This is a genomic window from Paraclostridium tenue, assembly GCF_039521565.1.
Taxonomy (GTDB): Bacteria; Bacillota; Clostridia; order Peptostreptococcales; family Peptostreptococcaceae; genus Paraclostridium; species Paraclostridium tenue.
Map to the genome: position 1 here is coordinate 57,672 of NZ_BAAACP010000011.1, position 57,671 is coordinate 115,342.

At 26.4% G+C, this 57,671-nt stretch carries 47 protein-coding genes and 1 riboswitch (2 of these 48 cut by a window edge); of the genes, 43 read left to right on the top strand and 4 right to left on the bottom strand.

What is annotated here, in order from left to right; translation table 11 throughout:
- Together ABFX13_RS09785 and ABFX13_RS09790 are read left to right on the top strand one after the other, a co-directional pair.
- A protein-coding gene (locus ABFX13_RS09785) for a DNA polymerase (protein ID WP_346045452.1) crosses the window boundary here: on the top strand, window positions 1-1,858 show its 3' portion. It extends 122 nt beyond the left edge of the window; only the last 1,858 of its 1,980 coding nucleotides appear in the window; the start codon falls outside the window, past its left edge; it ends in the stop codon at window positions 1,856-1,858.
- A gap of 21 nt (window positions 1,859-1,879) precedes the next feature.
- On the top strand, window positions 1,880-4,315 hold the full coding sequence (locus ABFX13_RS09790) for a virulence-associated E family protein (RefSeq protein WP_346045454.1): 2,436 nt from the start codon (window positions 1,880-1,882) through the stop codon (window positions 4,313-4,315).
- 292 nt (window positions 4,316-4,607) lie between these two features.
- Here the strand turns inward: ABFX13_RS09790 and ABFX13_RS09795 are convergent, their stop codons facing one another.
- Entirely contained in the window at window positions 4,608-4,838 is a 231-nt protein-coding gene (locus tag ABFX13_RS09795; RefSeq protein ID WP_195924188.1) for a DUF2922 family protein, read from the bottom strand.
- 35 nt (window positions 4,839-4,873) lie between these two features.
- The gene (locus ABFX13_RS09800) at window positions 4,874-5,092 is read right to left on the bottom strand and encodes a DUF1659 domain-containing protein (protein ID WP_346045456.1); all 219 of its coding nucleotides are present in this window, start codon (window positions 5,090-5,092) and stop codon (window positions 4,874-4,876) included.
- A gap of 139 nt (window positions 5,093-5,231) precedes the next feature.
- On the opposite strand from ABFX13_RS09800, the gene ABFX13_RS09805 reads away from it, so the two are divergent.
- From ABFX13_RS09805 to ABFX13_RS09820, 4 genes are all read left to right on the top strand, one after another.
- Window positions 5,232-5,495 carry a Mor transcription activator family protein gene (locus ABFX13_RS09805; protein WP_346045459.1) on the top strand — a complete coding sequence of 88 codons (264 nt, stop codon included), beginning with the start codon at window positions 5,232-5,234 and terminating at the stop codon, window positions 5,493-5,495.
- 252 nt (window positions 5,496-5,747) lie between these two features.
- Window positions 5,748-6,752: a 3'-5' exonuclease family protein gene (locus ABFX13_RS09810; protein WP_346045461.1), complete on the top strand. Its 1,005-nt coding sequence runs from the start codon at window positions 5,748-5,750 to the stop codon at window positions 6,750-6,752.
- A 597-nt stretch (window positions 6,753-7,349) separates the two neighbouring features.
- Window positions 7,350-10,259, top strand: coding sequence for a DEAD/DEAH box helicase family protein (locus ABFX13_RS09815; protein WP_346045464.1), 2,910 nt, complete (start codon window positions 7,350-7,352; stop codon window positions 10,257-10,259).
- A 121-nt stretch (window positions 10,260-10,380) separates the two neighbouring features.
- Complete coding sequence (locus tag ABFX13_RS09820; RefSeq protein ID WP_346045466.1) at window positions 10,381-12,126, top strand: DUF262 domain-containing protein; 1,746 nt, start codon at window positions 10,381-10,383, stop codon at window positions 12,124-12,126.
- Between the two features lie 190 nt (window positions 12,127-12,316).
- On the opposite strand, the gene ABFX13_RS09825 is transcribed toward ABFX13_RS09820, so the two are convergent.
- A complete protein-coding gene (locus tag ABFX13_RS09825; RefSeq protein WP_346045468.1) occupies window positions 12,317-13,915 on the bottom strand; it encodes a peptide chain release factor 3 in 1,599 nt (532 codons plus the stop codon).
- Window positions 13,916-14,163: 248 nt separating this feature from the next.
- Here ABFX13_RS09825 and ABFX13_RS09830 point away from each other — a divergent pair, with 248 nt between their 5' ends.
- From ABFX13_RS09830 to ABFX13_RS09845, 4 genes are all read left to right on the top strand, one after another.
- Entirely contained in the window at window positions 14,164-14,400 is a 237-nt protein-coding gene (locus ABFX13_RS09830) for a hypothetical protein (RefSeq protein WP_346045470.1), read from the top strand.
- 248 nt (window positions 14,401-14,648) lie between these two features.
- A complete protein-coding gene (locus ABFX13_RS09835) occupies window positions 14,649-15,290 on the top strand; it encodes a hypothetical protein (protein WP_346045472.1) in 642 nt (213 codons plus the stop codon).
- A gap of 99 nt (window positions 15,291-15,389) precedes the next feature.
- Window positions 15,390-16,175 carry a hypothetical protein gene (locus ABFX13_RS09840; protein ID WP_346045474.1) on the top strand — a complete coding sequence of 262 codons (786 nt, stop codon included), beginning with the start codon at window positions 15,390-15,392 and terminating at the stop codon, window positions 16,173-16,175.
- Between the two features lie 261 nt (window positions 16,176-16,436).
- On the top strand, window positions 16,437-17,258 hold the full coding sequence (locus ABFX13_RS09845) for an HNH endonuclease (protein ID WP_346045476.1): 822 nt from the start codon (window positions 16,437-16,439) through the stop codon (window positions 17,256-17,258).
- Window positions 17,259-17,293: 35 nt separating this feature from the next.
- On the opposite strand, the gene ABFX13_RS09850 is transcribed toward ABFX13_RS09845, so the two are convergent.
- Window positions 17,294-17,698, bottom strand: coding sequence for a (deoxy)nucleoside triphosphate pyrophosphohydrolase (locus tag ABFX13_RS09850; RefSeq protein WP_346045478.1), 405 nt, complete (start codon window positions 17,696-17,698; stop codon window positions 17,294-17,296).
- A gap of 108 nt (window positions 17,699-17,806) precedes the next feature.
- On the opposite strand from ABFX13_RS09850, the gene ABFX13_RS09855 reads away from it, so the two are divergent.
- The 33 genes from ABFX13_RS09855 to ABFX13_RS10015 form a co-directional block, all read left to right on the top strand.
- Window positions 17,807-19,669, top strand: coding sequence for a DNA/RNA helicase domain-containing protein (locus ABFX13_RS09855; protein WP_346045480.1), 1,863 nt, complete (start codon window positions 17,807-17,809; stop codon window positions 19,667-19,669).
- A gap of 250 nt (window positions 19,670-19,919) precedes the next feature.
- The gene (locus ABFX13_RS09860) at window positions 19,920-22,004 is read left to right on the top strand and encodes a hypothetical protein (RefSeq protein WP_346045482.1); all 2,085 of its coding nucleotides are present in this window, start codon (window positions 19,920-19,922) and stop codon (window positions 22,002-22,004) included.
- Complete coding sequence (locus ABFX13_RS09865) at window positions 22,005-23,297, top strand: hypothetical protein (protein ID WP_346045484.1); 1,293 nt, start codon at window positions 22,005-22,007, stop codon at window positions 23,295-23,297.
- A gap of 683 nt (window positions 23,298-23,980) precedes the next feature.
- On the top strand, window positions 23,981-24,667 hold the full coding sequence (locus tag ABFX13_RS09870; RefSeq protein WP_346045486.1) for a GntR family transcriptional regulator: 687 nt from the start codon (window positions 23,981-23,983) through the stop codon (window positions 24,665-24,667).
- 172 nt (window positions 24,668-24,839) lie between these two features.
- Complete coding sequence (locus ABFX13_RS09875) at window positions 24,840-25,691, top strand: SDR family oxidoreductase (RefSeq protein ID WP_346045488.1); 852 nt, start codon at window positions 24,840-24,842, stop codon at window positions 25,689-25,691.
- 10 nt (window positions 25,692-25,701) lie between these two features.
- A complete protein-coding gene (locus tag ABFX13_RS09880; RefSeq protein WP_346045490.1) occupies window positions 25,702-26,313 on the top strand; it encodes a bifunctional 4-hydroxy-2-oxoglutarate aldolase/2-dehydro-3-deoxy-phosphogluconate aldolase in 612 nt (203 codons plus the stop codon).
- A complete protein-coding gene (locus ABFX13_RS09885) occupies window positions 26,297-27,316 on the top strand; it encodes a PfkB family carbohydrate kinase (RefSeq protein WP_346045492.1) in 1,020 nt (339 codons plus the stop codon). The genes ABFX13_RS09880 and ABFX13_RS09885 overlap by 17 nt, the downstream gene beginning before the upstream one ends.
- A 17-nt stretch (window positions 27,317-27,333) precedes the next feature.
- Window positions 27,334-28,380: a mannonate dehydratase gene (gene uxuA / locus ABFX13_RS09890; protein ID WP_346045494.1), complete on the top strand. Its 1,047-nt coding sequence runs from the start codon at window positions 27,334-27,336 to the stop codon at window positions 28,378-28,380.
- Between the two features lie 111 nt (window positions 28,381-28,491).
- A complete protein-coding gene (gene uxaC / locus ABFX13_RS09895; protein ID WP_346045496.1) occupies window positions 28,492-29,892 on the top strand; it encodes a glucuronate isomerase in 1,401 nt (466 codons plus the stop codon).
- A 19-nt stretch (window positions 29,893-29,911) separates the two neighbouring features.
- Window positions 29,912-30,919 carry a TRAP transporter substrate-binding protein gene (locus ABFX13_RS09900; RefSeq protein ID WP_147544700.1) on the top strand — a complete coding sequence of 336 codons (1,008 nt, stop codon included), beginning with the start codon at window positions 29,912-29,914 and terminating at the stop codon, window positions 30,917-30,919.
- A 22-nt stretch (window positions 30,920-30,941) separates the two neighbouring features.
- Window positions 30,942-31,451, top strand: coding sequence for a TRAP transporter small permease subunit (locus ABFX13_RS09905; protein WP_195924206.1), 510 nt, complete (start codon window positions 30,942-30,944; stop codon window positions 31,449-31,451).
- 38 nt (window positions 31,452-31,489) lie between these two features.
- Window positions 31,490-32,797 (top strand): TRAP transporter large permease, encoded by a 1,308-nt coding sequence (locus ABFX13_RS09910; RefSeq protein WP_346045501.1) that lies wholly within the window; start codon window positions 31,490-31,492, stop codon window positions 32,795-32,797.
- Between the two features lie 650 nt (window positions 32,798-33,447).
- On the top strand, window positions 33,448-34,110 hold the full coding sequence (locus tag ABFX13_RS09915; protein WP_346045503.1) for a response regulator transcription factor: 663 nt from the start codon (window positions 33,448-33,450) through the stop codon (window positions 34,108-34,110).
- A 2-nt stretch (window positions 34,111-34,112) separates the two neighbouring features.
- Complete coding sequence (locus tag ABFX13_RS09920; protein WP_346045505.1) at window positions 34,113-35,594, top strand: sensor histidine kinase; 1,482 nt, start codon at window positions 34,113-34,115, stop codon at window positions 35,592-35,594.
- A 170-nt stretch (window positions 35,595-35,764) separates the two neighbouring features.
- Complete coding sequence (locus tag ABFX13_RS09925; RefSeq protein ID WP_346045507.1) at window positions 35,765-37,129, top strand: ABC transporter permease; 1,365 nt, start codon at window positions 35,765-35,767, stop codon at window positions 37,127-37,129.
- 11 nt (window positions 37,130-37,140) lie between these two features.
- Window positions 37,141-37,770 (top strand): ABC transporter ATP-binding protein, encoded by a 630-nt coding sequence (locus tag ABFX13_RS09930; protein ID WP_346045509.1) that lies wholly within the window; start codon window positions 37,141-37,143, stop codon window positions 37,768-37,770.
- Between the two features lie 25 nt (window positions 37,771-37,795).
- Window positions 37,796-38,167, top strand: a complete 372-nt coding sequence (locus tag ABFX13_RS09935; RefSeq protein WP_346045510.1) for a hypothetical protein — start codon at window positions 37,796-37,798, stop codon at window positions 38,165-38,167.
- A 255-nt stretch (window positions 38,168-38,422) separates the two neighbouring features.
- Window positions 38,423-38,803 (top strand): DUF1540 domain-containing protein, encoded by a 381-nt coding sequence (locus ABFX13_RS09940; RefSeq protein ID WP_346045512.1) that lies wholly within the window; start codon window positions 38,423-38,425, stop codon window positions 38,801-38,803.
- 317 nt (window positions 38,804-39,120) lie between these two features.
- Window positions 39,121-39,831 carry a LytR/AlgR family response regulator transcription factor gene (locus ABFX13_RS09945; protein WP_346045514.1) on the top strand — a complete coding sequence of 237 codons (711 nt, stop codon included), beginning with the start codon at window positions 39,121-39,123 and terminating at the stop codon, window positions 39,829-39,831.
- Window positions 39,825-41,162, top strand: a complete 1,338-nt coding sequence (locus ABFX13_RS09950; RefSeq protein WP_346045516.1) for a sensor histidine kinase — start codon at window positions 39,825-39,827, stop codon at window positions 41,160-41,162. The genes ABFX13_RS09945 and ABFX13_RS09950 overlap by 7 nt, the downstream gene beginning before the upstream one ends.
- Before the next feature lie 155 nt (window positions 41,163-41,317).
- Complete coding sequence (locus ABFX13_RS09955) at window positions 41,318-43,870, top strand: ABC transporter permease (protein ID WP_346045518.1); 2,553 nt, start codon at window positions 41,318-41,320, stop codon at window positions 43,868-43,870.
- Window positions 43,871-43,883: 13 nt separating this feature from the next.
- Window positions 43,884-44,549, top strand: coding sequence for an ABC transporter ATP-binding protein (locus ABFX13_RS09960; protein ID WP_346045520.1), 666 nt, complete (start codon window positions 43,884-43,886; stop codon window positions 44,547-44,549).
- A gap of 303 nt (window positions 44,550-44,852) precedes the next feature.
- A complete protein-coding gene (locus ABFX13_RS09965; protein ID WP_346045522.1) occupies window positions 44,853-45,590 on the top strand; it encodes a DUF975 family protein in 738 nt (245 codons plus the stop codon).
- A gap of 713 nt (window positions 45,591-46,303) precedes the next feature.
- Window positions 46,304-46,765 (top strand): radical SAM protein, encoded by a 462-nt coding sequence (locus tag ABFX13_RS09970; RefSeq protein WP_346045524.1) that lies wholly within the window; start codon window positions 46,304-46,306, stop codon window positions 46,763-46,765.
- 244 nt (window positions 46,766-47,009) lie between these two features.
- Window positions 47,010-47,459, top strand: coding sequence for a hypothetical protein (locus tag ABFX13_RS09975; RefSeq protein WP_346045526.1), 450 nt, complete (start codon window positions 47,010-47,012; stop codon window positions 47,457-47,459).
- A 97-nt stretch (window positions 47,460-47,556) separates the two neighbouring features.
- A riboswitch (Lysine riboswitch) is annotated at window positions 47,557-47,736 on the top strand.
- A gap of 176 nt (window positions 47,737-47,912) precedes the next feature.
- Complete coding sequence (locus tag ABFX13_RS09980; RefSeq protein ID WP_346045528.1) at window positions 47,913-49,304, top strand: YfcC family protein; 1,392 nt, start codon at window positions 47,913-47,915, stop codon at window positions 49,302-49,304.
- 379 nt (window positions 49,305-49,683) lie between these two features.
- Entirely contained in the window at window positions 49,684-50,373 is a 690-nt protein-coding gene (locus tag ABFX13_RS09985) for a polyphosphate polymerase domain-containing protein (protein ID WP_346045530.1), read from the top strand.
- A 17-nt stretch (window positions 50,374-50,390) separates the two neighbouring features.
- A complete protein-coding gene (locus ABFX13_RS09990) occupies window positions 50,391-51,068 on the top strand; it encodes a DUF4956 domain-containing protein (protein WP_187005343.1) in 678 nt (225 codons plus the stop codon).
- Window positions 51,065-52,651: a CotH kinase family protein gene (locus ABFX13_RS09995; protein ID WP_346045533.1), complete on the top strand. Its 1,587-nt coding sequence runs from the start codon at window positions 51,065-51,067 to the stop codon at window positions 52,649-52,651. The genes ABFX13_RS09990 and ABFX13_RS09995 overlap by 4 nt, the downstream gene beginning before the upstream one ends.
- A gap of 18 nt (window positions 52,652-52,669) precedes the next feature.
- The gene (locus ABFX13_RS10000) at window positions 52,670-54,925 is read left to right on the top strand and encodes a glycosyltransferase family 2 protein (protein WP_346045534.1); all 2,256 of its coding nucleotides are present in this window, start codon (window positions 52,670-52,672) and stop codon (window positions 54,923-54,925) included.
- Window positions 54,918-55,943 (top strand): glycoside hydrolase family 5 protein, encoded by a 1,026-nt coding sequence (locus ABFX13_RS10005; RefSeq protein ID WP_346045536.1) that lies wholly within the window; start codon window positions 54,918-54,920, stop codon window positions 55,941-55,943. The genes ABFX13_RS10000 and ABFX13_RS10005 overlap by 8 nt, the downstream gene beginning before the upstream one ends.
- A gap of 295 nt (window positions 55,944-56,238) precedes the next feature.
- Window positions 56,239-57,111 (top strand): DUF4300 family protein, encoded by an 873-nt coding sequence (locus ABFX13_RS10010; protein WP_346045538.1) that lies wholly within the window; start codon window positions 56,239-56,241, stop codon window positions 57,109-57,111.
- Between the two features lie 473 nt (window positions 57,112-57,584).
- Window positions 57,585-57,671, top strand: the start of a protein-coding gene (locus ABFX13_RS10015; protein ID WP_346045540.1) for a hypothetical protein. Its footprint extends 123 nt past the window's final position; the window shows 87 of its 210 coding nt (coding positions 1-87); it begins with the start codon at window positions 57,585-57,587; its stop codon lies beyond the right edge, outside the window.

Sequence of the window (57,671 nt, forward strand, 5' to 3'; positions counted from 1 at the left end):
AGAAGTTCAAATTATAGATTTAAAAAATGGAGAAAAAATACCACCACAATTTAAAAAAGATTTATTTGATGAAAATATAATAAAAACAGCTTTTAATGCTAACTTTGAAAGAGTATGTTTATCTAAGTATTTCAACAAAAATTTAAGCTCTAAAATGTTTAGATGCACACAAGTTCACGCTCTATATCTAGGACTACCACATGGACTTGATAATGTGGCCAAAACTTTAAGACTAAAAGAACAAAAACTAGAAGAAGGTAAAAACTTAATAAGATTTTTTATGAAAAAAGACAATCTAGATTTAATAAACTCAAAAGAAAACAGTAAAGAAAAGTTAGAAGTGCTTAAAAAATACGAAGAGTTTAAAAAGTACTGTATAAATGATGTAGTGGTTGAAAGAAGTATAAGAAAAGTTTTAGAAAAAATTAAAATTCCAGAAATAGAAAATAAGCTTTGGCAACTAGATCAAGAAATAAATAATAGAGGAGTATTAGTAGATAAAAACTTATTAGAAAATGCTTGTATATATGATAATGAGTTTAAAGAAGCTTTGATAAAAAAACTTAAAAACATAACCAAAGTAGAAAATCCAAATAGTAATAATCAAATAAAGTTATATCTTAAAAGTTTAGGACTAGAAGTTATTTCCCTTAATAAAGAAAGTGTAGAAAAACTATTAAAAAGTGAAGAAGTATTAAATAATCCTAAGTTTGAAGAAATAAAAGAAGTTTTAAACTTAAGAAGCAAACTAAATAAAACTTCTACTAAAAAATATGAAGCAATGAAAAGATGTGTTTGTAGTGATGGACGTATAAGAGGATTATTTCAATTTTATGGAGCAAACAGAACTGGACGATGGGCAGGAAGATTGGTACAAGTTCAAAATCTTCCGCAAAATAAGCTAAGTAATTTAGAAGAAGTAAGAAGTATTATAAGTAATAATTATAAAAGTGAATTGCCTAGTAGATATAAATATAATAAATATAATGAAGACATTTCAAATATACTATCTCAATTAATAAGAACAACTTTTATACCAAAGAAAAATCATAGATTTATAATAGCAGACTTTAGTGCAATAGAAGCAAGAATAATAGCTTATCTTTCAAATGAAAAATGGAGACTAGATGTATTTAACACTCATGGAAAGATTTATGAAGCTAGTGCATCTAAAATGTTTAATGTAGATATTAATAAAATAACCAAAGAAAGTGAACTAAGACAAAAAGGTAAAATTGCAGAATTAGCTTTGGGGTATCAAGGTGGAGTAGGAGCACTTGTTAGCATGGGTGCTTATAATATGAATTTGTGTGAAGAAGACCTGATAGAAATTGTAAAAGCTTTTAGAAATTCTAATATAAATATTGTTAAGTTATGGCAAAAAGTAGAAAGAGATTTTATAAAAGCTGTTAAAGATAAAACTGTTGTAAATATAGATAAAAATATAAGTTTTATATATGAGGGAAATATACTTTTTATAAAACTACCATCAGGAAGAAGACTTTCTTATATAAGACCAAGGGTAGACTTTAACAATTCTTTTAACAAATACGTTATAACTTACGAAGGATTAGATTCTGTAAGTAAAAAACAAAAAAGGTTAACTACCTATGGAGGAAAGTTGGTAGAAAATATTGTACAAGCAATAGCTAGGGATATTTTAGGATATGCAATGCTTAATATAAAATCTAGGGGCTTTGATATTGTAATGCATGTACATGATGAGATTGTAGTTGAAGTAGAAAATAAAGTTTCATGTGTAGAAGAAATTTGTGAAATAATGTGTGAAGAAAATCCATATTTAAAAGACTTAACTTTAAGGGCAGATGGATTTGAAAGTATGTATTATAAAAAGTAATTAAGTATGATGGGGGATAATATGAAGCATGACAAGATTATAAATATAGCTATAGGAAGAAGTAGAAAAGAAATTAATTATGTTAATAAAAGTGTTAGATATTCAGATTTTATAAATTATAATTTAAGAAATACTACATATACAAGTGAGACTTTTAAAGAGTATATGAACTTTTCAAAAGACATACAAGATAATATAAAAGATGTTGGTGGGTTTGTAGGTGGAGTTTTAAAAAACGGAAAAAGAAGAAAAGACACTGTTATAAGTAGAAGTCTTGTAACTTTGGATGCAGATTTTGCTTATGAAAATATGATAGAGGATATTGAAAAAAATTGTGACTTTGGGATGTGTATATATACAACTCATAAGCATAATAAAGAAAATCCAAGGTTTAGGATAGTTATTCCTTTAAGTAAAGAAGTAGATTCTATACAGTATGAAGCTATAGCTAGAAAGATAGCTTTTGATATAGGTATAGACTATTTTGATGATACTACCTATTCTCCTTCTAGACTTATGTATTTTCCATCTACCAGTAAAGATGGTGAATATATTTTTAAAATTATAGATAAAAAGTGGCTCAATCCAAAAGATATATTAAATACTTATGAAAATTATAAAGATGAAAGTTTGTGGCCTGTTTCTTCAAGAACAAAGCCAAAGATTATTAACTATAATTCTAACAAACCTAAGGAAAATCCTAGATTAAAAGAAGGCATTATAGGAGCTTTTTGCAGAGTTTATAATGTCTTTGATGTTATTGAAAAGTTTTTAAGTCATATTTATAAAAAAGGTGATAGTGAGTATAGATACACTTATATAAATGGAAGCAGTTCTAATGGTTTGATTATATATGAAAATGGGGATTTTGCATATTCTCATCATAGTACAGATGTATGCTTAGATAAACTTTGTAATTCATTTGATTTATTAAGATTACATAAGTTTTCAAGCTTAGATGAAAAAGTAAGTGCTGATACTCCTATTAACAAACTACCTTCTTATATAAAGATGATTGAGTTTATAAGTCAAGATGAAAAAGTTATGTTAGAACTTGGAAATAGTAAACTAAAAAAAGCTAAAGAGGATTTTAGTGAATTTTATAATATACAAGAAACTAATATAAATAAAAATTATGAAAACAATTGGGTTACAAAGCTTGAAGTAGATAAAAAAGGTATGTATAAAGCCAGTAATAAAAATATAGTTACTATATTAGAAAATGATGTTAATTTAAAAGGAAAGATTGCTTATAACTTATTCTCAAACAGAACTATGGTTAAAGGTGATTTGCCTTGGCGTGAAATTATTGATAAGGAAAATGGAGATGTTTGGCAAGATAGTGATGATGCAAATCTTAGAGTTTATATAGATATCGCTTATGGTATAGTTGCTCCATACAAGATTAATGATGGAGTAGCTATTATAGAAAAGAAAAATCAATATCACCCAATAAGGGATTATTTAAATTCTAATACATGGGATAAAGTTAGTAGAGTAGATAGTTTAATGATTGATTATTTAGGTGCAGATGATAGTAAATACACAAGAAATGTAACTAGAAAAATGCTTGTTGCAGCAGTTGCTCGTGTTTTTAATCCGGGTGTTAAGTTTGATTATATGTTGGTTTTGGTTGGAAAACAGGGTATAGGAAAAAGTCATATTATAAGCTTGTTAGGGAAAATGTGGTATTCAGATTCTTTAAATACTGTTTATGGAAAAGAGGCTTATGAACAGTTACAAAATGCGTGGATAGTGGAAATGGCAGAGCTTTCGGCTACTAAAAAAGCTGAGGCAGAAGCAGTTAAGCACTTTATATCAAAAACTGAAGATAGTTATAGGCAAGCTTATGGAAGAAGGGTTGAAACTTTTAAAAGACAGTGTGTGTTTTTTGGTACTACTAATGAAAGTGAGTTTTTAAAAGATAGAACTGGTAATAGAAGATATTGGCCTTTGGTGGTTGGAAGAAATAAAGTTGTAAAAAATTTGTTTAAAGATTTAACTAAATATGAACTAGACCAAATTTGGGCAGAGGCTTTGTATTTATATAGATGTGGTGAAAAGTTGATTTTGGATGTAGATGTTCAAAAAGAAGCTACTTTAAAACAAGAACAACATTTAGAAAGTAATAGCAAGGAAGGTATGATAAGAGAGTTTTTAGATATGAAGCTTCCTAAAAATTGGGACAAGATGGATATTTATGAAAGAAGGATATATATAGGTGAAAATGATACTTTGAGAAAAGAAGGATGTGTAGTTCGTGAGAAGGTTTGTAGTGCCGAGATTTGGGTTGAGTTGTTTGGTGGTGATATGAAGATGTTTTATGGAAGTAATGCTAGAGAGATTAATGATATTTTGAGAAAGATTGAAGGATGGAGTGCTTTGAGAAATGGAGAAGGAAAGCTTAGGTTTGGGAAAAATTATGGAGTTCAAAGGGCTTTTGTAAGAGATAAGTAGATGTTACCATAGTATTTTTTAGTGTTGACGAAAGCTATAATTTGACATCACAAAACTTAGATGTAGGCGTTAACGAATATTTAGGACAACACTTAAGGTAACACCTTTAGGGAACGGTTAAATATAGTTTTATCAATACTTATAATATGATGTAGTCTAATTATACAAATATTTATAAAGAGTAGTTGAGTAGGTAAAATAATTAAAAAAATTATCTAATACATAAATAAGTTATAGAAAAATTTATTTGACAACAATAAAAGGGCTATATCGAGATAGCCCTTGGATAAAACTATGCAGTTATTAAGTCGAATTCTTCTGTATCTGTCACTATTACTTTCGCATCTACAGTAGCAACTAATTCAGATCCATATGGAGCGAATATGTTTTTTTCAACTATTAAGTTCATAGCATCTACTATTTCTGCTTCAGTTATGTTTTCTTTTGGATCATCTATTGATATAGATATTTTTCTACCTACACCAGTTAAGAAGGTCATTACTAATCTTTTTTTAGTTTCCATTTATTTTCACCTACCTTTCAAAATTTTAGGATACGCTAGTTTAATATAGTGTTATCTACTTTTAAGATTTCAAGAACGTCGTGGTTTTGTAATCCTATTAATGCGTTTGCTACATCAAGTATGTCTTGAGAAGTAGCAGTATCTGCTACGTTTGAGAATGTACGAGATTTAACTATTGTTTTACCGTCGTCATTTAGTCCACAGTCAAATTTTATTTTTAAAACTGATGGATTTTTAGTTTCACTAACTGCCATTTTTGTTCTCCTTTCTTTAAAGATATGGGGGTATCTTTAAGTTTTATTTGAAGTGTTAGCTTCTAATTTAATTATAGGGGGAAGTTGTTTTTTTCTATATTAAAGAAGTTTAGAAAAAATTTTTTAGGAGGGTGAGTTTATGGAGGATAAGATTTTAGAGTTTGTTAAGGTTGATGATGTTCCAGAGGGGTGTAGAGATTTGGTTGAGGTTTTTGGGATGGAGGTTTTTATTAGTTTGATTGAGTTTTGTGGTGGGAGTACGGTTTATTTGCCTAGTAAGGGGTCTGTTGTGAAAAAGGCTAGAAATAGGATTATTAAGGAGGAGTTTGATGGGGGGAATTTTAGGGAACTTTCTAGTAAGTTTGGGATTAGTGATATGCAGGTTAGAAAGATTGTTAGGTAAGTTTTAGTTTGTTTCGTGGGGGTGTTTGAGGTTATATAGCATCTTCCTGCACTGTAAAGCCTAAAGAGCAGGCTTTAACGTTTCGTCAGATTGCTATATAACCTCAAGCTTTTTCTTCTAAAAAACATTATATTTGGAAAATTAGATTCACAGAATAAAAAATTTTTAGTAGAATTAAAGTTATAGGTGAGTAGCGAATATTAGGGAAATAAGTTGATAGAAAAAATAAATATATTATAATATAGAGGAGATATGGATAGTTTTATGAATAGTAATAATGAATTGTTTATAACAGACATATTACCATGTTGTAATGGAAATGAATATTATAAAGGTAGGTATAATATTTTTAATAATAAAGATAAAGGAAAGAAGTGTAGTGACTGTGAATATATACAAGCAATAGAATTTATAATGTCAGAATTAAATGATTATGAATTAAATAAATGTTGTGATTTAGAAGATAGTAGTAAGAAAAATCCTGATATGCTATTTACTAATAAGTTTGATGATAGAGATAATGTTGTTATGGAGTTAAAAAGAATAAAGAATATAAATAGTAATAATATTAATTACTCAGATATAATTACAGCTAGAAAGAAAAATATTGAGAAGTTTTCTACTGATATATATTCAATGATTGGATTAAAGTATAAAGAGCTAAACATAGATATAGATAAATTCTTTGATATAATTATTAATTCGATTACTGTTGGAATATATAATAGTGTAAGGGAGATTAGATATAACCCCATATATAATAAAATTGGATTGTATTACAAAGGTAGTAGAACAAAAAAAAGAGATGAGTTTATTAAAAGTATCTCAAAAGAGATTTTAGACTTTATATTATCAAATGCAAAAATTGTTTCAGATAATAAAAAGATATTGAAAGAGTATGAGTTCCAAGTTGAAGATATTGGATTTTTTATCTCACTAAATAATCAGGAAGGTTTTCAAGTAACATATACTTATAGAGATGAGATTTCTTCAGGAATGTATTTTCCGAGAGAACATATCAAGCTAAAAATAAATGAGTTTTACAATGAATGTAGAGAAAAATTTATTAATTATCATGACCATAAAAAAGTATTATTGATTAGAAATGAGACACATTTTGATAGAGATAATATAATAGATGCAATTAATAAAATTGATAGACCTGATATAATAGATGAAATATGGATAGAATTTATTGAGTATATAGATGATTTAGAAGAGGTAGCTATAGGAAAGAAATATATGAAGTTGAATTAACTAGAAAAACTTCACGTAGATTTGATAGGGAGAAGCATATCTGTGAATAAGTAAAATGAATAGAGAAAAATAGAAATATGATAATAAAGAAAGATAGTGAATTTTTAAATTAAGTTTTACTATCTTTTTTTATATATTTTCAATTAACGAATAAGTTTTTATATAACACAAATAAAATTAAATAAATTATTATGAGTAAGATAAGGATTAAATTACAAAATTTGTAGTATAATGAATGTGAAAATTTTAATTAATGAGGATAATTATTTTTTGATTTTAGCATGGAGATTATGGCTATAATTCGGTAAGTTATATCTAAAATAGAAGTTAAAAAATTAACACCTACTTTATGAGTTCCGAATAGATCATAGCTATACGACAAAATAAATTTAGATAGGGGGTGGAAAGATATCATTACAAGCAACAAATGCAAGAATTGACTACCAATGTAGAATTAGTGCTTTAAATATAAAATTATGGAGCGGCAATATCATTTAATTTTGATATTGCCCTTTTTTAATATATACATAAAAATATGGTATAATATGGAAATAAAGAGGATACAACACAAGAGATATAATAAAGGAGTATAAATTTATGAATCTAGAAAAAGAATTCTCAGGAATAATAAACATACAACCATCAAATAGTACAAGAAGCTTATATATACATCAAAAAGATGCAATAAAAGCACTTAATGAAGGTAGCAAAAAAGATATATATAAGTCATTACTAGTAATACCTACAGGTGGGGGGAAAACATTTACTAGCGTGTATTGGGTATTAAATCAAATTATAGATAAAAATAAAAAAGTATTATGGTTAGCTCATAGACACGAATTACTAAATCAAACAATTAAAACTGCTATGGACTCAGCACACAAAGACATACTCCCGAATAGAGATAATTTTAAATTTAGAATAATATCAGGTGTACATGACAGACCAGTAAATATAGATAAAAATGATGATTTTATAGTAGCTAGTAAAGATAGCTTAAACAATGGAAAAGAATATTTAAAAAAATGGGTAGAAGAAAATAGAGATAATATATGTTTAATAATAGATGAAGCACACCATGCAGTAGCTAAGTCATATAGAAACATAATAAACATATTAGAAAACACATGTAAAAAAGATTTAAAAATAATAGGTTTAACAGCAACACCTATGAGAACGGATGAAAAAGAAAAAGGGCTACTAGGGAAAATTTTCTCAGACAATATATGTTACAGTGTGGATTTAAACACTTTAATAAATAAAGGAATTTTATCACAACCTGTACTTAGATCATTTGATACAAAAGTAGAGTTAGAAAATGAATTGACTAAAGCTGATATAAGAGCTATAAAAATGTCTTCAAATTTACCAGAAAATATAGCTAAACAAATAGCTTTAAATAAAAAAAGAAATAATTTTATAGTTAATTCCTACATAGAACATAAAGATGAATTTGGAAAATGTTTAGTTTTTGCAGTTAATATAGATCATGCATTAGTATTAAATGCACTATTTAACGAAAACAACATAAAAAGTGATTATGTAGTATCTTCAGTAAGAGATATGTACTCAGGTGTAGCAATTAGCAATGAAGAAAATGCAAGAAAAATACAAGATTTTAAGACTGGGAAATTAGATGTACTTATAAATGTAAATATACTAACAGAAGGTACAGATATACCAAGTGTTCAAAGTGTATTTTTAACAAGACCTACAACATCAGCTATACTTATGAATCAAATGATAGGAAGAGGACTAAGAGGTGTAAGTGCTGGAGGAACAGAAAAAGCATATATAGTAAGTTTTATAGATGATTGGAAAGGGAAAATAAATTGGATAAGCCCGAATAATATAATTATAAGTGGTGGGTTCAAAGATCAACCAAGAAGAAAGACTGACAAACTAGAAAATACATTAATACCAATAAAATTAATAGAAGAATTTGCAAAATTTATGAATGGAGATGTTACAAGTGTATCATTAAATTATATGGATATTGTTCCTATAGGTTCATATAACTTTACATTATTTAATGAAGAAAATGAAACAGAAGAAATTTGCGAAGTGCTAGTTTTTGAACCTTTAAAAGAGCCTTTTGAACAATTGATGAATAATATGAACTCAATATTTAGGAAATATGATGTTGAAGTTAGAGGAGATGCTCCAACTGAAGAAGATTTAGAAAAAATGTATAACTATATTTTAAACAATGAGTTTGAAGGTTATGATTTAGACATAGGATTTAATGAAAGTGATATAAAAGATATATTTAGATATTACGATTTAACAGAAGAAACGCCTCTATTTATTCCTTTTGAAGGAAGGGAAAAATATGATGTATCAGTATTAGCAAAAGAAATAGTAGATAATGATTTTGGACCAAGAAAACAAAATGATTATCTAAAGGAAAAATGGGAAGATGAACAAGCTGGATGGAAGATTTATTTTAATAACAATAAACATATTTTTATAAATGAGGTTAGTAGAGCTGTATATAATGAATTAAATAAAGGTGAAATTAATTCTCCAAGCGTAGAGTATGAAAAAGTAGAGTATCAAAAATTATCTATGAGCCAAATATATAAAAAAGATATAGCTTATTGGAGAAAATTAAGTGATGCAGTTTATAAAAAGTATCAAGATGAAGAGGGATACTATAAAAGTGCAACTGGAAGTTATAAAAGTAAAAGTAAGAAGTATTTCCAAATAGATCATATAAAACCCATGTCTAAAGGAGGATTAACAGTATTAGAAAATCTTCAACTACTTACTAGATGGGAAAATTATAACAAAGGTGATAAGTTTGATGAAGATATAAAAACTTTAGATATAGATTACATAGAAGAAGCTATGATTGAAAGTTATGAGGATGGAAATATAGCAAAAGCAAAAGAACTTTCAGATATGGTATTAGAAAGGGATAGTAAAAGTGTAGCTGGATTAAATATAAAATCAGCTATGGAGTTTGATAGAGAAAATTATAATGGAGCAATATCTTATGCAAACAAAGTATTAGCAATGTATGATAGACATGAATATGCATTATCTATAAAGGCATTAGCTAGATTTAATAATGGAAAATATAAATTATGTTTAGAAACTTTAAATGAAATGATAGACATAGATGATAAAGATACATGGACTTTATTATTTATAGGTGATTGCTATAAAGAACTTAAAGAGTGGGATAATGCATTAGAAGCTTACAATAAAGTTATTGATATAGAAAATAATAATAGAGATGCTAATTTTAATATTGCTTATATATATGATAGAAGAAGAAAATATGATTTAGCTATAGAGTATTATAATAAAGTTTTAAACGAAAATGATAAAGATGATAAAGCTTTAAACAATAAAGGCTATATACTATATAAATCAAAAAAATATGATGAAGCTATAAAGTGTTATGATAAAGCAATTGAAATTAATGCAGATAAAAAATATATAAGAAATAAAAAAGAAGCAGTTAAAAAACTAGAAGAGTTAAAAGCATTTAATATATAAGAAGTAAAAAAATAAAATTAAAAAATAAATCAATTTTATAATATTGAAAAGTTTAATAAATTTATATATGCTTTTAGAGCTATATTTTATTAATTATAAATTAAATGGGAGAATTGTTAATATGAGCAGTAGTTTTAAAAAACCTATAACAATTAAAGAAGCTATAGATAATATTCATTCTCGTGAATATTTATTACCAGCTATTCAGAGAAAGTTTACATGGACAAGTACACAAATAGAAATGTTATTTGATAGTATATTGAGAGGATACCCAATAAATTCTTTTATGTTTTGGAGTGTAGAATCTGAAGAAATAAAATGTAATTATAAATTTTATGAATTTCTAAATAAGTATAGAGAATTTTTTCATGAAAATAATATTGATATAGATACAGCAGGAATAAATAATTTTAAAGCTGTAATTGATGGACAACAAAGATTAACTAGTTTATACATAGGACTACATGGCTCATATGCATATAAGATGCCACGAAAATGGTGGAAAGATGATGAAGATAGTTTACCAACAAGAAAATTATATTTGAATATAGGTAAGTTAGTTAATCAAGAATATGACACTCAAAAGTTGTATGATTTTAGATTTTTGTCAGAAAGAGATTTAGATAAATATTCAAATGATAAAAATTATATATGGTTTGAAGTAAGAACAATATTAAGGTTAAATAGTAAGGAAAAAGTAGAAGAATATATTAAAAATCAGAACTTACAAGAGAATGCTTATGCATATGATGTATTATTTAATTTGTTTAGAAAAATTCATGAAGATAAATTAATAAACTATTATTTAGAAGAAGAACAAGAACCAGATAAAGTACTTGAAATTTTTATAAGAACAAATAGCGGAGGAACCCCACTACATTTTTCTGATTTACTTATGTCTATTGCATCGGCAAATTGGAAGAAAATTGATGCAAGAAAAGAAATTGATGACTTGGTTACAAAGGTAAACTCAATAGGAAGACCTGGATTTATTATAAATAAAGATTTTATATTAAAAACATGTTTAGTTTTGTTTACAAAAGACATTAGATTTCAATTGAAAAATTTTGGACATGATAATGTTAAAATATTTGAAGATAATTGGTTTGAGATAAAAAATAGTATTATATCAGCTTTTGAACTTGTTGAGAGAATAGGTTTCAACGATAAAACATTTAGAGCTAAAAATGCGGCTATACCAATAATATATTATATTTATTATAATAATCTTTCATCAAAGATAACGAGTGCTACATATGATAAAGAAGATAAGAGTAATATAAGAAAATGGCTAAACCTTACTTTTATAAAATCTATATTTGGGGGTCAACCAGATAGAGTTTTAGTTACTATAAGAAGAATTTTAGAGAAAAATTTAGGAAACAAGTTTCCGCTAGAAGAAATTATAGATAAATTTAAAAATGATCCTTCAAAAAATTATTCTATGGAGGATGATTTGATAGAAGGATTATTAAATTCTCAATATGAAAGCAATGAGACTTTTTACATACTATCATTGCTATATCCTAATTTAGATTATTATAATCAAGATTTTCATAAGGATCATATGCATCCAGCATCTGTATTTAATAATGAAAATAAATTGAAAAAAATTATACCTAGTAATTCATTAGAATTTGCAAGAGATAAAAATAACTGGAATAGCATATTAAATTTACAACTTATCAATGGAAGATTAAATGAATCTAAGCAAGATAAAAGCTTAAAGCAGTGGGCATTAGAAAATAATATTTTAAATGAAGACTTATATGTAGACTCCGAAATTGAGCTTGATATAGAGTATTTTGAAAAATTTATTAGAAATAGAAAAGAAAAATTAAAAAATAAAATAAGGTCTTTAGTATAAATAAAATAGTATCTTATTTATACAATTAAGAGAATACATATTTAACTGCAGATATTATTTCCACAATTCATCTTAAACATTCAAACTCTCGAAAAGAGGATAAAAAAACTACTAAATTATAATTTAGTAGTTTTTTTGTGTTAATCTCCCTTACGTTTAAAATAGACGCAGGGGGATTAAAATTTATTTTTTATAAAGAAGTTTCTTTTAAAACTAAACCTTCATTTCTCTCAAGTAGATGTCTAATAGACCATTCGTTTTGTAATAACAATACTGGATTGCTATTTTTATCTTCAACTAGTAATGTATCCATTGTCATTGAAAGCTTACCAAATTTAGAAAGATCATTTTCAATCCAACGTACATAACGGTAAGGTAGTGGGTTCATTAGTATATCAACATTATATTCCTGTTTTAGACGATACTCTAAAACTTCGAACTGAAGAACTCCAACTACTCCTATAATAAGTTCTTCCATACCACCATTAGGTTGTCTATAAACCTGAATCGCACCTTCTTCTGATAATTGTGTAATACCCTTTACGAATTGTTTTCTTTTAAGGGCATTCTTTGTAGATACTCTCATAAAGTGTTCAGGAGCAAATTGTGGTATATTAGTGTATTGTAAATTTGATTGTTTTTCACTTAATGTATCACCAATATTAAATATTCCTGGGTCATGTATACCTATAATGTCCCCTGGGTAAGCTGAATCTATTATAACACGGTCTTGTGCCACAAACTGTTGAGGTTGTGAAAGTTTGACCTTTTTGTTTCTTTGTACATGAGTTACTGTCATACCTTTTTCAAATTTACCAGAGCAAATTCTAAGGAATGCAATTCTATCTCTATGATTTTTATCCATATTAGCTTGAATTTTAAATATAAATCCTGAGAAATTATTAGTGTTAGGATCAATATCGCCTAAATTACTGCTACGAGGACTTGGTGGTGATGTTATTTCTAGGAATGATTCTAAAAATGGCTCTACACCAAAGTTAGTAAGGGCACTTCCAAAGAATACAGGCGTCAATTCACCATTTAATATTGCATCTAAATCAAAATTATCTCCAGCAATATCTAAAAGTTCAATATCATTTAGTAGTTGTTCATGAAGAGCATCACCTAATAAAGTATTAAATTTTTCATCAGACACCTCTCCAGTTATAGACTTAGCAATATCTTGTCCATGGTTACCATCATCAAATACTTCAATTTGATTTTTATGACGGTTAAACACACCTTTGAACTCTTTACCAGAACCAATTGGCCAGTTTACTGGACAAGAGCGAATTCCTAGAACATTTTCAATATCCTCAAGTAGTTCAAAAGGATCCTTTCCTTTACGGTCCATTTTATTGATAAAAGTGAAAATTGGTATTCCTCTCATTTTACAAACTTGGAATAATTTCTTAGTTTGATCCTCAACACCTTTAGCAGAGTCAATAACCATTACTGCACTGTCTGCTGCCATAAGAGTTCTATAAGTGTCCTCACTGAAATCTTGATGCCCTGGAGTATCAAGAATATTTATACAAAAGTTATTATATTCAAATTGAAGAACACTTGAGGCAACAGATATACCTCTTTGCTTTTCAATTTCCATCCAGTCAGATACTGCATGTTTTTGAGATCTTCTTGATTTAACCGAACCTGCTTCACGAATGGCACCTCCATACAATAGAAACTTTTCAGTTAATGTAGTTTTTCCTGCATCGGGATGGGAAATGATTGCAAAGGTTCTTCTTCTTTTAATCTCATCAGTCAAGCTTAAATTTTGTTCTGTCATTTTTTATCATCCTTTATTTTAATTTTATTATTATATAAATTATATTGATTAATAGTTTTAAAATGAACTTAATTTTCTATGTACTATAAAAAAAACTACAATCCTATTGATATTATAACTTTATTGCAAGACTGTCAATATAGAAACAAGCAATAGATTTCTTAAGTGTCTTGGATTAGCACTTTAAACTTTAATTTATAGTTGTGTTTTGTTAATATAGATGTATACAAGATTAAAGGAGATAGATTATGGAGTATACTAAAGCGCAGTTAGATGAGATTAAGGTTAAGATAATAGAGATATTAGATGAAAATGGAGAAATGAGATTTGGAAAGTTAGCAAAAATTATTATACATTCAGGTATGGCTGAGTCTAGTTTTATAGTACAAAAGATTTTAAAAAGAGGTTGTGTTGAGTATAAGGAGTTTGACGGAACTGAGTTGTTTGTAAGTTCTAGGACTGGATATTGGAAGTTGGTAGATTAATTTTTAGGGCACTGATTTTAAAGCTTAGACTACCAAATAAGTTATTTTTTATTAGAATTAAAACTAGTAACTAGTAATTAATATCAGCAGAATAAGCTGATATAATAAAACAAAAATATGATAATATATATATGGATTTAAGTATTATTTAAACAATTATAAAAGTCCAATAAAATTAAAAATTAGGAAAATGAATTTATCCATAAATATATTTAAGAAAATATAAAACTTAAAAGGGGATGAATATTATGGCAAGCAATACGTCCATAGGTATAGGTAAAAAGGGAAGCAAGTTTTGGATGCAAACAGTAGTGAATTTATGTGATGGAATAGTTCTTACAAAAGCTATTCAAAGTAAAGATAGCAATATAGGGAATATTAAGTGGTTATCACCATTACTTAAGGATGATTACAGAGAATTAAAAACTTATGAAATTAAAGGGATTTCTAAAGATCAACTAGATTTTTGGCCAGATAAAGGACCATCATGGGATGGGGTAGGAATAGATGAAAATGGTACAATTATTTTAGTTGAAGCTAAGGCAAACATTAATGAAACTCGTACAAAATGCAGTGCAAGTAATTCAAAAAGTATTAATCAAATTAAATCTTCTATGAAATCAGTACATAATAAAATATCATCAACAGATTATGATGAAGATATTTGGTTCAATAAATATTATCAAATTGGTAATAGAATTACTTTTTTAGTTAAATTAAAGGAAAAGGGGTTTAATGTTAAATTAGTCCTTTTAAATATTGTAGATGACCCAACTTATATAGAGACTTCAGAAGAACAATGGAATAAACATTATGAGGATGTTTTTACAGAGATGTTAGGATGTAAAGATACTCCAAATGATATTATAATCGTTAATTTAAAAAGTTAATTATGATAAATAGCAATTTAAGATTAAAATAAGTAAAATAGAATTATAAATTATAAAGGTATGCAATTACTATAATACAAAATTTTAAGGAGAGACTACATGAAAGTATATGAGGGGTTAGGTTTGCAGGATGAGTATGATGTTATAAACTCATATTATGGAATAGAAGATATAGATTATAGTAATAGAGAAGAATATAAAAAGTTTTTATATAGAAAATGTGATGAATATTTATCTGAGGATTCGAATTTTTTAAGAAATATGTTCAGAGTAGCTCTAGAGTTATTTTTATTTTACTTGGATGTAATGGAGAAGAACCCTAATGAATTTGTTGAAGTATTTAATGAATATGAATATAGACTAATAAAAAGTAATCAAGAAATTGCATTTCAGAGTATATCACTAAATAAAAACTTAGATTCATATAGTGATATAGTAGATAAAAACAATATCATAAATATTTGTATGAAAAGATATCAAGATATGGTTGAGAATTCATCAAGACATTTGACTTTATTTATGAAAATGTTTAATATCAAATCACCAACGTTTACGAAAAAGGATATGAATAATACATTAAGTAAAAAAATGAAGCAGTTGCAAGAATACGAAGAATTCGAAGGGGTTTTGAGACTGATAAATAGAGGTTTAAGGAATAAAATAGGGCATTTTGACTTATTTTATGATTTTAAGGATAATGTGTTTAGAGATCATAAAAGAAATATTATATATACTTATAGTGAATTTAATGAGTATAATTTAAATGTTGCAGCATTTGAATTTGGTTTTCAAGCATCAATTCCTTTTATAGTGTTATTGAGTTGGAATGAAATTGAGTTTTTACAAGAGTACATAGATAAGATAAGAAAATATGTAGGAGTATAGGTTATTATTAGGAATGAGATTAAAATTTAATTAATATTATTAAAGCAATATTTGTAAATAGACAGTTTAATAAATATGCTGTATTAAATTCGTGGCATAAATTGAATATGTGATAGCTATAAAAGCGCTGAATTTAAAGTAGGAGTCTATAAAATTAGTGCTTTTTTATTTAAGCTTAAGAATAAATAAGATTTCTCATAATATAATTAATATGAATGGTTAAAAAATAAGTGGTTTAATGATATATAAAAGGAGATTGGCATGAGCAACAGATTTAATTTAAAACAAGGGGATATATTGATAAATGATGACCTAATGCAAGTGTTCAAGTGCAGTGGGCAAGGTGGTATGAGAAAGTCAAACAAAACAAATACACTTGTCCTTATATCTGATGAAACTAAAGGACTATATGAAGACAAATGGTATGGTGCTGAGTTTCACTACACAGGTATGGGGAAAAAAGGTGATCAAAGCTTAGACTTTATGCAAAACAAAACTTTAGCTCAAAGCAATATAAATGGAGTAGAAGTACACTTATTTGAAGTGTTTGAAAAAAAGAAATATACATATGTAGGTCAGGTGAAATTAAGTGGAGAACCATATCAAGCTATGCAAAAAGATGAAGATGGTCTAGATAGAAAAGTATGGATATTTAAATTAAAGTTAATTGATGAATACGAAACACCTAAAGTTAAACAAGAAATAATAAATCAAAATACAGAACAAAAAGAAAAGAAAGCAAAAAAACTTTCAAATGAAGAATTAAAAGAAAAAGCTAAAGAAGTTAAAGGGAAACCAGGAACTAGAAACGTAGTATCAGAAACTTATAATAGAAATATATATGTAGTTGAATATACAAGAAGAAGAGCTAATGGAATTTGTGAACTTTGTGGAAATGAAGCTCCTTTTAAAAACTCAAAAGGAGAACCTTATTTAGAGGTACACCATATAGTATGGTTATCAAAAGGAGGAGATGACACTATAGAAAACACAGCAGCTTTATGTCCAAATTGTCATAGAAAAATGCATATAATTAATTCAAAAGAAGATGTAGATTATCTAAAAAAGATGATTAATAAATAATACAAAAATAAGAAGATAAGCTTAAGCTTATCTTCTTATTTTTTATAACACTCTTTACTTAATTGACTTACAGCAGGTACATCAGCAGGGGCCCATTTTAAAGAATCTAAGTTCTCTCTTTTTAACCAAACAAGCTTAGAATGTTCACCAGCAACAGGAACACCACCTACTAAATTACACTTAATTGCTATAAGATTAACTATAAAATTGCCATAATCATGTGTATTATCATTAAAAACCTCTAAAGCTTTTATATCACAATCAAGTTCTTCCTTAATCTCTCTTTCAATAGCCTCAAATAAAGACTCATTTTCTTCAACCTTACCACCAGGAAACTCCCACATATTAGGCAAAGTCATTTCAGGAGATCTTAAAGCACATAATATCTCTTCATTTTCATTTGCTATAATAGCTGCAACTACTTTTATCGTTTTTTTCATTTAAATCACCTCTTTGTATACAATTAATTATACTAAAGGTTTATTACTTAATAAATATGGAATATAATGGTATTGATAAAAAGTTAAAGTATTTATAAGAGGAGAACTATGAACGGATTAATATATAAATTAAATGAGCTAAAAAAGTTAAATAAAAAAGATTTAATAGATGAACTAAAAGAATATACAGAAGCTAAAGGTTTTATAGTAGAAGAAGGTCAAATAGCAGCTTGGGATGCCTGTATAGATTTTCTTAATAACCAAAATGAATTATTAAACAATAAAACTTACGATATAACATGTATATTTGAATACTTTCTACCACTAGAGGGAGGAAGAAGACCGGATGTTATTATGTTATTTGATGAAAAAGTAATAATCTTAGAATTTAAAAATAAACAAACCTACACAGAAGATGATATATCTCAGGCTATAGGATATAGAGAAGATCTATATAACTATCACAATTTTACAAGAGAAAATAATCTACAAGTGGAAAGTTACTTAGTATTAACAAAAGGAAACCTAAGTGAAAACATAAATAATTTTCAAATCTTAAATAAAGAAAATTTCCTAGAAAAAATAGATTTTAAAAATCTAACACCTTCAAACAAATCAAAAGCACAGGAATTTATAAATTCTGAATATGAACCATTACCAGATATACTAAGTGCTACTTATGATTTATTTAAAAGTGGTAAGTTACCACATATACAAAGTATTTCAGATGGAGATATAGAAAAAGCCTATACACAACTTAAGAAAATAGTATTTAATAACATGACAAAAAATCGCGGTAAAAATGTAGTGTTTGTAAGTGGAGTTCCAGGTGCGGGAAAAACTCTTGTAGCTCTTAAGTTTTTATACAATTACAACAAGTATATACAAAGCAAGAATACTAATAAAGGTGGAGCTATATATTTATCAGGAAATGGACCTCTTGTAAATGTTATAGAAGCTCAAATTGATGAAGCACTTGGAAAAGAAGGTTTAGGTAAAGCTTATATAAAAGGAGCTATTAAGTTTAAAAGAGAGTTTATGAACAACAATAAAATTCCAAATTATAATGTTTTATTATTTGATGAAGCCCAAAGAGCTTGGGATGAGGAAAAGATGAACTCAGGTGGTATAAGTGAGCCGCAAGCTTTAATTGATATATGTGATAAAATCTACAAAGCTAAAGGGGATGTTACTTTAGTTTGTTTTGTGGGAAATGGACAATCTATCCATGAAGGAGAAGAAAAAGGAATTAAACTTTGGGTAGAGGCATTAAAAGATAGACTAGATTATGATATATATTTACCTGATAAGTTTAAAGAAGATTTTTCAGAGGTTAAAAATTTAAATATAGTAAATGAGTTGCACCTAGATGTGTCTATTAGAAATAATTTTATAGATATATCAAAATTTATTGAAGCAGTTTTAAGTTGTAATGTTCTTGAGGCAAGAAAAGAGTTAGATCATATAAAGTCTAAAGGTTTTGTTATTAAGGTAAGTCGTGATTTTAATAAGTGTAGAGAGTTTGTTGAAAATCTTGAAAATAAGAATTTAAAGCATGGTCTTCTTATATCTTCAAAGGTAAAAGGAAATGATTTTGAAAATGTTAAAAAAGCCTTAGGAAAAAGTAATTTTACAAGCTATATAGACTCAAGAGAGGCAGGCAAGTGGTTTTTAAGAGATTGTAATAAAATGGAAACTGCTGCTTCAGAGTTTGCTTGTCAGGGATTAGAGATAGATTTTCCTATTGTTATATTTGGTGGAGATTATGTTGTTAAAAATGGTAAATTTGATTTTGATGAAAGTAAGCTTGGATACCATTTGAAGAAGTATAAAGATCCTAATTTGATTATGGAAAATATTTATAGGGTTTTACTTACTAGAAGTAGAAAAGGTATGATTTTATATATTCCTTATGATGAGAATTTAGATGAGACTTATGATTTTCTAAGAAGTGTAGGTGTTAATAACTAGTTTTTTACTATATTTGCTTTGAAGATTTGCTTTGTGCGAGTAGAGTTTTATGTTTATGATATATTCATTTACTATAAAGCTTAAAGGTCAGCATTTGACATTTCGTCAGATTACTAAAAATATAAAACTATTTCGTAAAAAAACATAGCACTTGAACGTATAGCTAATAAAATAAGTATTTTTTATTTATATCATAGATTTTTATGTTTTTAATTTTTACAAGACATAAATGAAAACAGGAGGAGAACAAGTGGAACTTTTATTTGCTTTTTTTGAAGATTGCAACTCAGTAAATAATATAGGGGTAAATTTTGGAGGGAAGTATACATTTAAATATAAAAAATGTGAAAGTGAACTTAAAATAGTTAAAAATAATAGGTATATAGAATCATTTTTTAATGTAACGAAATCTAATAATATTACAAATTTAACAGGTATTGTAGGGGAAAATGGATCTGGTAAAACTACAATTTTAAATAATATAGGAAGAATTATATACGATAGTGAAATTTCAAAATTAAGTAGTGAAGATAAGTTTCAACATGAACTAATATTATCGTTTATTAAAGATGATAAAATAATAATTTTTTCGCATGAAAAATTTATAAAAACAGCTAAAAATGTACAATATCCTGATGATATAGAGGTTGAGGTTATTATTTATGGTAGTGAAAATACAGAAAATTTAATAATAGAAAATAATCATAAACAGGTTGTTAGGGAAAGTCAAATATTAAAAGACATTACTTGTATTTATTTTTCTAACATATTTGATAATACATATCCTGAAATTTTAACAAGTGAATATAATGGATATTATGATATTTCAATCAATGGAATTCTTGCGAATTTAGGGAGAAATAAAATAAACCTTACTGGAATTAGGGCTCCTAGAAAAATAAATAGAGAAGAAAACATACGTAATAATAAATACGGAATAAATACTTTTAAATCATTAAAAATAAAACAAATATATCAGCAAATATGTTTTATTATAAATCATTTTAATATAAAAGATGAAGATATAGTACTGCCTAAAACTTTAAATATTTCGTGTGCATTTATTTATGGACAACCTAGTCTAAGATTTCATGATGAAAATATAAATGCTAAAGAGAGCTATATTGAAAATAAAATATATAGAAAACTTAATGATACTAGTGAAGTTAATATTGTACGTAAAACTTTTTTAATAGCTATATTAGATGCTTATTTTGAAGAAATGCAAAGGCCAGTAGATGATCCTAAAAAATTCAAAATACACGAGGAAAAATATAGTGTAGGTATAACTAAAGAGGATATATTTTCTTTACTTAGTGAGTACTGGAGAATGTGGTATGCTTATTTTAAAAATAAGAGACTCAAACATTTTGATGTAGATGAATTTAAGATAGTACACCAAATTTATATCGATTTAATTAAAATTATAGATAAAATAATCAGTGATAATACAGAAAATATAAAAATACATGATGGTCAAGTTAAAAGACAATACTCAAACGGAACAGTCTCTATAGGTAATGAAAAATTAGGAAGCTTAGAAATTAGTATAAAAGACAACAGTAAAATTGTATTGAAATTATTAGATATTTTAGAAAGAGTGAATATTGATCAAGATATAATAACTTTTACATGGAGAAATATTTCATCTGGAGAATATGCAATGCTAGAAACATACTCAAGGCTATATGATGTAATTAAAAATAATAAGAAGATAAATAAAAATATACTTTTACTTATAGATGAAGGTGAACTATATCTACATCCAGAATGGCAAAGAGTATATATATATAAAATATTGAGATTTTTAAATATTATATTTAAAGAATACAAAATACAAATAGTATTTGCATCTAACACTCCTTTATTGATTACAGATATTCCCAGAAACAATCTTGTTATGCTTAAAAAAGATATAGTAGATGAAGAAAATAAAAGTTCATTATATTGTGAAGATGACGAAACATTTGCATCAAATATAACTTCATTATTAAAAAAATCTTTTTTTATGAAATCAACAACAGGAGAGTTTGCTAAAATAAAAATTAATAACGTATTAAGTTTTTTAACAGATAAAAAATATGATGGAAAGTTAGATAAACATAGTTCACTGATGATTATAAATAGTATAGGCGAACCAGTTATAAGAAAAAAATTAATGCAATTATACAATGAAAAATATCAAGAAGAAAGTATATCTATTCTATTAGAATCTGAAATAGACCTATTGATAAAAAACGGATTAAATATTTCAGATAAAGATAAATTAAGGCAAGTGGAACAAAATTTATCTAAGGTTTTAGATAAAGTAAAAACAGCTTTGGAGGATAAGTAATTGATAAAAATAGATACTTTTAAAATAAAGAATTGGGATATTATAAAAGAAAATCATGTAAAATTTATTAAGAGTATAATAGAAGATGATTATAAGGAGTCAAGAAAGACTACCCAAAAAGAAATTATGGATGAATTACTGAGTGAAGTAATAACATATATAGACGAAAATATTGATTCAATTTTTATTGGGGAAAGAGAAATTATGCTTAAATGTGTAAATGAATTAAGGAAGTTAACATTTAAATATATAGATGAATATGAGCTTGATTTATTGGATAAATTTTTTCATGGAAGAAAAAAATCTAAAGATAAAATAATAAATGAAATAAAAGGATGTTTCAATGGTTCAGAGTATGATTCGGCACTAGAAAAATTTATACAAAATATTAATGAAGAATGCAGCAGATGCTATGAAAAAAAACAAAAAGATGATTTTATAGATCAAAACTATCCACACAATTTGGAGGGAGAAAAGTTTATACAAAATATTAAAAAAGAATGTAGTAGATGCTATGGAAAAAAGCATAAAGATGATTTTATAGATCAAAACTATCCACAATATAGAGAAGGATTGAAGATAAATAGTGAATTATCAAGTTTATTTGATTATGAGAAATTAGTTAAAGGAAGAGAAGGTTGGGATAGACATAAACTAATTAGTGATATGAAGTTAGAAGTGTGCCCATATTGTAATAGACAATATATAAGTGCATATAATGAAAATTTTAAATGTAAAACAACAGCAGACCTAGATCATTTTTATCCCAAAAGTATTTATCCCATTTTAGGATTGTCGTTATATAACTTTATTCCAAGTTGTCAGTTGTGCAATTCAAGATTAAAGTTAGATAAAGATTTTAGATTAGAAGAACATATATATCCATATGAAGAATCTTTTGATGATTATGGATATTATTTTACTACCTATCCTAATTCAAAAGGAGGAATTGACTATTTAAAAGCAGAGTCCGATCAATTTGAGCTGGAGATAAAGTGTAGTAATAAGGTTATTAATTCGGTTGATAAAGTTGAAAACTCAAAAAAAACATTTAAGCTTGAGGCGTTATATAGAAATCACAAAGACTATGTTTTTGAGATAATAAAAAAAGCAATTATTTATAATGATGATTATATTGAATTTATTGAATCTGAGTTTAGTGAATTATTCGAATCAAAGGAAGAAATTATTAGATTAATATTTTCGAATTATATAGATAAAGATGAATTGCATAGAAGACCATTGGCAAAGTTAACAAAAGATATATGTAATGAATTTGAAATTACCCTTTAATAACAACTATATTTTTAAGTTATAAAACTATTGCAAATGTATGCTGAGAAATAAAAAATTTAGATTATAAAATCAGAATTTTATTCAATTAAAATTAAAACAAGTTAATTATATAAATTAAATTGTAATGAGTAATAGGTTTAACTTAAAGCAAGGGGAGAAGCATATTTAGGGATACATCACATAGTATAGTTATCAAAAGGTGGAGATGACACCATAGAAAGTACAGAAACTATGTCTAAATTGTCATAGAAAAATGTAAATAATAAACTGACAAGAAGATGTAGATTATCTTAAAAATGGTTAATCAACAATATAAAAAAATAAGAAGATAAGTATAAGCTTATCTTCTTATTTTTTATGACACTCTTTACTTAATTGGCTTACAGCAGGTACATAAGTAGAAATCCATTTTAAAGAAGCTAGATTTTCTCTTTCAATAGCCTCAAATAAAGACTTCCCATTGTATACAACTAATTACACTAAAGCTTTATTACTTAATAAATATAGAACATAATTATATTGATAAAAGTTAAAATATTAAAAATAATGTAGTAAATTCTTTTTTTATACTTTAAATTTATCCAATTAAGATATATTATAAAAAAGAATGTATATGTTAATATTTTATTATATTAATGTTAATTTTATAACATATATTAAAATAATATATTGGAGGGAAAATGATACTTTACGAGAGAAAACACAAAGAAATAGCAAAAGAATATGCTTATAGGGTTTTAAAAGATAATATTATGTATTTAGATTTAAAACCAGGGGAATTATTAAGTGAGTCTAATTTATCTGAAAAATTAAAAATTTCTAGAACACCAATAAGAGAAATTTTAATGAAATTAAAAAATGAACACCTTATTGAAGTTAAGCCTCAAGCCGGTACTTATGTATCATTGATAGATATGGACCTTATAAATGAAGCCATATTTATGAGATCTGTTCTAGAAAAAGAAGTTTTAATACAAGCTTGTAGTGGATTTCCAGAAGAATTATTTATAGAATTAGAAAAGAATTTATTTGCACAAAAATTAGTTGTTGATAAAGCAGGAAAAGAAATTGAGTTTCATGATTTAGATAAAAATTTTCACAAGTTAATATTCTTAGGATGTAATAAAGCAAATATATGGGATGCTATTATGAATATAGGCACTCACTATAATAGAATGCGGCTTTTAGCTGAAATGAAAAGCAATAAAATGCAGATAATAAAACAGCATGAAGAAATGCTAGATATAATTAAAAATAATAAATTTGATAAGATAGATACGTACATAAACAAACATATAGTAGAACCTGCAAGTAAATGGGAAACATTAATAAATGAAAATGAAGAACTAAAGGCGTTCTTCAAGTAAAAGTATATAAAACATACATCAATAAATTACAAGTGTATGTTTTATATACTTTTTATTTATAATGAATTGTAAAAATATTTGCAATTTATTGTAGAATTTTGGGAAAAGGTATTGCATTAGTAAAATTGATATGCTAGTATACAAGTATATCATAAGAGTGGAGGTACAATATATGAAATTACCATTTAGTATTGACTTAAAAGATAAGGTAGCTGTAGTAACAGGTGGTACAGGTATACTTTGTGGGGCTATGGTTGATGCTTTAGCTAAATGTGGAGCTAAAGTAGCTATACTTGCATTAGGGAAAGAAGCTTGTGAAGCTAAAGCTAAAGAAATAGTAGACAACGGGGGATGTGCTATAGGTATAGAAGCTAATGTCTTAGATAAAGAAAGTTTAAAAAGAGCACATGAGATAATTTTAAAAGAATTTGGCCCATGTGATATATTAATAAATGGAGCTGGTGGAAACCATCCAAAAGGAACTACAACTAAAGAATACTTACTTGAAGAAGATTTAGATAATGAAGAATTAACATCATTCTTTGACCTAGATCAAAAAGGGGTAGAGTTTGTATTTAATTTAAATTTCTTAGGAACATTACTTCCATCACAAGAATTTAGTAGAGATATGATAAATAGAGAAGGATGTACAATTATAAATATATCTTCAATGAATGCATATACTCCTCTTACTAAAATACCAGCATACTCAGGAGCAAAGGCTGCAGTAAGTAATTTTACTCAATGGTTAGCTGTACATATGTCAAAGGTTGGAATAAGAGTAAATGCTATAGCACCTGGATTCTTTGTAACAGCTCAAAATGAAAAGTTATTATTTAATGAAGATGGAACTCCAACAGAAAGAAGTCAAAAAATATTAAATAGTACACCAATGGGAAGATATGGTGAAGCTGAAGAATTAATAGGAACATTATTATATTTAGTAAGTAGTGAGGCATCAGGATTTGTAAATGGTGTAGTAATACCAGTAGATGGAGCATTTAGTGCTTACTCAGGAGTATAGGAGATAGATTATGTTAAATACTATAAAAAATGAGGGAATTGTTGCAGTAATAAGAGCAAAGGACCATGATGAAGCTAAAGGATATATTAATGCTTGTGTAAATGGTGGAATAAGAGCAGTAGAATTAACGTATTCAATACCTAATGTTGTTGACTTAATAAAAGAATTAAGCTGTGATGAAAATCTTATATTAGGTGTTGGAAGTGTTTTAAATAAAAAAATGGCTAAAGATGCAATTTTAGCTGGAGCAAAATATGTTGTAAGTCCAGGGTATAATGAAGAAGTTAATGAAGTATGTAAGGAATTAAACACTCTTTATTTACCAGGATGTATGACAGTAACTGAAATAATGAATGCTATAGAAAATGGAAATCAAATGGTAAAATTATTCCCAGGAGACGTATTTGGACCTAAATATGTAAAAGCTATAAAAGCTCCAATACCTCACGTTGAAATAATGCCAACAGGTGGAGTTAGTATAGATAATGTAGAGAAGTGGTTTGAAATGGGAGTTTCTTGTGTAGGAGTAGGTAGTTCATTATTTGGAGCAGGAAGCTTAGAAGATATAGAAAAACTAGCTAAAGAATTTGTGGAGAAAATAAAAGATGTTAAAAACAAATAATAAAAAGGTTTTAGGATTTGGGGAAATAATGCTAAGACTTACACCTCCTAATAATCAAAAGATTATACAAGTTAATTCATTTGATGCAACTTATGGTGGAGGAGAAGCAAATGTAGTTGCGAGTTTAGCAAGTTTTGGACATCAAACTAAGTTTGTGACGAAATTACCTAATAACTCTTTAGGTGATAAAGTTATAAGAGACTTAAGGGGTTATAATGTAGATACAAGTGCCATATTACAAGGTGATGGAAGGCTTGGTATTTATTTTTTAGAAATTGGGCATGGACTTAGAAGCACTGAGGTTATATATGATAGAAAATATTCAGCTATATCTATGGCTAATAAAGGTGAGTTTGATATAGAGAATATGCTAAAAGATGTTAAAATGGTTCATTTATCAGGTATAACACCAGCGTTAAATAAGGAATTATATGAATTAACTATAGAGATAGCAAAATATTGTCATAATACTGGTATACTAGTATCCTTAGATTCTAATTATAGAGCGAAACTTTGGAGCTTAGAGGATGCTAAAGGATTTTTAGAAGAAATACTTCCTTTTGTAGATATAGCTTTTTTAGGAAGTTTAGATATGACAAATATATTAAAATATGAAGATTTAGGTTTAGAATTTGAAGATAACCTTAAAAATTTATATAAAAGATTATTTGAAAAATATCCAAATATAAAATATGCAGCTTGTACAAAGAGAACTGTTCATTCAATAAATAATAACTCATTAAAAGGTTATTTATTTGATAGTGAAAATTTATATAGTTCAAAGGAATACAAATTCGATATATTAGATAGAGTTGGTGGAGGAGATGCATTTACAGCAGGTATACTTCACGGAATTTTAGATAATTTAGATAAAAAAGATATCATAGAATTTGGAGTTTGCGCAAGTGCATTAAAGCACTCTATAAAGGGTGATATAAATATAATAGATAAAGATAGTGTAACAAGCTTGATAGGAAAAGGATTGCAAAATATAAAAAGATAATTGGGGAGAATACGAATATGGAAATGACGTTTAGATGGTATGGAAAAGATGACCCTGTAAAGATAGAGTACATCAGACAAATACCTGGTATGAAAGGGATAGTAACTGCAATATATGATATACCGGTAGGAGAAGTTTGGCCATTAGAAAAAATATTAGAGTTAAAAAAGACTGTAGAAGATAATGGATTAAAGCTTTCAGTTATAGAAAGTGTACCAGTTCATGAAGATATAAAATTAGGTTTACCAACTAGAGAAAGATACATAGAAAACTACAAGGAAACATTAAGAAACTTAGGAAAAGCAGGTATAGAAACAGTATGTTATAACTTTATGCCAGTATTTGATTGGACTCGTTCAGATCTAAACTATGAGCTTGAAGATGGTTCAACTTGCTTAATATATGATGAAGAAACAGTTAAGAAGATGGACCCAGCATTAGGTGAATTAGAACTTCCAGGATGGGATACATCTTATGGAGAAGGTGGACTAGGTGCATTACTTGATAAATACAAAGATGTAGATGAAGAAAAATTATGGGAAAACTTAGAGTATTTTATAAAAGAAATAATACCTGTAGCTGAAGAAAGTAACGTAAAAATGGCTATACACCCAGATGATCCACCATGGTCAATATTTGGACTTCCAAGAATAATAACTAACTTTGAAAACTTAGAAAGATTTATAAATCTTTATGATAGTGAATATAATGGTATAACTTTATGTACAGGATCATTAGGATGTACTAAAACTAATGATATAGTAAAAATGGTAAATTACTTTGGTAAAGAAAAGAACAGAATAAACTTTGCTCATTTAAGAAATGTTTTAATAACAGGAGATAGCAGTTTCAACGAAGTTGCTCATTTATCTGAGGCAGGGTCACTAGATTTTTATGAAATAGTAAAAGCATACTGTGATTATGAATTTACAGGTCCATACAGACCAGATCATGGAAGAATGATATGGGGAGAAACTGGAAGACCAGGATATGGATTATATGATAGAGCACTAGGAGCTGTTTATATAAACGGATTAATAGAAGCAATAAATAAAAATAAATAATTAAAATAATTAAGTAGTGTTTTAAAATGAAATTTATTTTAAAACACTACTTATAAAAATAGCATAAAAAAGTAAAAAGTGAAAACTAAAATACTAATTTAGGAGAAAATTATGAAAAAGTTTATGGACCAAGATTTTATATTATCAAATGAAGTAGCTAAAATCTTATATCATAATAATGCTTCAAAAATGCCGATATTTGATTACCACTGTCATTTGCCAGCAATTGAAATAGCACAAGATAAAGAATATGAAAATGTAACTCAATTATGGTTATATCATGATCATTATAAGTGGAGAGCAATGAGAAGTTTTGGGATAGACGAAAAGTATATAACAGGGGACGCTAGTGATTTTGAGAAATTTTATGAATTTGCAAATATGATGCCTTACTTAATAGGAAATCCTATATATCATTGGACACATTTAGAACTTAAAAGATATTTCAATGTAGAAGAAACTTTAAGTGCAAAGACTGCAAAAGATATTTGGGAAAAATGTAATAATGCTATAGTTAAAAATAATTTAACTGCAAGAAACTTAATACGTATGTCTAATGTAGTTTACATAGGAACTACAGATGATCCAATTGATGATTTAAGATACCACAAAGAAATTAATAGTGATGATAGTTTTGAGTGTGAGGTAAGACCTACATTTAGACCAGATAAAGCATTAAAAATACAAAATGAAGATTTCTGTGATTATATAAAGTTATTAGGGGAAACAGAAAATACAGAAATTAAAGACTATGATAAATTAATAGAAATATTAGAAAAAAGATTAAATTACTTTGTAGAAAATGGCTGTAATATAACAGATCATAGTTTAGAAAGAGTTTATTTTAAACCTGCTAGCAAAGAAGAAGTCGAAAATATTTTTGTTAAAGTTTTAGCGAAAGAGAAAATAAGTATAGAAGATGCTCAAAAATACACAACATTTACATTAATAGAATTAGGGAAAATGTATAGTGAAAGAAACATGGTAATGCAACTTCATATAGGGGCGCTTAGAAATAATAATACTAGAATGTTTAATGCTGTTGGAGTAGATGCAGGATTTGATAGTATTGATGATGGAGAAATCGCTTTCTCGTTATCGAGGTTATTAGATAGCTTAGATGTAGAAGATAAGTTACCAAAAACTATCCTTTATTGTTTAAATCCAAAAGATAATGAAGTATTAGGAACTATGATTGGAAACTTCCAAGGAGGACAAGTTGCAGGAAAAATTCAATTTGGATCTGGATGGTGGTTTAATGACCAAAAAGATGGAATGGAAAGACAACTTATAGCACTTTCACAATTAGGTCTAGTTAGTAAGTTTGTAGGAATGCTTACAGATTCAAGAAGTTTCTTATCATTTACAAGACATGAATATTTCAGAAGGATTCTTTGTAATTATTTAGGAGAGTTAGTTGAAAATGGAGAGTATCCATATGATTTAGAAATATTAGGGAATATAGTAGAAGATATATGTTACAACAATGCTAAAAAATATTTTACAAAATAATCCTAGGGGGAATTTAAATATGAATAAAAGGATTAAAGCGCTTTTACTTGTGGCTATAACTAGTTTATCAGTAGTTGGATGTAGTTCAAGTAAAGATAATGAAGCAAGAGTTATGAGAGTTGCTCACAACCAAGGTGAGGATCATCCAATACATCTAGCATTAAAAAAGTTTGAGGAAATTGTAGAAGATAAAACTAATAATGAAATAGATATACAAGTATACCCAAATGAATTATTAGGTGGACAGCGTGAGTCAGTAGAGCTTACTCAAACAGGAGCTATAGATATAGCTGTTGGAAGTATAAGTTTGCTTGAAAGCTTTAACAAATCATATAGTGTATTCAACCTTCCATATTTATTTGACAGTAAAGAACACTACCATTCTGTGATGAATGACGAGAATATAATGAACGATATATATGAATCAACTAGAGAATCTGGATTTGTTGGTCTTACATGGTTTGATGCAGGTTCAAGAAATATGTACACAACAGATAAACCTATAATGAAGCCACAAGATTTAAAGGGTAAGAAAATAAGAGTACAACAAAGTCAAACAAACATAAGAATGATGGAATTATTAGGTGGTTCTGCTACACCAATGAGTTTCGGAGAAGTTTATACTGCTCTTCAACAAAAGGTTATAGATGGAGCTGAAAATAATGAATTAGCACTTACTAATAATAAGCATGGAGAAGTTGCAAAACATTATTCATATAACCAACATGGTATGATTCCAGATATATTAATAATGAATGCTAAGCTATTAGAAAATTTAAGTGAAGAACATAGAAATATAATATTAGATGCAGTTGACGAAATAAATAAATTTGAAGTTGATGCTTGGGAAGATAAAGTAAATGAAGCAGTAGAACAATCAAAAAAGATGGGAGTAAAATTTTACTATCCAGATATAGAACCATTTAAAGAAAAAGTTTTACCACTTCACAGAGAACTGACTGAAAAAGACAAAGAAGTTAAAGCTGTATACGATAAGATACAAGCAAAAGCACCAAAAAGTAAATAAATACTAGTAGGGAGGAACAAAGGTGAATAAATTCAGAAATATATTAAACAAAGTAATAGAAGTAATATGTATTACACTACTAGCATTTATGGTAGTTTTAGGTACTTGGCAAATAATAACTCGTTATGTTTTAAATAATCCAAGTACAGTATCAGAAGATTTACTAATATATTCATTTGTATGGATGTCTTTACTAGGTTCAGCTTATGTATTTGGTAAAAAAGATCACATGACTATGGTGTTTTTTAGACAAAAACTTGAATCAAAAAGTCCTAAGGTAAAAATTATATTAAATGTAATTACAGAATTACTAGTAATGATATTTTCAGCATTCGTTTTAGTGCTAGGAGGATTCCAGATAAGTATGTTAGCTATGGGTCAAATATCACCAGCACTAGGAATATCTATGGGATATATATATTTATCACTTCCATTATCTGGAGTGATAACAATCATTTACAATATATTAAACTTAATGGATTTAAAGCAAGAAATCGCTCAATCAAATAAAAAGAATGTAAATGTTATGTAGAAATTAAAAATAATAATTAATCCGAGGGAGATAAGATTATGGAATTAGCATTTCAAGCAGGTTCAGCCATAGCTATTGTGTTTCCTATATTACTTTTATTAGGAATACCAATATCTGTGACTATAGGGATAGCGTCTATATTTGGAATAATCACTACACTATCGTGGGATATAGCAGTACTAACTGGGGCACAAAGAATATTTACGGGAATAGGTAGTTTTTCATTATTGGCAATACCATTTTTTGTATTAGCGGGAATAATAATGAATAATGGTGGTATTGCGTTAAAATTAGTGAATTTCGCAAAAATATTAAGTGGTAAATTACCAGGATCTTTAGCTCATACAAATGTAGTAGGAAATATGTTATTTGGAGCAGTAAGTGGTTCTTCAGTTGCAGCAGCGGCGGCAATCGGTGGAACAATGGCTCCACTTCAAGCTGAGGAAGGTTATGATAAAAACTATAGTGCAGCAGTTAATATAGCCTCTGCACCAACTGGACTTTTAATTCCTCCAAGTAACTCACTTATAATATATTCATTAGTAAGTGGAGGAACATCGGTAGCGGCACTGTTTATGGCTGGGTATATACCTGGTATATTATGGGGATTATCAGTAATTATAGTAGCATTTATACTTGCTAAAAAGTATAAGTATTCAAATAAATATAATATAAGCTTTAAGGAAGCTATGAAAGTATTTATAGAGGCACTTCCTAGTTTAGCTTTAATATTTATAATAATAGGTGGTATAGTAGGTGGAATATTCACAGCTACAGAAGGAGCAGCTGTTGCAGTTGTATATTCTTTCGTATTATCATTCTTTTTTTATAAATCTATAAAAGTAAAAGATATTCCAAGAATATTATTAGAAACAGTTGAAATGACAGGTATAATAGTATTCTTAATAGGTGTATCATCAATAATGTCTTGGGTTATGGCATTTACAAATATCCCAAGTGCAATAACAGAATTATTATTAGGAATATCTTCAAGTCCAGTTGTAATATTATTAATAATGAACTTAATATTATTAATAGTTGGTACATTTATGGACTTAACTCCAGCAATATTAATATTTACACCAATATTTTTACCAATAGCTAAAAACTTTGGAATGGACCCTATCCAATTTGGTATAATGCTTATATTTAACTTATGTATAGGTAATATAACACCACCAGTTGGAAATACATTATTTATTGGATGTAAAGTAGGTAAAACAAAAATAGAAGAAGTAATAAAACACTTATTACCATTTTATGTAGGGATATTGGTTGTACTTATATTAGTAACATTTATACCAGAAATAAGTTTATTTATACCTAAACTTATGGGAATGATTTAGTATAAAAAAGCTTAATAATATAAAAAAGAGATATTGGATAATTAGTCTAATATCTCTTTTTTATATCATTAAGAAATATATAAACTTAACCAAATTATAATTTTTAGTTGATAAAGATAAAATTTCTAAGGCATATCAAGAGGAATTAAACATAAGGAACTAACTATTTAAACATGAACATAATAATGAATATCCAAAGTAATTTAGTATAATGAAATAAAATGTGGTAATATATGGATAGTAAACTTAGAATTAATTCTAGATTTACATAACTCTATTATTTACTGTAAGCATTGTTCAGTCAACAATATAAATAAAATAATTTTATTCTTTTGTGGTGAAGAAACTCTGGAAAAAAATAGTACATATGATTGTGATGATTTGTTCCAATATTTAAATAGAAAAGTATGGTATTATAAAATAAAAATTATGGATAACAAAGATATGTACAAATAATCATAACTTCATGTATCCTGTTATTATTAGGAGGTGTAGTAGCTGCTCATTGTTTTTATTTTATATTAATTTCACATTAATAATATATTATATTTTTAGAATATAAATTTATACTTTGTATGTATATAATTAAGAAGCAAATAATTAAGAGGTTTATTTCAGATATAATAAAGATAATAAAGAGGTAATAGAATATGAAGACAAATATATTAATTATAGAAGATGAAGAAGCTATAAGAGAAGGTATAAGTGAATACTTATCTGAGGTTGGATATAGTGTAATGGTGGCTGAAGATGGACAAGATGGTATTAATTTATTTAATGAAAAAAAGTTTGACTTAGTAGTTCTAGATATAATGCTACCCAAATTAAATGGATTCGTTGTTTTAAATAAAATAAGAGAAGTTAGCAATGTACCAGTAATAATGCTAACTGCTATGAGTGATGACTACACACAAATAATGAGCTTTGATGAAAAAGCTGATGATTATATAACTAAACCATTTTCTGTTGTGATTCTTCATAGAAGAATAGAAGCTCTTTTAAGAAGGATAGATGATGAAAAAGTTATAAATAAATGGGTATATAAAGATATAGAAGTTGATTTTTTAGGATTCTCAGCAAAGAAAAATGATGAGGTTGTAGATTTGAAACCTAAAGAAATTCAATTATTAGATTTATTTATAAAAAATAAAAATAAAGTTTTAACTAGAAAGCAGATTTTAGATATACTTTGGGATATAGGTGAAGCTCCAAATGATCGTGTTATCGATGTATACATTAAAAATATAAGAAAAAAATTATTACTAGATTGTATTATAACTGTAAAAGGTATAGGGTATAAATTTGAGGTATAATCATGAAAAAGTTAAAACTATTTCCAAAAACTTATATATTTACAATGATATTAATGAGCATGATTGTTTTCATATCTCACACTCTACTATATATGCTATTACCAACATTTTACACAAATAAAAAGCAAAAAGAATTATCTAATATAAGTCAATCTATAGTTAAAGAATTAGAAAATAGCAATAGTGAAAATAGTATGGATATAGCTAAGAATTATGCAATGAAATATAAATTAAATATTATGTTAACAGTAGGTGACAAAACCAATATTTATGAGGGTATGAATCAAGTTGATGTATATGTCAACCCTGAGGAATTTAAAAACAAAGACTTAGTACTTTCAGAAGTTGAAAATAATATTTTTGACAGTAGTTTAAAGAATACATCTAATATTATCGACAATAGTCTAAATAATCCACATAATATTGGAAATAATAGAGATTATTTTAAAATTAAAAATTCATCAATACTTAGAATCGATAAATTTAAAAGTTTAAATGGTATTGAGGGTAAAATTAAAATCATGATGGGCCTACAATCATTTAAAGAGGCGAGAAGTGTTGTATTTATGATATTACCATATTCAATAGGAATAAGTTTATTTATTTCTACAATAGCATCATATATTTATACTAGAATAATTACTGATCCAATAAAAAAAATATGTAATGCAACTAAAGATATGGAAGTATTGAATAAGGATGCATATTGTGAAGTGGACACAGGTGATGAAATAGAATTATTAGCAGAAAATATAAATTCATTGTATAGCACATTATGGAATACTATTTATAATTTAGAATATGAAATAGAAAATGTAAGCAAATCAGAGAAAATGAAAGTCGATTTCTTAAGAAGTGCTTCTCATGAGCTTAAAACTCCTTTGATGAGTATTCATATTATGCTAGAAAATATGATGCTTAATATTGGAAAATATAAAAATCATGATATATACCTGGCTAAATGTAAAGATGAAGTTGATAGATTAAGTACTATGGTTCAAGATATATTAAATACATCAAGGCTAAATACTTGGAATGAACATAATGAATATAAATTTATAAGCATAAAAAATGTATTAGAGAAAACTATAGATCCATATAAAATTACAGCAAAGCATAAGCATATTAATATGATTATTGACTATTCTAATTCATTAATTATAAATACAGATGAAAGTTTATTAAATAAGGCTTTATCAAATATTATTTCTAATGCAGTAAATTATACAGATATAGGAAAAAATATAAATATATACTTTAATAATAATTCATTGATTATAGAAAATGAATGTGAACCAATTCCAAAAGAGCATTTAGAACGAATATTTGAAGCTTTCTATAGAGCGGAATTTGATAGAAATAGAAATACTGGAGGAAATGGATTAGGGCTATATATTGTTAAGCAAATATTTAATACGCTAGATATACAACATTCGTTTGATGCTACTGAAACAGGGATGAAATTTACTATGACTTTTAAATAATATTATTGTATAGAAATTATTAAAGAACACTTAGAGGTGTTCTTTTTTTTATGAAATAAAAGAATAAATATATAAAATACATATACATACTCATTTAATTTCATATTTGTTTCATATAGATTTTATATTATTCAAACATAGATAAGAAATAGATTAAGGAGGAGAGAAAAATGGATGTATTAAAGAGAGCCTGGTTATATATAACTAGAAAGAAGAAAAAAAGTATAATAATGCTATTTATTCTATTTACAGTATCTACAGCAATATTAAGTTGTATCTCAATAAAAAAAGCTACACAAATATCAAAGAATAATGCCACCAAAGGTTTAGCCAATTTCTTTGATTTAGAAACAAATATTGGTTATACACAAAAGAGGGGACTTTCAAGAAAAGTCATAGAAGATATATTAAAAATTAAGGATATTAAAAAATATAATGCCTCAATAGCTGGTGGAGGAGATATTGAAGGAATTAAAAAAGTAAAATCAAATAAAGCAACACCATATAACTATGAAGGATTAGAAAAAACTTTTCAGTTAACTGGAAATGAATATACAGAGTCAGATTTAAAATTTGTTAATCATATGCTTAAGTTAGTTAAAGGAAGACATATCAAGAGTGGAGATAAAAATAAAGTATTAATACATAAGAGTTTGGCTGAGCTTAATAATTTAAAGATAGGTGATAAATTAACTATAAATAGAATGTCTGCAACAGATTACTATGCAATTCCAGGTAAAGGTAAAAATCAAATGGTACTAGAGATTGTTGGTATATTTGATAATGGAACAAAAGAATTAGAAAGAGAAGGTAATCCTATAGAGATAATAGAAAATAATTTATTATGTGATAATAGCGCTATAAAGGAATTCTATGAATATGCCGATGATGATGATTTATATTATTTTGCAAGTTTTTATGCTGACAAAAATACTAATATAGATTCTGTTATATCTAAAGTAAAAAAACTACCTCTAAATTGGGATGATATGAGAATCAATAAGAGCGGTGATATATTCCTTGCATTAACTCAGTCATTTGAAACGATGGATAAGTTTGTAAACATGATATTAATAGGAAGTATAGTAATTAGTGGAGTTATACTATCATTAATATTAACATTTTGGATTCAAGGCAGAATTCATGAAACAGGAATATTATTATCTATTGGAGTTTCAAAGTTTAAAATAATAGCTCAATATATAGTTGAATTATTAATAATTAGTGTATTAGCATTTAGCTTATCATATTTTTCAGGTCAATTGATATCTCAAAATATTGGAGATTCATTAATGCAAAAGGCTGCAAATGAAACTGTTCAAGACTTAAAATATGCAGGAGGTATGCAATTAGGTAATGATCCTGAAAGTAAGATGCTTACACACACATCAAAGGATATAGAAGTTAAAATAACTCCTAAGGAAATTATATATGTGTGGGTTATAGGATCAGGAATTGTAATAGCATCAGTAGCTATATCATCAGCATCTATAATACGCCTAAAACCAAAAGAAATATTATCTAAAATGAGTTAGGAGTGAAGGATATGTCTATTTTAAAATTAAATCAGATTAGTTATTCATATAAAAATGGGAAAAGTATATTAAAAGATATAAGTATGCAGTTTGAAGAAGGTAAATTTTATGCTATTTTAGGAGTATCAGGTGCAGGTAAAAGTACATTATTATATTTATTAGCCGGATTAGATGAACCTAAAACTGGTCAAATTTTATTTAAAAATACGGATATAAAAGAAAAAGGATATGAATATCATAGGAAAAATAATATATCTTTAGTTTTTCAAAATTATAACTTAATAGATTATTTAACGCCATTAGAAAATATAAGGATAGTAAATCCAAAAGCTAGCAAAATGTATTTAGAGGTACTTGGATTAAAAGACGAAGAGATAAATAGAAATGTACTTCAGCTATCAGGAGGGCAACAACAACGTGTTGCAATAGCAAGAGCATTAGTTGCTAACGCACCTATAATATTAGCAGATGAACCAACTGGAAATTTAGATAGTGATACATCAGATGAGATTATAGATATGTTAAAATCAAGTGCACATGATAATGGTAAATGTGTAATTGTTGTAACACATAGTAAAGACATGGCTAAAGAGGCTGATGTGGTACTAAGATTAAAAAATAGGGATTTAGTTGAAATTTAAAACTTATAAAAAAGGAAGGTTAATTATGAGAAAGTATCGTAAACAAAATAAGAATTTTATAGTTATAGGATTATATGTTATATCCTCTATTATAGCTTTATATACATTATTTACTATATATAATTCGTATATATACATTTCGGGACTTGTAAATAGTAAAGGTTTAGTTATAAAGTCACAGTTAATAAATATTATATATTATTATATGAATTCATCTATGCCGTATATATTTTACACAATAGCTATTTGGGGAATAGGTTATATAATATATAAGTTAGATAACTTGAAAATATATGAGATAAATAAAGAAGATAATACAATTGAAAATGATAATGATTTAGAAAAAGCTGAGCAAGATTTAGATTCTTTTGTTAATATTTTGAAAAATAATAGATAAAATAAAGGTCTATCTCAAAAAGGTATTGATTGTTTAATCAATACCTTTTTTATTATTGCTATTATAGCTGGTGATGAGAACTGTATAAATAAATTTGAAATTTTATATTGTTTTAATATGTTTAAAATTTATTAAAAAGTTATCTAGCATATCCTAAAATTAAAATACACTACATAAAATTAGAAACATCAAATCGAATTAGATTTTATCTTTTTGGAAATAATAAAATAGATATTTATTAAGGAGGAAAGCAAAATGCAAAGAGGGAATTTAAAATGTAATGCAACTAATTGTATGCATAACCTAAATTATGACTGTAAGGCAGGTGCCATACATGTAAGTGGACTTGGGGCAGTTGCGATTGAAGGTACTAGTTGCACAAGTTTTGCAGATAGAGATAGTAGTAGTTTTGTAAATAGTTTATCTGGAAGTCCTAAAGAGAAAGAATCATTTTTTAATAGTTCTAATAGCAGTTTTGTAAATAATGTAGGTGACTTAACTACAAAGCCATGTGATATAAAATGTGAGGCTCATAATTGTATATATAATAAAAACAAAGAATGTCATGCAGAAAATGTTGAAATAGATGCAGACAATGCACGTTGCAATTCCTTTGATTATGGAGAACATATTTAAATGAATGTAATTAAATAGATTGGAATTACTAGGTTTTAAAACTTAGTGATTCCTTTTTTATCGTTTAATTGAAAAAAAGATGCAAAAAGGTGTCATAATATGCACAATTGCTAATAATAATTTTTTCCCTTTTAATTTCATACAGGTATAAGAAATTAAAAAAATTTTAAAAATAATAGAGTGTGACATAGTAGTAGGAATAGCTATATAAACTTAGTTAAGTTATAATTTATATAGCTATATAACTGAAATTATATTACAGTTTTGATATATAATTAATTTTAGCAAGGAGCAAGACAATAATTGGGGGAAATATAATGTTAAAAATAGCAATATGTGAAGACGAAAAAAAGGAAAGAGAATTAATAAAAGACTACTTAATAAATATACTAAATGAAATTAACATATCTTATGAAATACTTATATTCAATTCAGGGGAAGAACTTTTTAACAACTACCCTCAGGAGGTAGACATATTCTTATTAGATATCTTAATGGATAAGTTAAACGGAATGGATACTGCAAGAAAAATTAGGACATTAGACAACAAAGCAGAAATCATCTTTATAACATCTTTAATAGAGTATGCACTAGAAGGCTATGAAGTAAGAGCCTACAGATACTTAATAAAACCAGTAAAATATCAAAATTTAAAAGAGAATATAATAAACTGTATAAAAGAAATAGATATAAAAAATAAATATATTATCATAAAAGAACAAGGAAACCGAATAAAGCTAGATATAAGTGAAATAACCTACATAGAAGTACAAAAAGAAAATATAACTATCCATACATTAAATCAAATATACGAAACTAAAGGCACTATGAACAACCTTGAAAAAGAAATAAATTGTAGTAGATTTTATAGATGCCATAAAAGTTATTTAATAAACTTAGAACATATAAAAAGTATAAAACAATACACAGCAATACTTGAAAATAGTGATGAAGTACCTATAAGCAGATACAGATTTAAAGATACAAAAGATAGATTTTTCGATTTAATAGAGGATAAGCTATGTTAGATTATTTTTACGTTTTAGGCATGATAAATATGGCTACATTTATAATTTTCTTTTTCGCTTTAATGAACAAAAGAGGATATATTTATAAATGTAAATCAAAAAATCAACTTATATTAATTTCAATACTAGTTATAGCTCAAATTATAAGTAGAATGCCCTTTGGAATTGTAGCACCATTTATTTTAATAATAATAATTTTATCACTATTTTTAATCTGTAAAACAATTTATCAAATGGACACAAAAAAATCTATTATAAACTCTGTAATATATACCTTAGTATATCTTTTGATAGAATGTAGCATATATTGGATTTTATACTTTTTGGTTAGGTATGTAGCTTTAAACCTACTTGAATTAAATATAATAATAACTTTTATTGTTATGTTTACAGGTATTTATTTTTTTGATAAACTACAGAAATTTTACAATAACAAAAGATATTATATCTATATAATTTTAACAATAACAGTTAATGCAGTTATAATTTTATTTTTTAATATATCAGAAAAAAAGATAGGAGACTTATATTCAATACTAGTAAAAAACAATCTTGAATATATAAGTCTAGTAGATACAATGATATTTTCAGTTTTTATGAAAAATACATTTCCATATATTTTATTTATTATAAATATAATATTAATATCTCTATTTATTAACTCTATAAAATCAGAAAAGGAAAAAATTAAAACACAGTTTTTAAATGAAAAATTAGATATGCAATATAAATACTATATAATGGTTAAGGATTCACAAGAAAAAATGAGGCAAGTATATCATGATATGAATAATCATATAAAAAACATAAAATCATTAAAAAATAGTAGTGAAGAGGTAAATAAATACATTAACAATATAGAAGATGCAGTAAAAGAAACTAAAAATATTTATACTACAGGAAATTTATTATTAGATATTATCTTAAATGAAAAAAGTGAAGACTGTATTAAAAATAATATAGATTTTAATGTAGGCATAAATTTTAGTAAGTGTGAATTTATAGAGATGATTGATATAAGTAGTATATTTTCAAATTTAATAGATAATGCAATAGAAGCATGCAATAAAATTGATGATAGTAATATAGAAAAATACATAACTATAAAAAGTACTTTTATAAAAGGGTATTATGTTCTTAGATGTGAAAACAGCAAGACAAATAAAGTAATAATTAAAAATAATAAGATATTTACTTCTAAAAAAGATAAATTCCTTCATGGGGTAGGTCTTGAAAGTATAAAGTCTTCATTAAAAAAGTATAATGGAGAATTAAAAATCAAGGATAGTGAGTATAAATTTATAGCTACCATTTATATACCAATTGAATAGAAATTTATGTATTAGTATGCTAGTTGTCGGTGAAAAAATACCAGTTGTCGGACTTATATTGAACCTAAATTTTAGAAATGTTACCTTTTACACAAAGAAGGTAGCATTTTTTTATGCCTTTAAGACAATTTTATACAAAAAATAGGGGGGAAATGATGAGAGTAAGTTTTAGATTAGCTATAGCATACTTAAAAAAACAAAAGGGAAGAACTTTATCATTAATAACTAGTATTACATTAGCTGTTATATTAGTATTTACACTTAATGTAGTGCCAGAGTCAAAGAGTAAACATGATATAAAAAAAGCTTATAAAAACTTTAGTAATTATCATGTAGAATACAGTGATCTTAACTTAGAAACTGTAGAACAATTAAAAAATGATAAAAGTATAAAAGTTATCAATGATGTTATAAACCTAGGTAATGCAGTAAGTGATAAAGGAGTATCTATAAGTTTAAACTCTTATAATAAAGGTTTTATAGATTCTTATGGTTATACCTTTATAAAAGGTAATGAACCTAAAAATGAAAATGAAATAGTAATAGAAGAAAAAGCTCTTAAAGAGATGGGATTAAGGGATAAGCTAGGCCAAAGTATTGATTTTGATATTATTAAAAAATATACGGATGAAAATAATCAAAATCAGATTTATAGCAAAGAGAAGGTATTTAAGTTAGTTGGAATAGTAAAAAAGCCAGATGGATTTTATGAGGAAAATTTATATTATAAAGTAAAAGCATTTACTAAATACACAGAAAATCAAAGTATCTTACCTAAAGAATTAGTAAATCATTCTGGTGTCCTTAATTTTACTACTAGCACACCTAATATAGCTATGGCAGATAAATTAATAACTAAATATAAATTAGATGATGAGAAATTTATGATAAACGTTCAACTAAATGAAGCTATACAAAATTATGAGATGTCTAAAGGTGCAAATATTAAGGTTAGTAATAAGTTAATGCCTATGGTTGCAGCTACACTAGTTATATATAACATATTTAATATTATATTAATAGATATGACAAAACAAATAGGAATGGTAAGAGCAATAGGTATGACTAAGAAAAATGTAAGGCACATGGTATGTATCCAAAGTTTTATAGTGTTACTTATTGGACTAGCATTAGGATTTTTACTGGGAACAATAGCATCATATATAGGTCTTAGAAGTATATACAATGAACATATAAGTGTTTATATAAGTAAAGAAAGTATAATAGAGCCTATAATTATGGCAGTAGTTTCAGTAGCTATAGCTAGTATTTTTACTATTTATAAGAGTGGAAAGATATCTCCAATAGAAGCTATTAGAAATACTAATAGTTCAAAGTCAATAAAAAAAGATAGATTTTATCACAAGTTAATAAAAAAAGTATTTGGGATTACAGGATATATGGCATACAAAAATATATGGAGATACAAAACAAGAACAATTTTATCAATACTTTCAATAAGTATGACAGGTTTTTTATTTATAACTAATATGGTTGCATTTAATCAATATGATAAGAACGTAGACATTCTTAGCCCAATTATTATGGAGATGGGAGAAAGTGATATAATACTTAGTCATAATTCTAATAACTCAAGTGAATATTTTAATGAATACACAGATGATGAAGTAAGTAAGATATCTAATATAGATGGGGTTATGGAATTAACTAAGAGTATGAATATTACAGGATACTTAAGCTCAAACAAAGAAAATATAAGCGACTATTATAAACAATATAATCCTCTAGATAACGATGAATCGAATTTAGAAATAGGAACAGCTATAAAAGGATATGATAAAAGTACTCTTAAAGAACTAGTAAAATATCTAGAAGATGGAACCATAGATAACCTAAAAGAAGAAGGGGATACAATAAGTGGAGTAGTATCTAACCATTTTTACTCAGGTTCGGAAGTATCGAATGATTCAACTACATTAAAAGATTTAAAAGTAGGAGATATTATAGAAGTTAAGATTCCAGTAATTAATGGTAAAGAAGTAAAATATGTTAATAAAAAAATTAAAGTTGCAGGACTATTAAACCCTGATTATGTTTTAAATGCTGAAGGTGGAAAAGACTCACGTTTTCAAGTGATATTAGATGAAAATAGCTTTAAAAATTTAACAGGAAAAAAAGGCTTTAATAATATATTTATAAAATTAGAAAAGGATAAAGAAAAAGAAGTCGTTTCAAAGGTAAAAGAAATAATAAATGAAGATGACTTTAAGGAAATGGAAAGTAAATATGAAAATAGAAAGCTTTCTACTGAAGGAAATGAAAAACTTAAAAAAGAGGTATTAGTGAGTGTAGTACTTACAATGGTTATATCATCTATAAATATAGCTTGTATAGTTATAACAAATATAATGATTAGAGTTAAGGAAATTTCGACACTAAGAGCTATTGGAATGAGTATGAAAAATATTAAGAAAATGATAATAAAAGAAAGTATTATATATGGAGTTTTAAGTTCAATAATAGCTGGAGTATTTTCTAGCTATAACACTTATAAAAGTATGCAAAGAGCAAATGAAATCTTTTCAAAGGGAATGGGAATTAAACAAGCATATGAATTTAAAGTGCCCGTAGTAGAAATACTTCAGTTTGGGGTAGCTGCAATACTTATATGTGTAATTGCTGGATATTTAGCAAAAAACAGAGTTTCAAAACTAAGCATAGTAGAAGGTCTTAGAAATGAAGAGTAAAGGTGGGGTTGAGATGAACATATTAGATACAATAAATTTAAGTAAAACTTATGGAAAAGGAGAAAATAAAGTAGAAGCATTAAAAAATATTAACTTATCTATTGAAAAAGGGAAATTTACAGCAATAATAGGCCCTAGTGGTAGTGGTAAAAGTACTCTACTTCATTGTATAGCGGGTATTGATAGTATAACAAGTGGAAAAGTTATACTAGATGGAGATGATATATCTAGATTATCAGATGATAAATTATCAAAGCTTAGGAGTAGAAAATTTGGGTTTATATTTCAAAGTTTCAATTTAATACCAGTTATAAGTGTTTATGATAATATAGTTTTGCCTATTTCACTTAATGAAGGAAAATTAGGTAAAGATTATATAGATGAATTAATAGTTAAATTAGGAATAAAGTCTCAAATAAAAAAGTTTCCTAATGAGCTATCTGGAGGGCAACAACAAAGGGTTGCCATAGCTCGTGCACTTGCTAATAAACCTTCAATAATATTTGCAGATGAGCCTACTGGAAATTTAGACTCAAAGACTACAGATGAAGTAATGGATATTTTGAAAATGTGTGTTAAGGAGTTTAACCAAACTTTAGTTATGATAACTCATAATGATTATATAGCTAATATGGCAGATAGGGTTATAACTATTAAGGATGGTAAAGTTTTAAGTTAATAGAGTGGTTATTTTTAAGGTAAGTTTTTCGGTTAAGCTGATTTACTTACCTTTATTTGTGTGTCGAGTTTTATAAATTTTTAGAATAAGTGTAAAATTCTTTGAATGTATAGATATATGAATAATAAGAATAAAATTTCATAGATAGAAATCATATGTAAATATCGTATTCAAAAAATATATAAATAGTACATAGTTCGACATAAAATAAATGATAAATATTATATAATAAAGAAGAATACTAGTGAGAATAGTTATATAATAAAAATTAAATTTTAATTACAACTTAAGAGGGGAGAAAAGATGTATAAAAATATAAAATTTTTAAATTTAATTGAAGAAAGTTTTTTATTATTAAGGCAAACTACAAAAAAAATATGGATAATAGGTGTGATAATTTCTGTATTATCAGGATCACTTATCTTTAATGAAACAGGATATGATAATACAGTAATTTCTGAAGAAACTGTAACATTAGGAGAATTGGGTATTGTTGAATCTGTAATAATTTTATTGATTTTTTTAGGTATAGTTCTAATATTATTAATATCAATTAGTTCAGCAGTGTATTATTTATGTAAATCTATATATGAAATTTTATATGATAAAAAAATAGATAGAGCACCATTAGGATTAGTTGTTAAGTTAAATAGTATCGTATCATTGAAAATGATGGTAGGATTCATGTTATTTGTAATTCCTGGAATTATAATAAGCTTAAAGTATGCACCACTAAATTATATTTTATGTAAGTACCCAGAGCTTTCATCTAAAGAAATATTAAATAAAACAAAAGAAATGAGCAAAGGAATTAAATGGAAAATATTTGTGTTTAATATACTACTAATATTTATAGAAGTAGTAATGATATTAGTAACATCACCAAATATGTATGTTGAGGGTTATATTTGGTTAGATATATTTACAAGTATTTTAAACTTTATTGTATCAACAATTATGGTAGTTTTTACTTGGATATTTAGTATGAAGCTATTTATTTCTGTAGACAATATTAAATATTCAAATACTAAATATAATTAAAAAAATAAATAATAAATATAATCAAAAATAAAGATAAAATCATGAAATATTTAATAAATTAAATAATGACTTTAATTAAATAATTAAATTTTCGGGAGAAAATAAAAAATCTCAAAAGAGTGAATATGTTGGATGTAAGTAATGTCAATATGTTTACTCTTTTTAAATATAAACTATTTACTAAATCTAAATTTAGGAAATGGTCATATGTAACTAAATTTTAATATTTATTTTATAATTAGAGTGCACTAAGATTAAATTAAGAGAGGTGGGAACAATTAATTCAGTAAAAGGATCTATATTAATATTATTACATTTCATGGCATTTGTTTTTTTAATACACTTTGTGTCTGGAGAGTACGCAATTTCTGGAATGATTTTGGTTTTAAGCCTAATAGGGTTAAATACAGCTTTGCGTAATGAAAATAAATTAGATAAATTTAAATATTATAAGATAGTCATTATATTTTTAATAGTTTGTATTATATTTAGGTATATAGTAATTAATCTTTAAAAACACATTTAAAGAGATATATAAGGACAAACACTTTAAGGCAATTAAACACTTAAAATTATGTCAAGTGTGTTCATCAAATGCACAGAAAGTTTATAGCTTGCCAGTTCTTTTTATGTTATTCTAAAACATAGATATAATTGTAAAAATTTTACATAAATCGATTATCTAATATATTTAAACTAGGAGCAGACAAATCATGAAGCTAAAATCATTTATAGAAATTTCAACTTATGGGTTAAAACCAATATTCCTAAAAAATACTAATCCAATACTAGCTACTATAATACTTACAGATTATTGTAACCTTACTTGTAAGCATTGTGCAGTCAACAATATAAATAAAATAATTCATCCTTATGAAGATATAAAAGAGGAAATGTTAAAGCTTTATGATGAAGGCGTTAGAATTTTATTTTTTTGTGGTGGAGAAACTCTTCTTTGGAAGGATAAGGGGAAAAGTGCTAAAGACTTAATTAGAGAAGCTAAAGAAATAGGTTTTGAATTAGTCAATATAGTTACAAATGAAACTATAGATTTAGATATTAAAGAAGCAGATATTATCCATGCAGTAGAGCAAATTTATACTTTTCAATATATTGATAAGACATGGAGTATTGCACAAAATAATCCATGGCCTGACAAGATAAAATTGTATTAAATAGTGGGTATTATTGTTGTGAATCATATCCACCATTAAAATTCACGTAAACCATATTGATAAAAGAATCAATATGGTTTTTATTTTTAGAAATAATAATTTAATTATAAACAAGTTTACTAGACGATGTATTACTTTATTAAATACAATAAAAAATTTAAATAGTATTTGCAACAATATATATATTTAAATTGTATTTATATATGAAAGGAAGAAAACATAAATATTTATTGGAGGTAAAATTATGAAAAATAAAATAAGTATACTAGTAGCAGCATTATTAGTTTCAATAAGTGGCATCTTAGTATTTGCAGACAATAACTCATCAAATAATAAACAAGATTCAACTTTAGTACAAATAACACCAGAACAACTAGACGTTATGGGGACGATAACAAATATAAAACATGAAGGAGATAACATAATAATAAGAGTAGAAGCTGTTAAAGATGAGAACATTAAACATGGAATTGCTACACTAGACTTAAAACCAGAAGCTAGATACGACATAGCAGACGTTATAATAAATAAAAATACAATAATCAAAAAATCAGACTCAGACAAATCACTTAAACCATCAGATATAAAACAAAATCAGAGAGTAGAAGTTAAATTTGAAAAAATAGAAGGTAGATCTTATCCAGTATATGCCAATGCATATAGTGTTATGATTACTGATATAAATAATTATTAAAAATATAAAAAAATTCTAAATATTTACAATACTATGAAATTGTGTTATAATATTTATAATAAATAAAACTTAATATAAATTACCTCATCTAAAAAAAGATTGAGGTAGAGGTCGCATTTACTAAGAGTAATATTGAAGAGGTCGGAATCCAATGACTCAATATAAAAGGAGTAAGTGCCGAAGTGCTAGTGTCCAAAGCTAGTGCTGGGACTGTATTTAATAAGTACAGTACTGTCATCAAAATTATCCCGAGTTTTGATGGAGAGCTATCTTAAGTAAGATATAGGGAAGATGTAGGTATGTTGTATTTGGCATATTCAGCTCAACATGTACTCATGTTGAGCTTTTTTAATATATGCGAGAAGCAAACTTTTACATCTATACAAACTAAGATAGAAAAAGGGAAAAATACAATTAATTGTCTTACTTTAAAAAAATGGGGGGAGATTAAAAATGAACACTTTAAGAAAAAGAAAGTTTACTATGCCAAGTACACTTACTATAATATTTTTACTAATAGTAGTAATGGCACTTCTTACTTGGATAGTACCAAGTGGAAGTTTTGAAAGAGAAGACATAGAAGGAAGGATGGTTGTTGTAGCTGGAACTTATGAAAAAATAAAATCAAATCCACAAGGAATAGCTGATGTATTTACAGCACCTATAAATGGATTTATAGATGCAGCAGAAGTAGTTGGATTTGTTTTAATAGTAGGAGGAGCTTTTGGAATAGTTAACAAAACAGGAGCTATAGAAGCAATTATAGCTTATACTGTAAACAAAATGAAAAAATTCCAATTCCTAATAATACCTATATCAATGATACTCTTTGGATTAGGCGGGACAACGTTTGGAATGAGTGAAGAAACACTGCCTTTTTATATGATATTTATTCCACTTATGACTAGCATGGGATATGATTCACTAACAGCAGTGGCAACAGTTTTTATAGGAGCAACAGCTGGATTTGGAGCAGCTACTACTAATCCTTTCTCTGTAGGAATAGCACAAGCACTTTCAAATATAGCACCAGGTTCTGGAATAGAGTATAGAGTTATTATGTTTGTAATATTCATGGCTATAAGTATAGCATTTGTTATGATGTATGCTAATAAAGTTAAAAAGGATCCGACAAAGTCTTTAGTTCAGAATATATCATTAAATCAAGAAGCAATAGATAGTAGTGATATAAATATAAAAGAGTTTACAAAAAGAGAAGCTATGGTAATAGCAATTTTTACAATAGGTATGGGAATTATGGTGTATGGAGTTTTAAAACTAGGTTGGTACATCACTGAGATTGCAATGGTATTTACAGCTATAGGTGTAATATCAGGATTAGCAGCAGGACTTAAACAAGATGAAATAGTTAGTTCGTTTACAAGTGGAGCAAAAGATTTAATGTCAGCAGGATTATGTATAGCATTTGCACGTGGAATAGTTATAATTGCAGAAAATGGATATATAATAGATACAATCTTAAATTCTGCAGCAAATGTATTAAATGGATTACCAAAAGCTATATTTATAAATTTAACTTTTTTAATAGAAGGTTTAATAGCATTTTTAATACCATCAGCATCAGGTCTTGCATCACTTACAATACCTGTTCTTGCACCACTTGGAGATTTAGTAGATGTATCTAGACAAATGATAGTTACAGCTTATCAATTTGGTATAGGTATAACTAACTTAATAACACCAACATCTGGAGTTTTAATGGGAGCACTAGCACTAGCTAATATTCCTTGGTCAAAGTGGGTTAGATTTATAATGCCTTTAATTGTAGTATTAGTAATTACTACAATGATATTTTTAACAACAGGATTATATATAGGGTTTTAATATAGGGGGTAAGTTATGATAACTCATAATGATTATATAGATAATATGTCAGATAGGGTTATAACTATTAAGTATGGTAAGGTTTTAAGTTAACCTTAAAGTACAGAATTTAATATTTAGTTAAATTGCTATAAACATAAAATAAATAATATGTAGTAAATATGGGTTCAGTGAGATTCATTTCCACCATTTAAAACCATGAAAATAGTATTGGCTGTATAGTCAATACTATTTTTGATTTAATATATCTTAATTATGGAAAAAATATGCCAAAATTCATAATTAATTATAAAACTAAAATTTTCGGAATACACTGCAAATTTTTACAATATACGACAATAACTATTGGTATAATATCTGAGGGAAAGGGGGTGGTAAAATGATAGATCAAAATGTTGTAACTCGGGTAGAAAAGAAATATGAAATAAATGCATTTACTGCAATGAACTTAAAAAGCATTTTATGTAAAACATTAATTCAAGATTCGCATAATACCAATGATGGGTATATGGTTAGATCGTTATATTTTGATACATTTTACAATAATGACTATTTTGACAAAGAAAATGGATTAGAATATAGAAGAAAAATAAGACTTAGGACATATGATCCAAGGTCGCAATTTCTAAAATTAGAACTTAAACAAAAAGAAGGTGACTATCAGCATAAATATTCATTAACTATACCAAAAAACATGGCTCAAAGACTTTTAGATGGACACTATGAAGTATTAAAAGAACTAAACAATGATTTTGCAGATAAATTGTATACTATAATGCAGACTAATTTATATAGACCAAAATGTATAGTAGAGTATAAAAGATTAGCTTATATAGTTAAAGAAAATAATACAAGGATAACTATAGATAGTGATTTGAAATCTAGTGAGTCAAATATGGATATATTTAATCCTTCACTCTCTCTAAATACGGTAACTAGTAAAACAATACTAGAAGTAAAATACAACAATTTTTTATTAAGTTATGTAAAAGATATAATAGATAATACTAATAAATCTCAAACATCAGCTAGTAAATATTGTATGTCGAGATATATTAGCTACTTATAAGGGGGAAAAAACTAGAAATGAAAGAAATGATTTTAAAATACTTTCAAGAAAGTAATTCATCAATGAGTATTGAACAGGTATTACTTAATTTTTTAGTATCAATAATATTGTCTATAGTAATATATTTGGCATATAGATATTCTCATTCAAAGGCAGTATATAGTCAAAGATTTAATGTATCGCTTTCCATGTTAACTATAGTAACTACTATGGTTATGAATGTAATTGGAAATAATATAGCTCTATCTCTAGGTATGGTGGGGGCACTGTCTATAGTTCGTTTTAGAACAGCTATAAAAGACCCAAGAGATTCAGTTTATATCTTTTGGTGTATAGTAGTAGGTATTTGTTGTGGAGTATCTGAATATACAATAGCAGGTATAGGAAGTGCAATATTATTTATATTCTTACTTATATTTGGGCATATAAAGTCAAATGATAGGTATTTACTTGTAATACATGCAAAGGCAAAAGTTGAAGAAGAAATAGAAAAAGCTATCTTAGTATTTTATAATGGTGAAGCTAATATGCGTGTAAAAAATACTACAAGTGAAAGAGTTGAATATATATATGAACTTTCACAACGTATAATAAATTCTTCTAAAGACAAAGGACATATCAATAAAAAACTATATGAACTAGATGGAGTAGAAAGCGTTAACTTAGTTTGCCAAAATGAGGATATAAATAGATGATGAAAAAAATATTAGCTAGTAAAAGAAATCTAAGTATATTGGTAGCAATAGGATTACTAGTATCAAGTATTTCACTATCTATATTTATAGAAAAAAATTCTCAAAAAAGAGTACATAATCATAGACAAAAAGATATAAAAAATCAGCCAAGAGAATTTGATATGAAAGAGGATTATACTATAAGTGATTCTTTTAGTACTCATTTGCCATTAGTAGTTATAGATACTAATGGTGAAAGCCCAAAGTCTGGTGTTACTTGGGATCCAGAAAAAAGGTACTTTACATCGGTAGATATAGATCCATACGTTGATGGAAGTATAAGTATTATTGATAATGAGGGAAGCATAAATAATATTAAAGATAAGCCTACTAATAAATCAGATATATTAATCAAGCAAAGAGGTAACACCTCAACTAGATTTCCTAAAAAACAATATTTAATAAAAACAATAAATAAAGATGGAAGCAAAAATAAGCAAGATATATTAGGCATGGGAGAAGAATGGGAATGGGTACTGAATATATCTTATATAGATAAAACTCTACTTAGAAATTATATGGCTTTAAATATTGCAGGAGAAATAATGCCATATACTCCAGATGTAAGGTACTGTGAAGTGGTAATGAAGGATGATGATAAGTATACTTATGAAGGTGTATACCTTATGATGGAAAATGTAAAACAAGGAGAAGGTAGAGTTAATATTTCTAAGTATGATAATAAATTTACAAAATCATCATATTTACTAAGAAGAGATAGATTTGAAGAAGATGCTATATTTTTAGATAATTATTCAACTAAAAATGAGCTTCCCGTAGGATATTTAGAGGTTAAATATCCACAAAAGGATGAAATAACAGAAAAAACTATAGAATATATAACTAACGATATAAATAAGTTTGAAGAATGTATTTATTCTAATGACATTGATAAGTTTTACAAGTATAGAGATTATATAGATGTGGAATCATTTATAGATTATTTTATAATAAATGAATTTTTTGCTAATTATGACTCTGGATATCATTCAACTTATATATATAAAGAAAATGGTTCTAAAATTAGCATGGGTCCAGTTTGGGATTTTGATATGTGTTTAGATAATGATATAAAGTTAGAAAATGCATTAAAAGTTGATTCTACAGCTATGCATGATGCACCTTGGTTTAGGCAACTATTAAAGGATGCTAATTTCACTAAAAAAGTTATAGATAGATATAAATATTTAAGAAAAGACATATTAAGTGAGACGAATTTAATAAAATATATAGATGATACTGTGAACTTTTTAGGGCCTAGTATCGAAAGAGATAAACGTAGATGGAAATATGAGGGCGAATATAATACTGAAATTGAAAAAATTAAATTAGTTATAAAGGAACATGGAAAATGGTTAGATGAAAATATAGATTCATTATACCAATTTAGTGAATTTAGTGAAAAAGGGATAAATAAAAGTGAATTAGAAAAAGCAAAAGATTTCATATTAGGTAATGATAAAAAAACAATAGCTATTAGTATACTATCAGTAATATTCATAAGTATATTTATATTATCTATAATCCTTGTACAAAGAGATTAAAAAATAAGGAGGATTGCTGTGAAAAAGAGTACTAGTATAAAGAGGAAAATTTTATTAGTAGCATCTAGTATAACTGCATTTATATACATATTCTGGAGATTGTTTTTTACCATTCCAACACAGCACGGAATGATATCCTTAATAGCAGGATTATCACTTGCAATAGCAGAAACTGTAGGGGTAATAGAAGCTTTTTCACATTATAAAAATTTAAGCTCAAATAAAGAACCAGAAATGCCAGAAATACCGATAGAACTTTACCCAGATGTTGACGTATTAATAGCAACTCATTCAGAGTCAACAGATATATTATATAAAACAGTTAATGGTTGTACACATATGAAATATCCAGATAAAAGTAAAGTTCATATTTATATATGTGATGATACAAATAGAATAGAAATGAAAAAACTTGCAGATAAAATGGGGATAGGATATATAGGGTTGGCTGAAAATAAGCATGCAAAAGCAGGAAATCTAAACAACGCATTAAGTAAAACTACATCGCCTCTTATAGCTACCTTTGATGCAGATATGATACCACGAAGTGATTTTTTAATGAAGACTGTTCCCTATTTTAGTTTACCACTTATGAAAAAGGATAAAGATAATAGATGGATAAGAAGGGAAAAAATAGATGAAAATTATAAAATCGGGTTTATACAAACACCTCAAAGTTTTTATAATCCAGATTTATTCCAATATAATTTATATTCAGAACAGAACATTCCTAATGAACAGGATTACTTCTTTAAGGAAGTTAATGTAGGTAGAAATCGTACGAATTCACCTATATATGCAGGTTCGAATACTTTAATATCTAGAGAAGCTTTAGAAGAAGTTGGTGGGATAGCAATAAAAAATATAACAGAAGATTTTGCAACAGGTATAAAAATACAAAGTAAAGGATATAAATGTTTTGCAATATCAGAAGTATTAGCACATGGATTATCACCAACTGATTTTAAGAGTTTGATAAAACAGCGTCAAAGATGGGGAAGAGGATGTGTTCAAACCATAAGAAGTTTTAAATTTTTGTTTTCAAGTTTAGGTATTAGAGCTAAGTTAAGTTATATCACATGTTTTTTATATTGGACTACATTTTTTAGGAGATTTATATATATAATATCTCCAATATTATATTCTTTATTCGGATTACTTATAGTAGAGTGTAGTGTAAAAGAGCTAATGTTTATTTGGCTACCATCATATTTACTATACAATATGTCTTTAAAATATTTATCTAGTAATTTAAGAAATCAAAAGTGGAGTAATATAGTTGATACTATAGTTTTTCCATACTTAGTAATACCAATACTACTTGAAACTATAGGTATTACCCTTAGAAAATTCAATGTAACATCAAAAGAAAGAATATCATCAAAAAATGTAGCTTTTAAATATTCAATACCTCATATTATTTTAATATTTGCATCAGTATTTGGTTTAGTATTCTCAGTAGAAGATTTTATTAAATACAAACATTTAGGTAGTCTAGTAATTGTATTTTGGTTAGTTATGAATATGTATTTTCTAATTATGGCTGTATTTTTCATGCTCAGTCGTATAAATTACAGAAGTGAGGAAAGATACTATACCAATCTAGATGTAAATATAAGTTTTAATGAAAGATTATTAAAAGCTAATACATCCGATATTTCAGAATATGGAATGAGCTTTATAATAGATAATCCAGAGTATATACCATATGACGAGGATATAGATATAAATATTAAATATTTACATTACAAAGCGAATTTAAAAGGTAGAGTAGTTCATGTGGGTAAATTTATGGATAAATGGAAATATAGCATCAAATTAAAACATATATCACAAAAAGATAAAAATGAGTATTACCAGATAGTATATGATAGAGGGCATACTTTGGCGAATAAGATGAAATCAAATACCATTAAGGAAATTAAATTAAATACGATTAATAGAAGTAAAAAACATAGGGCTTCTAATAGAAAGTTGCCAAGGATACCATTAAAAGTAAATGTTAGCACAACAATTGGAAATATAGTTGAAGTAGTTAACTTTAACTACGAGTATATACTATTTAAAGGAAAGTTAGATGATAAAAATATTAATATAGAATTGAGAGATGATTTAGTTTTAAAGTGTTTAAAATGTGATAAATATGCAGTAGAAGACAATACTTTATACAAAATAGACGACTGGAAAAATATTTCAAGTGATGAAAGATTTAGAGAGATGATACTAAGTTGGGCTAGCGCTATAGAAAATAAAGAGGAACTTGCTAATGTTTGATAAAAAAATAAGAAAATCTAGATTTAATGTAATTATATTTATTACATTATTAATAAGTATATTCTTAAATATGTTTTTATTACAAAAGCCAAATTATAGTGAATTAGATGTAAATAAAAACAACTCAGATAAAAACGGACAATTATCAGTAAAGGGAACAAATCTTGTAAATGAGAAAGGCGATATAGTAAGATTAAAGGGAATGAGTAGCCATGGTCTTATGTGGTATCCAGAATATATAAATACAAGAAGTCTAAATACATTATCTGAATATGGAGCTAATACCATTAGATTGGCGATGTACACAGATCAAAATAAAGGATATGTTTATAATAAAAAAGAAGCAATGAAAAATTTACTTCAAGGAATAGAAAATGTTTTAGGTGCAGATATGTATGCCATAGTAGATTGGCATACACTAAAAGATAATGATCCTAACATACATATAGAGGAAGCTAAAAAGTTCTTTGATGAAATATCAACTAGATATAAAGATGAACCAAGGGTAATATATGAAATATTTAATGAACCAAATGGTAAAACTTCATGGAAGGATATAAAAAAATATGCAAATACTATAATACCTATAATAAGAAAAAATTCACCAAATGCTATAATCCTTGTAGGAACTCCTAATTATTGTGTAGATATAAAGAGTGCTATAAATGATCCTTTAGACTATAAAAATATAATGTATACTTATCATTTATACACGGGAACAAGTGATGGAGGTTATAAATATTTATTAAGTGATGCATTAAAAAACAATATACCAGTATTTATTTCTGAATGGGGATTTAGTCCAGAAAAAAATAGTGGAGAAATAAATTTTAAAAAAGGAAGAGAATTTCTAGAATTTTTAAATCAGAATAATATTAGTTGGATTAATTGGTCTTTAAGTAACAAAGACGAACCACATTCATTTATTAGACACGATATTGATAAATTGAGCAATTGGAATGATGATGAATTAACATCTGTTGGAAAATTTGTTAAAGATGCATTTTCTAATTATTAAAATAAGTTTTTAAATAAGATAATAACTTCACGAAAAAGATATTGACTAAAAAGTCAATATCTTTTTTACTTTAGATCTTAGGATAAAATAATATTTTATGACAAGTAATTTTTATATTATATAGAAATAAAAGGGAATTGTGTATATGTCTAAAAAGTTTTAAAAAAAGTAAAATTTTTTATAACAGATTTGTAACTAAAAATCTGTTGAAAGTTTACTGGTGTATGTTTTATACTACAAAAGTCGACAAAATAAATTAATTTGAAATGAAATTTTACATCGGAGGATAAAACATATGATAAAACGCATAATTCCAGTAATGCTATCTGCAATATTACTTATGACAGGTTGTACAAAAACTAAATCAGAAACAAAGGATACTAAAGAATCAACGAAACTTACGTATTCTAATTTAATAGATGAAAAAACTCAAAATGAAATAAGAGACATATTAATAGAAAATAAAATAGATAAAAAAGAAGTAGATTATTTTATTAAACTTGTAAAAAATTATAATGGTAAATCAGATATAAATAAGTTAAAAACATCTAAGCAAGGTTTTACAAATATAAAAACTCAGCAAGTTCCATACGATGAAGTGTATTTAGATGAAAAATGGGACCCTAAGAAATTGAACTATATGGATTTTAACTGTAGATTAACTGCATTTTCAATATTTAAAAATTACATTAAATCAGAAAATAAATTTACAGGTGATTCAACTAGATTAGTATTTGATAAAGATGCAATAAATAATAATCCTATAAGTAAATTTAGCAAAGAAGATACAGATAAATTTATTAACTTATATTCAGCTGTAAAAGTGGAAAATACACAAGATGTAAATAAGCATGCACAAGCTATAAAAAAAGAATGGGAAAAAAGAAAAATATCACTTGTAGATAATAAAAATATATCAATGATAAATGTATTTTTACATGAACCAGAAGATAATGAAGTATTTGTAGGACATGCAGGTCTTTTATTACAAACAAAAGATGGATTATTATTTATTGAAAAATATGCATCAGCTTTACCATTCCAAGTTTCAAAATTTAAAAATAAATTAGAATTAAAAAAATATTTAATGGATAGATTGGATAATGATACATCTGGTAACGGTTCATCAAAACCAATAATAATGGAAAATAATGAGTTAATTAAATAGGATAAATAAAATTCCATGAAGCTAATCTAAATATAGCTTCATTTTAATTTGGAATGAAATTGAGTTTTTACAAGAATATATAGATAAAATACTAAAATATTTAGGGGGAACAGGGTATTATTCACTAAGATTAAAATTTAACTAATAATGTTAGATGAATTATTATAAATACATTATTAATTAACTAATAATACGAATAGTATATTAATTTCGTAGGTACTATTCCTGTGATTCGTCTCTAACATTAAAATCCACTAAACCATATTGATGTAAAGTCAATATGGTTTTTTATATTGAAATTCATTGTAAGGGATTAATATAAAGCAAATTTTTTATTAATAACTCTATATAAAAATATTCGAAAAAATAAAAAGTTATTGCTATGAAATAATTAAATAAATATAAAATAAAGAAGTATATACCATATAAAATTAATAGATGGTGTAATATAAGTGGGGATAAGGTGAAATTAAGTGGTAAAAATAGCAATATGTGAAGATGCAAAAGAACAACAAGAGTTGTTAAAAACATATATAAATCAAATAGTTGAGGAATTATCT

Bases quoted from the DNA above. Each gene is read 5' to 3' on its own strand.
- ABFX13_RS09790 (WP_346045454.1), top strand. From the start codon at position 1,880: ATGAAGCATGACAAGATTATAAATATAGCTATAGGAAGAAGTAGAAAA.
- ABFX13_RS09795 (WP_195924188.1), bottom strand. From the start codon at position 4,838: ATGGAAACTAAAAAAAGATTAGTAATGACCTTCTTAACTGGTGTAGGT.
- ABFX13_RS09800 (WP_346045456.1), bottom strand. From the start codon at position 5,092: ATGGCAGTTAGTGAAACTAAAAATCCATCAGTTTTAAAAATAAAATTT.
- ABFX13_RS09805 (WP_346045459.1), top strand. From the start codon at position 5,232: ATGGAGGATAAGATTTTAGAGTTTGTTAAGGTTGATGATGTTCCAGAG.
- ABFX13_RS09810 (WP_346045461.1), top strand. From the start codon at position 5,748: ATGGATAGTTTTATGAATAGTAATAATGAATTGTTTATAACAGACATA.
- ABFX13_RS09815 (WP_346045464.1), top strand. From the start codon at position 7,350: ATGAATCTAGAAAAAGAATTCTCAGGAATAATAAACATACAACCATCA.
- ABFX13_RS09820 (WP_346045466.1), top strand. From the start codon at position 10,381: ATGAGCAGTAGTTTTAAAAAACCTATAACAATTAAAGAAGCTATAGAT.
- ABFX13_RS09825 (WP_346045468.1), bottom strand. From the start codon at position 13,915: ATGACAGAACAAAATTTAAGCTTGACTGATGAGATTAAAAGAAGAAGA.
- ABFX13_RS09830 (WP_346045470.1), top strand. From the start codon at position 14,164: ATGGAGTATACTAAAGCGCAGTTAGATGAGATTAAGGTTAAGATAATA.
- ABFX13_RS09835 (WP_346045472.1), top strand. From the start codon at position 14,649: ATGGCAAGCAATACGTCCATAGGTATAGGTAAAAAGGGAAGCAAGTTT.
- ABFX13_RS09840 (WP_346045474.1), top strand. From the start codon at position 15,390: ATGAAAGTATATGAGGGGTTAGGTTTGCAGGATGAGTATGATGTTATA.
- ABFX13_RS09845 (WP_346045476.1), top strand. From the start codon at position 16,437: ATGAGCAACAGATTTAATTTAAAACAAGGGGATATATTGATAAATGAT.
- ABFX13_RS09850 (WP_346045478.1), bottom strand. From the start codon at position 17,698: ATGAAAAAAACGATAAAAGTAGTTGCAGCTATTATAGCAAATGAAAAT.
- ABFX13_RS09855 (WP_346045480.1), top strand. From the start codon at position 17,807: ATGAACGGATTAATATATAAATTAAATGAGCTAAAAAAGTTAAATAAA.
- ABFX13_RS09870 (WP_346045486.1), top strand. From the start codon at position 23,981: ATGATACTTTACGAGAGAAAACACAAAGAAATAGCAAAAGAATATGCT.
- ABFX13_RS09875 (WP_346045488.1), top strand. From the start codon at position 24,840: ATGAAATTACCATTTAGTATTGACTTAAAAGATAAGGTAGCTGTAGTA.
- ABFX13_RS09880 (WP_346045490.1), top strand. From the start codon at position 25,702: ATGTTAAATACTATAAAAAATGAGGGAATTGTTGCAGTAATAAGAGCA.
- ABFX13_RS09885 (WP_346045492.1), top strand. From the start codon at position 26,297: ATGTTAAAAACAAATAATAAAAAGGTTTTAGGATTTGGGGAAATAATG.
- uxuA (WP_346045494.1), top strand. From the start codon at position 27,334: ATGGAAATGACGTTTAGATGGTATGGAAAAGATGACCCTGTAAAGATA.
- uxaC (WP_346045496.1), top strand. From the start codon at position 28,492: ATGAAAAAGTTTATGGACCAAGATTTTATATTATCAAATGAAGTAGCT.
- ABFX13_RS09900 (WP_147544700.1), top strand. From the start codon at position 29,912: ATGAATAAAAGGATTAAAGCGCTTTTACTTGTGGCTATAACTAGTTTA.
- ABFX13_RS09910 (WP_346045501.1), top strand. From the start codon at position 31,490: ATGGAATTAGCATTTCAAGCAGGTTCAGCCATAGCTATTGTGTTTCCT.
- ABFX13_RS09915 (WP_346045503.1), top strand. From the start codon at position 33,448: ATGAAGACAAATATATTAATTATAGAAGATGAAGAAGCTATAAGAGAA.
- ABFX13_RS09920 (WP_346045505.1), top strand. From the start codon at position 34,113: ATGAAAAAGTTAAAACTATTTCCAAAAACTTATATATTTACAATGATA.
- ABFX13_RS09925 (WP_346045507.1), top strand. From the start codon at position 35,765: ATGGATGTATTAAAGAGAGCCTGGTTATATATAACTAGAAAGAAGAAA.
- ABFX13_RS09930 (WP_346045509.1), top strand. From the start codon at position 37,141: ATGTCTATTTTAAAATTAAATCAGATTAGTTATTCATATAAAAATGGG.
- ABFX13_RS09935 (WP_346045510.1), top strand. From the start codon at position 37,796: ATGAGAAAGTATCGTAAACAAAATAAGAATTTTATAGTTATAGGATTA.
- ABFX13_RS09940 (WP_346045512.1), top strand. From the start codon at position 38,423: ATGCAAAGAGGGAATTTAAAATGTAATGCAACTAATTGTATGCATAAC.
- ABFX13_RS09945 (WP_346045514.1), top strand. From the start codon at position 39,121: ATGTTAAAAATAGCAATATGTGAAGACGAAAAAAAGGAAAGAGAATTA.
- ABFX13_RS09950 (WP_346045516.1), top strand. From the start codon at position 39,825: ATGTTAGATTATTTTTACGTTTTAGGCATGATAAATATGGCTACATTT.
- ABFX13_RS09955 (WP_346045518.1), top strand. From the start codon at position 41,318: ATGAGAGTAAGTTTTAGATTAGCTATAGCATACTTAAAAAAACAAAAG.
- ABFX13_RS09960 (WP_346045520.1), top strand. From the start codon at position 43,884: ATGAACATATTAGATACAATAAATTTAAGTAAAACTTATGGAAAAGGA.
- ABFX13_RS09965 (WP_346045522.1), top strand. From the start codon at position 44,853: ATGTATAAAAATATAAAATTTTTAAATTTAATTGAAGAAAGTTTTTTA.
- ABFX13_RS09970 (WP_346045524.1), top strand. From the start codon at position 46,304: ATGAAGCTAAAATCATTTATAGAAATTTCAACTTATGGGTTAAAACCA.
- ABFX13_RS09975 (WP_346045526.1), top strand. From the start codon at position 47,010: ATGAAAAATAAAATAAGTATACTAGTAGCAGCATTATTAGTTTCAATA.
- ABFX13_RS09980 (WP_346045528.1), top strand. From the start codon at position 47,913: ATGAACACTTTAAGAAAAAGAAAGTTTACTATGCCAAGTACACTTACT.
- ABFX13_RS09985 (WP_346045530.1), top strand. From the start codon at position 49,684: ATGATAGATCAAAATGTTGTAACTCGGGTAGAAAAGAAATATGAAATA.
- ABFX13_RS09990 (WP_187005343.1), top strand. From the start codon at position 50,391: ATGAAAGAAATGATTTTAAAATACTTTCAAGAAAGTAATTCATCAATG.
- ABFX13_RS09995 (WP_346045533.1), top strand. From the start codon at position 51,065: ATGATGAAAAAAATATTAGCTAGTAAAAGAAATCTAAGTATATTGGTA.
- ABFX13_RS10005 (WP_346045536.1), top strand. From the start codon at position 54,918: ATGTTTGATAAAAAAATAAGAAAATCTAGATTTAATGTAATTATATTT.
- ABFX13_RS10010 (WP_346045538.1), top strand. From the start codon at position 56,239: ATGATAAAACGCATAATTCCAGTAATGCTATCTGCAATATTACTTATG.